Source organism: Actinomadura nitritigenes (genome assembly GCF_017573545.1).
GTDB classification, from domain to species: Bacteria; Actinomycetota; Actinomycetes; order Streptosporangiales; family Streptosporangiaceae; genus Spirillospora; species Spirillospora nitritigenes.
Genome location: NZ_JAGEOK010000001.1, coordinates 403,340 through 460,620, shown reverse-complemented (window position 1 = coordinate 460,620; position 57,281 = coordinate 403,340). Strand labels below are relative to the sequence as shown.

The window sequence follows — 57,281 nt, the reverse complement described above, 5'->3', positions numbered from 1 at the left end:
GGCCTCCTGCTCCTCGACCGTGCGGGACGGCGTGACGTTGATGACGTTCACCGGGTACACCGCCTCGACGGCGTCGCGGGTGCCGATCGTCTCGGCGAAGTGGTAGCCGGTGTCGACGAACAGCACGTCGATGCCCGGCTTCACCTTCGACACCAGGTGGATCAGCGCCGCGTCCGACATGGACGAGGTGAGGCAGATGCGGTCGCCGAAGGTGGCGACGGCCCACCGGATGACCTCCAGGGTGGGCGCGCCCTCCAGCGCCGCGGCGGCCGATTCGACGATGTCCTCGAGGTCGAGGGTCGGTCTGTCGGTCTCCAGCAGGGTCACCGGGACTCCTTCGTCTTCGGGGCGGCTCGGACACCCAGGAACTTCAGCTGGAAGGAGCGGGCGCAGTCGTTGCAGAACCACGCCCCGTGCTCCTCGAGGGGCTCGAGATCTTCTTCGCCGCAGTACGGGCAGTAGAACGGCGCGGCACGTTCGCTCATTCCGGCCTGCCCCTTACTTGAGGTCGGCCTCGTCGGCGCGCTGCGCCCACTCGGCGAACGTCTCGCCCTCGGTGCGCTGCTCGTCGAACTTCCGGACGACCCGCTCGACGTAGTCGGTCAGCCCGGCCGACGTGGTCTTCAGCCCGCGGACCTTCTTGCCGAACGAGGCGCCGAGCTGACCGCCGAGGTGGATCTGGAACCCCTCGACCTGGTCGCCGTTCTCGTCCACGACCAGCTGGCCCTTGAGCCCGATGTCGGCGACCTGGATGCGGGCGCAGGCGTTCGGGCAGCCGTTGACGTTGATCGTCAGCGGCTGGTCGAAGTCCGGCAGGCGCTTCTCCAGCTCGTCCATCAGGTCCATCGCGCGCTGCTTGGTCTCGACGATCGCGAGCTTGCAGTACTCGATGCCGGTGCAGGCCATCGTCTGCCGCCGGAACGTGGAGGGCCGGACCTGGAGGTCGTGCTCGGCCAGCGCCTCAATGAGCGCCTCGGTGTTCTCCTCCGGCACGTCGAGGATGACCATCTTCTGCTCGATGGTCGTGCGGACCCGGCCGGAGCCGTACCGGTCGGCCAGGTCCCCGATGACGCCGAGCAGCTCGCCGTTCACGCGGCCGACGCGCGGCGCGAACCCCACGTAGAAGTCGCCGTCCTTCTGGGGGTGGACGCCCACGTGGTCGCGGTGCGCGAGCGGCGCGGCGGGCTCGGGGCCGTCCGGCAGCGCGTACCCGAGGTACTCCTTCTCCAGCACCTCGCGGAACTTCTCCGCGCCCCAGTCCTTCATCAGGAACTTCAGCCGGGCGCGGCTGCGCAGCCGCCGGTACCCGTAGTCGCGGAAGATCGAGGTGACGCCGTGCCAGACCTCGCTCGTCTGCTCGGGCTTCACGAACACCCCGAGGCTCTGGGCGAACATCGGGTTGGTGGACAGCCCGCCGCCGACGAACAGCTGGTAGCCGGTCTCGCCCGCCTCGTTCACGACGCCGACGAACGCGATGTCGTTGATCTCGTGGACGGTGCAGTGCGAGGTGCAGCCCGACAGCGCCGTCTTGTACTTGCGCGGCAGGTTGGAGAACTCGGGCGAGCCGATGTAGCGGTCGTGGATCTCGCGCAGGTCCCGGGTCGCGTCGATCACCTCGTCGGCCGCGATGCCGGCCAGCGGGCAGCCGATGATGGTCCGCGGCACGTCGCCGCACGCCTCCATCGTGTGCAGCCCGACCGCCTCCAGCGCCTCCCAGATCGCCGGGACGTCCTCGATCCGCACCCAGTGCAGCTGGACGTTCTGCCGGTCGGTGAGGTCGGCGCTGCCCCGCGCGTACCGGGTGGAGATGTCGGCGATGGTGCGCAGCTGCGGCCCGCTGAGCTGGCCGCCGTCGATGCGCACCCGCATCATGAAGTACTTGTCCTCGAGCTCCTCGTCCTCGAGGGCCCCCGTCTTGCCGCCGTCGATGCCGGGCTTGCGCTGCGTGTACAGCCCCATCCAGCGGAACCGGCCCCGCAGGTCGGCGGGGTCGATCGAGTCGAAACCGGTCTTGGAGTAGACGTCGATGATCCGGCGGCGGACGTTCAGCCCGTCGTCGTTCTTCTTGTTCTCCTCGTTCTTGTTGAGCGGTTCCCGGTAGCCGAGGGCCCACTGGCCCTCGCCCTTCTTGCGCTTGATCGCGGGTGGCACGGCGCGCGTCCTCATCTGTGGTGGTGAGGGACGCGTAGCGCACCGGCGCTCTGAGGCAGCCGGCTCGACGCTGAGCAGGATGAAGTCAAAGGTGACGCCGATGCACCACGCGCCCGGCTGAGCAAGGGGGCGTGGTCGGGGGCGTCAGCGACAGATCGCGCTGCGGACGCGGAGGAAGTCGACGTGCCGGCGCTTGGCCAGCAACGGGTCCGCAGCAGTCATGCTCAAACTCTGACACGCCGTCTCGCGGGCTGTCCAGTGACGTCCGGAATGCGGACGAGTGAGAAGTGTCATCCTTGACGCTTCCAGTTCACCGGCGGCTCGGCGCCCTGCGCCCGCTCCCCGGACGGCCGCGACGAGGTCCCGCCGGCGGGCCCGGACGGCTCGGACGGCGTCGCGGGCGCGGCCTTGTGCTGGCAGTCGCACCAGGAGCCGCCACGGCACTCCCCGTGGTGGCGTTCGCGGCAGGACTGGCAGATCACCCCTTCATTGTCACCGATGGGCATCGATGCTCGCACACCCGCCCGCGTGGGCGCGGTACCCGTGCGCGCCGGCGGCCCACGCCCTACGGTGGGGCGGTGTGACCACCGTCTCGGACGCCGGCGGCGATTCCCCGGCCAGGGACGACGGCGCCACGCCCGCTGACAGGGGAGGCGCCGTCGGCCCCGCCGCCGCATCTCCGGGCCGTGTGCCCCTGGCACGGGAAGGGTCGCCGCGTGCGTCGGCCAAGCGCGCGCGGGCGGACCGGAACCCCGAGGACGGGGCGTCCGATCATGGGGCTCCGGATCACGGGCATACCGCTCTCGTGCGTTCCGACCACGCCCCGCGCCGCGCCGCGGGCCCGGCCGCGCGCGTCCGCAGGGCCGCGGCGCGCGTCCGGGCCGCCGCCGGCCGCGCCCGCAGGGCGTTCTGCGCCGCACTGGGCGTCCTCGCGCGCTCCGGCGGCCCGGTGGGCTGGCGGCTGGTCAGGGGGACGGCGGTCGCGGCCTTCCGCTACCGGGTGACCGGGCTCGCCGCCGAGATCGCGTTCTTCGCGCTGCTGTCGCTGCCGCCGCTGGCCCTCGGGCTGATCGGCACCATGGGCCACTTCCAGGGCGTGATCAGCAAGGAGACCGTCGAGGACATCCGCAACCGGGCCATCGAGCACGCCCAGACCGTGCTGACCCCCAACGCGGTGAACACGGTCGTCAAACCGCTGCTGGACGACGTGATCAAGGGCGGCAGCCCCGACATCGTGTCGATCGGCTTCGTGCTGTCGTTGTGGGCGGGCTCGCGCGCGGTCAACGTCTGCATCGACACGATCACGATCGCGTACGGGCTGTCGGGCATCCGCGGCGTCATCCGCACCCGCACGCGCGCGTTCATCCTGTACGTCCTCGGCCTCATCGTGGGGCTGGTGATCGCCCCGCTGCTGGTGGCCGGGCCGACGCTGGCGCGGCAGGCGGTGCCCGAGAGCGCCACGATCGTGCAGGTGCTGTACTGGCCGGTCCTGGTGGGCCTGTCGGTGGTCTCCCTGGCGCTGCTGTACCACATGAGCGTCCCGGTGCGCACGGCCTGGTGGCGGGAGGTGCCGGGCGCGGTGCTGGCGCTGCTGATCTGGGTCGTCGGCAGCCTGATCCTGCGGATCTACCTGAGCGGGTCGCTGAGCGGGGTGTCGGTGTACGGCTCGCTGGCCGCCGCGATCGCCGTGCTGGCGTGGCTGTACGTGGCGGCGATCGCGGTGCTGATCGGCGCGACGCTGAACGCCGAGATCGACCGGCTGTGGCCGAGCGCGGACACGGCACGGGCGCGGGCCCTGGGGAAGGCGCCCGCCGGGCAGGAGCCGGGCGCGACCGCCGCGACCGCGGTGCCCGCGCCGGACGAGGACGCCGGTGACGCCGGTGACGCCGACGGTGCCGGGACGAATGGTAAAAACTGCAACGAATAAGGCTCTGAAAAGGCCAAACATGTCGTAGCCTCGCTTTCCATGACCCCCCGAGAGGACACCGGCCGGCTCCGGACCGTGACCGGCACGATCGCGACGTCCGACATCACCGGCCCCGTGCTCTCCCACGAGCACCTCGGGATGGACCTGCGCTGGCCGGCCCGGCCGCAGCAGGTGGGGTCCGACCCGGCGCGCTGGCTGGACGAGGAGAAGGGCGTCCAGCGCGAGCTCAACGAGCTGCGCAAGGAGCACGGGCTCGGCCTCGTCGTCGATCTGACCTGCTCGGGCATGGGGCGCAACGCCGCCGCGCTGGCCCGCATCAGCGCCGGCTCCCGGGTCGCGGTGGTCGCCGGGACGGGCGTGTTCACCGAGCCGTTCCACCCGGCGTTCGTCCGCGAGGCCCTCGCCGCCGGCCCCGGCCCGGGTCGTTCCGCGTGGACGGCCCCCCAGGCCCCCCGGCAAGAGCTGGACGGCCGGTCGGGCGTGGACCGGCTGGCCGAGCGGCTGCTCGCCGAGATCGGCTTCGGCATGGACGGCACCAACGCGCTGCCGGGCGTGATCGGCGAGATCGGCACCTGGGGCGAGGCGCCGACCGAGACCGAGGAGCTGTGCCTGCGGGCCGCCGCCCGCGCCGCCCGCTACTCGGGCCTGTCGGTGGCGACCTACGGCCGCGCCGGCGTGGCCCAGCTGGAGATCCTCACCGCCGCCGGGCTGCCCGCCGACCGCGTCGCCGTCGGCCAGCAGGACCGGGTGGACGACCCCGGCCAGCACCGCAAGATCGCCGAGTCCGGCGCGTACGTGTCGTTCGGCACGCTCGGGCTGGCGGGCGAGGACCACGCGGAGATCGGGGCCCGTGTGCGCGCGGTCATGGACCTGCTGGAGGCCGGGCACGCCGAGCGGGTGCTGCTGAGCACCGGCGTCTCGCGGATGGAGCAGATCGTCCGGTACGGCGGCGGCGGATACGGCTACCTGTTCGACACCTTCCTGCCCGCGCTGCGCGCCGCCGGCGCCGACGACGCGACCCTCGACACGGTCCTGCGGGCCAACCCGCTGCGCTGGCTCACCGCGGGCTGAATCGCGGCGCCAGCGGCGGGTAGGGCTCTCTCAGGAGCTCTTCCGCGACCCCGGGAGGGGGTGCGCCGATGTCTTGGAACAGAACGACGAAGTGGGCGGCCGCGCAGGAGGAGACCGTCCGGCTGCCCTATGCCGACCGCGCGGAGGCGGGCCGGGTGCTCGCGGCGCGGCTCGCTCGGATGGCCCTGGACGGCGCCGTGGTGCTCGCGCTGCCCCGGGGCGGCGTCCCGGTCGGGTTCGAGGTCGCGCGGCGCCTGGGGTCGCCCCTGGACGTCCTGGTGACCCGCAAGATCGGGTTCCCGCCGCAGCCGGAGCTCGGCGTGGGCGCGATCGCCGAGGGCGGCGACCCGGTGTTCGACCGCGGGCTGCTGGACCGGCTCGGCCTCACCGAGGACGACATGGCCGCGACGGTGCGCGCCGAGCGCGCCGAGCTGGACCGGCGCGTGGCCGCCTACCGCGGCGGCCGGGGCCTGCCGGACATCGCCGGACGCGCCGTGGTGGTCGTCGACGACGGCCTCGCCACCGGCGGGACCGCGCGGGCGGCCGTGCGGGCGACGCGCGGGCGCGGGCCGTCCCGGCTCGTCCTGGCGGTGCCGGTGGGCGCCGAGGACACCGTGCGGTCGCTGGCGGCAGAGGTGGACGACCTGGTGGTCCCCGCGGCCCCCTGGGACTTCCGCGCGGTCGGCCAGTGGTACCGCGACTTCGACCAGCTGACCGACCGGGACGTGACCGGGTGGCTGGAGCGCGCCGGAAATGGGCGCGGCGAATTCGGGTGAAAAAGCCACGCGGAAGCGCCGGCTGCGGTAAAGGCGGCCGGGAAATCCGCGCGGGCCGCAACACAGATGTGACGCACATGTGACGAACGAACGCGGCAGGGCCCGGCCGTGGCGGCCGGGCCCTGGGCAACGCAAACGGCCCCGCGGGGCGGGGCCGTGTCGTTTTTCGGTGGCGTGCCGGGGTGCGCGCTGGGAGCGGTTCTGGCGTGCCGTGCGACGGTCAGGCCGCGTTGGCGCGGCGCATGCGACGGCGGCGCTCGGAGGCGCGCTCGTCCTCGTTCAGACCGCCCCACGTGCCGTACTTCTCGGGCCGGGACACGGCGTAGTCCAGGCATTCCGTGCGGACCGGGCAGCCCATGCAGATCTGCTTGGCCTTGCGCTCGCGGATCTCACGCTCGGGCTGGCGCTCGCCGTCGGGGCCGAAGAAGAGCACGAGGTCTTCCCCCCGGCACGCCGCGGCGTCCTGCCAGCCCCAGCTGGGACGAGGGAGGTTTGCCTGCCGACGTACCTGAGCCATGGAACACCCACCTTGATTGGTTTCGAACAATTTCGGGACATGGACGCATCGACGTGCTTCGGGTGACATGAGTCAGAAGCGCCGAAAGTTCCAACGTCTGGAGTTGCCGCTCTGTTCCCCGTCCGGTTACTCCGGAAACCTGGGGCCGTGCGACAGGGAGACCCTCGAATGGGGCCTTCGAGAGATTACACGAGGGCGGCCGCGTTGAGAAGGGTGAGTTCCGTAACAGCGTAGGTTCTCAGGTTCTCGCCGCACGCCGGCCCGCACGCGGGCTGCTCGACCGTCTCCAGGATGACCCGGTAACGGCTCTCCTGAACGGTGACGACCGCTTCGTAGGGGGATGTCCCCGTGACCGACTCCATGGTCACGGTGTCCAGTTCGAGGCGCCCGGTGTGCGCGCGGACGAAGTGCTCCGCGGCCTGAGCGGGCTCGGGGCGTCCGGCCCGCCCGCGCAGCCGGTCGAGCACGACCTCGCCGCGCAGGTAGGCGTCGATCGCGGCCACGGCCTGGGTCTCGCCGAGGTCGCCGTAATAGAGCCCGTGAGGAAGACATACAAGGTTCGCTGCGAATCGGTCACCACCGACATGGGTGGTTTCCCAGACAAGACGGTCAAAACGTTCAGCGAGGGATCGGGCCAGCGGGGCGCCCGTCCGCGCGCAGCAGGCGTTGTGGCGGCCGTGCGCGCAGACCAGCAGGACCGGGTCGGCCTCCCGGTCGCCGAGCCCCGGCGACCGGCCCGAGGCGAGCGCGTGCAGGTCCAGCCCGGCCAGCTCCCGCGGATCGGCCAGTTCCCGGCCCTCGATCCACGCCTCGCGGCCGTACGAGAACCCCCCGTAGACCTGGACGGGCGGGGTCGCGCGGCGCCGCCCCGGCCGCCGGATGAGCTGCGGCCGCACGCCGGCCGCCTGCGCGGCCCGCACGGCCTCGGCGACCGGGTCCGGTCCGGCGAGGTTGGCCACCCGCTCGGGCCAGGGGCCCGGGTGCTCGATCAGCAGCCAGGAGCGCGCCTTGGCGGTCGCGCTCGCCAGGCACGGCCGCTCGCCGGTGTGGCTTCCCGGGCAGTGCCCGCAGCCCTTCCCGCGCGTCAAATGAGTCCCCCCGGCCGAACGTCCCGATCATCGATGATTAGGTAAGGGTAACCTAAGCGTCGCCGGTCGCACCAGCGGGGTCCCCGGGGCACCAGTCTAATGAGTGGGTATCTGGGGTTTTAGGGGAGGCTGCCCGGTTGGCGGGATCTCAGTGCAGCGCGGTGCGGGGGAGGAGCGACGCCGCCGCCGGCAGGGCGGCGGCGCGGTCCGCCGCCACCAGGCCGATGCGGGTGCGCCGGTCCAGCAGGTCGCCGGCGTCCAGGGCCCCCTCGTGCAGCGCCCCCCACGCCAGCTCCACGCCGAGCACCGGCAGCCCGGGCACGACCGGCTCCAGCAGGGCCGGATCGTCCCTCCCCAGCGCGGCCAGCAGCGGCGCCTCCGTCCCGTAGCGCTGGACGAGGCGGCGCGGCGCGTCCAGCGCGTCCAGCCGGTCCCGCGGCGCGGCGCCGACCAGCGGCAGCGACGCGGTGCGGCTCGGCCCCGCGGCCAGGCCGCGGCCCGCGACGGCCGCGTCCACGGCGTCCTGCGCCATGCGCCGGTAGGTCGTCAGCTTGCCGCCGACGATCGTCACGACGCCGTCGCGCGAGGTCAGCACGGCGTGCCGGCGGGAGAGGTCCGCGGTGGCCCCGTCGCCGCCGTCCAGCAGCGGGCGGAGCCCGGCGAACGCGCCGAGCACCTCCGCGCGCCGCACCGGCACGTCCAGCGCCGAGCCGAGGATGTCCAGCAGGAAGCCGATCTCGCCGGGCGTCGGCTCCGGCACGTCGGGGATCGGGCCGTCCGCCGGCTCGTCGGTCAGCCCCACGTAGACCCGGCCGTCGCCCTGCGGGATCACCAGCATGAACCGGCTGGTCGCACCCGGGATCGGCACGTGCATCCCGGCGGTCAGCCCGCGCAGCGGCTCCGCGCCCAGCACCAGGTGGGTGCCCCGGGACGGGCGCAGCCGCACCCCGTCCACCAGCCCGCCCGCCCAGACGCCCGCGGCGTTGACCACCGCGCGGGCCCGGACGGTGGTCTCCCGGCCGGTGAGCTCGTCGCGGACGACCGCGCCGGAGCCTGTCAGCTCGACCGCCCGGCAGCGGGTCAGGATCCGGGCGCCGTGCGCGGCGGCGGTCCGCGCGAGGGCCGTGACCAGGCGCGCGTCGTCGGCGAGCTGCCCGTCCCAGGACAGCAGGCCGCCGCGCAGCCCGTAGGGGCGCAGCGCGGGCGCGAGCCGCAGCGTCTCCACCGGCGACAGCCGGCGCGGGCCGGGCAGCACCGAGCGGGGGGTGCGGGCGGCCAGCCGGAGCGCGTCCCCGGCCAGCAGCCCCGCCCGCGACACCGCCGCCTGCGACCGCGACACCAGCGGCGTCAGCGGCAGCACGAACGGCAGCGCGCGCACCAGGTGCGGGGCGGTCCGGCACATCAGCACGCCGCGCTCGACGGCGCTCTCGTGCGCCACGTCCACCTGCCCGGACGCCAGGTAGCGCAGCCCGCCGTGGATCAGCTTGGAGCTCCACCGGGACGTGCCGAAGGCCAGGTCGTGCGCGTCGATCGCGGCGACCGACAGGCCCCGGGACGCGGCGTCCAGCGCGGCGCCGGCGCCGGTCGCGCCGAGCCCGACGACCAGGACGTCCACGACCTCGTCGGGGAGGGCGGCGAGCTCGCGCTCGCGGCGGGCGGCGGTGAGCGACGCCGAGGGCGGCGGCGCGGCGGCGGAGGTCACGGCGAGAGCGTCCTCTCCAGGATGTGCCGGAGTTCGGCGTCGAAGGCGTCGGAGGGGAGCTCGGGGTCGGTCTCGTCGATCATGATCTGCGCGGACAGCCCGAAGGACTGCACGACCAGCAGCAGCGCGCGCGCCTGGCGGCCGGGGTGGTCCACGCGGACGGTCCCGTCGGCGTGCCCGGCGGCGAGCGCCTCCTCGAAGATCTCGAGGAAGGCCTGCTGGCTGGCGCCGCAGCGGTCCAGCAGGTAGGGCAGCAGCGCCTCCGGGTCGACCTCGACGATCTTGCGGAGCAGCGGGTGGTCGCGGAACATGCGGACGCCGGTGACCAGGCCCTCGACCAGCCGGGGCCGGACCGGGCGGCCGTCCTCGGCGGGCCGCACCGCGGTGCCGATCGCGGTCCACTCGCGGGTCATCAGGTCGGCCACGATCGTGCGGACGTCCGGCCAGCGGCGGTACAGCGTCATGCGGGAGACGCCGGCGCGGCGCGCGATGTCGGTCAGCGTGGTGCGGCGCACCCCGACGGCCAGCACGCAGTCGCGGGCGGCGTCCAGCACGGCGTCGTCGGCGGTCCGGGCCGCCGACCTGTTGTGACGATTCGACGTCATGTGTCACAGTGTAAGCCCGCGCGACAGGCGGACGGGAACACAGGCGGACGGGAACACGGTGCCGGGAGCGGCCCGGTGAAGGGGAGGCGCCTTGACGGCCAGCACGGGGACGCCCGGCACGGGGCGGACGCGCGACATGCTGTGGAGCGGCTGGGGCGACCCCGCCGAGGCCGCGCCGCTGCCGGAACCGACGGTCGGGCTCCTGCGCGACCTGCTCGGCGTGAAGACCGGCGACGCGGCCCCCGTCGCCCTCACCGCGATCGAGGTCGCCGCCCCCCGGCTCGGCGACGACGACCTCGCCGCGCTCGCCGCGGCGGTCGGCGCGGAGCACGTCCGCACCGACGCGGAGTCCCGCGTCCGGCACACCCGCGGCAAGTCGACCCCCGACCTGGTGCGCATCCGCGCCGGCGAGACCTCCGACGCGCCCGACGCCGTCGTGCTGCCCGGCTCCCACGACGAGGTCCTCGCGGTGCTGCGGGCCTGCGCGGAGCGGCGCGTCGCGGTCGTCCCGTTCGGCGGCGGCACGTCGGTCGTCGGCGGGCTGGCCCCCGAGGGGGTGAGCGCGTTCGTCGCCCTCGACCTGCGCCGGATGGACGCCATGACCGCCCTCGACGAGGTGTCCAGGACGGCCGTCCTGCAGCCGGGCATGCTCGCGCCGCGGGCCGAGGAACTGCTCGGCGAGCGCGGCTACACGCTCGGGCACTTCCCGCAGTCGTACGAGTGGGCGTCGATCGGCGGGTTCGCCGCCGCCCGCTCCAGCGGGCAGGCCTCCGCCGGGTACGGCCGGTTCGACGACATGGTCACCGGCCTCACCGTCGCCACGCCGGAGGGCACCCTGGAACTCGGCCGGGCGCCGAAGTCGGCCGCCGGGCCCGACCTGCGCCAGCTCGTCCTCGGCTCCGAGGGCGCGTTCGGCGTCATCACCTCGGTGACGGTGCGGATCCGGCCCGTCCCGCCGGAGCGGGCGTACGAGGGCTGGCGGTTCGCGTCGTTCGCCGACGGCGCCGCCGCGCTGCGCCGCCTCGCCCAGGACGGTCCGCTCCCCGTGGTGCTGCGGCTGTCCGACGAGACCGAGACCATGATCGGCCTCGCCGACCCGGCCGCCATCGGCGACGGCTCGGCGGCCGCCGGATGCCTCGCCGTCCTCGGCTACGAGGGCACCGCCGGGGAGATCGCCGAACGCCGGGCCCGGACCGCCGCCGTCCTGCGGGAGGCGCGCGGCGAGCCGCTCGGCGCCGGACCGGGGGAGAAGTGGCGGCACGGCCGCTTCAGCGCCCCGTACCTGCGCGACGCGCTCCTCGACGTCGGCGCGTTCGCCGAGACGCTGGAGACCGCGGCGTTCTGGAGCGACATCCCGAAGCTGTACGAGGCCGTCCGCCGCGCCCTGATCGGCACGCTCTCCGGGGCCGGCACGCCGCCGCTGGTCATGTGCCACATCTCGCACGTCTACCCGGCGGGCGCCTCGCTGTACTTCACGGTCGTCTCCGCGCAGGGCGACGACCCCGTGGCGCACTGGGACGGCGCGAAGCGGGCCGCCTCCGACGCGATCATCGACGCGGGCGGGACGATCAGCCATCACCACGGCGTGGGCACCGACCACCGCGATTGGTACGCCCGGGAGATCGGCCCGCTCGGCGCGGAGATCCTGCGGGCCGTCAAGGACCGCCTCGACCCGGCCGGGATCCTCAACCCCGGCGTCCTCGTCCCGCCGGCCGCCCGGGAGTAGCCGCCATGACCGCCCCCCGCGTCTTCACCGCGATCGTCAACCCGGCCGCCGGCGGATCGGCGTCCGCGTCCTCGCTGATCCCGCTCGCCCGGCTGCTGCGCGAGGCCGGCGCGGAGGTCGCCGTCGAGTACAGCCGCGGCCTCGACCACGCGCGCACCGTCGCCCGCGACGCCGCCGAGGCCGGCCGCGTGGTGCTCGGCGTCGGCGGCGACGGCATGATCGGCTGCGTCGGCGGCGCGCTCGCCGGCACCGGCGCCGTCTTCGGCATCGTGCCCGCCGGGCGCGGCAACGACTTCGCCCGCCAGCTCGGCGTCCCGGCCGACCCGGAGCGGCTCGCCCCGCTGCTGCTGGAGGGGGAGCCCCGCGCGGTCGACGCGATCGAGGCCAACGGCACCCCCGTGCTCGGCAGCGTCTACGCGGGCGTGGACGCCGTCGCCAACGCCAACGCCAACAGGACCCGGCTGCTGCGCGGGTCGGCGGCCTACTACGTCGGGGCGCTGCGCGCGATCGTCTCCTGGCGCGCGGCCGACTACCGCGTGATCGTGGACGGGGAGGAGCACCGCCGCGAGGGCTACACCGTCGTCGCCGCGAACTCCGGCTACTACGGGTTCGGCAAGCACGTCGCGCCGGACGCCCGCGTGGACGACGGCCTGCTCGACGTGGTGCTCATCCGCCACGCCTCCCGGCTGCTGTTCTTCGCGGTGATGCGGGAGCTGGCGGAGGGCGCCCACGTCCGGCGGCCTCAGGTCGAGGTGCTGCGCGGCCGCGAGGTGCGGATCGAGCTGGCCGGGCCGCCCGGCCGGACGCTGCCCTACGGGGCGGACGGGGAGCTGCCGGGCGTCCTCCCGGTGACGGCGAAGGTGATGCCGGGGGCGCTTCGCGTCCTGGCCCCGTAGAACGGGGCTCTCGGGTCCGCCGAAAGGCCCTCCGACCTGCGCGGACGTCCGGTCCACGGTTTTTGGACCCTCGTTTGGGGCGGTTTACGCAGCCATTACGGCCCTCCGTATAGCGTCAATTACGTCCCGCTTTCGGGACCTTGGGGTCGTCTGTGGAGGCATCATGAGAAGGCGATCGCTCGCCGTTCTGGGGGGACTCATGATGGCCGCAGGCGCCCTCCGCGTGGTGGCGCCGGCGTCTCTGGGGGTGGCGCCGGCGCTCACCACGGTCCGGTTCCGGCTCGGTCCGGTCCGTCCGGTGCCGATCCGGAGCCTCACCGCCGGGCGCGCCGCGGCGCGCCCCGTTCCCGCGCGGACGGCCCGAGCCTAGGCTGAACCGGTGCGCACACTCCTCAACGTGATCTGGCTCCTGTTCTCGGGCCTCTGGCTGGCGATCGGGTACGCGATCGCCGGCGTCGTCTGCTGCGTGCTCATCATCACGATCCCGTTCGGCATCGCCGCGTTCCGGATCGCGATGTACACGCTCTGGCCGTTCGGCTACACCGTGGCGCGCCGCCGCGACGCCGGCGCGGGCTCGGCGATCGGGAACGTCATCTGGGTGATCGTGGCCGGCTGGTGGCTCGCCCTCGGCCACCTGTTCACCGGGATCGCGCTCTGCGTCACGATCATCGGCATCCCGTTCGGCATCGCCAACTTCAAGCTGATCCCGGTCTCGCTGCTGCCCCTCGGCCGCGAGATCGTCCCGTCCGGCGACCCGCGCTCCTTCGGCGCCGCCTGAGCGCCGCGCCTGAGCGCCGCCCGGGCGACACGCCGTCTCTGCACGGCGATGTCGCTTGACGCCCGAGATCGCCTCCGGACAGGCTGGGGAGACCCCCTCACCCCCGCCGGAGGCCCCCCTTGCGCGCCGAGCATGCCGCCGCCCCCGAGAACTCCCGCACGTCCGAGGCGGGCGCCGGCTGGGTGTGCCGCAAGCCGGGCACGTTCCGCGATCTGCTGCCCGAGCACGTCCCCGACTTCTCCTGGCGCCGCCCGAAGGTGCTGTGGCGGTCCCGCAACGACGTGGTCGCGCGGCTGTTCGGCGACCCGTCCAACGGGATCCGCCGCCGGGCCGTGGCCGCCCTGCGGGAGCGCGGGACGCCCGCGGCGTTCACCGTCCACCGTCCCGAGGAGGAGTTCTCCTTCGCCCTCCTCGGCGACACCGGCGAGGGCGACCGGTCGCAGTACGCCGTGGTGCCGCCGCTGCTGCACGCCACCGCGGGCACCGACTTCATGGTGGTCGCGAGCGACGTCATCTACCCGACCGGCGACGCGGGCGACTACCCCGAGAAGTTCTACCGGCCCTACCGGGACTATCCCGCGCCCATCTACGCCGTCCCGGGCAACCACGACTGGTACGACGGGCTCCGCGGGTTCCTGCACGTCTTCTGCGGCCTGGACGCGGACTGCTCGCCCGACTGGCGGGGGCCGCTCTCGTTCGTCCCGCGCCTGTTCTGGCGGCACTCGGGGAAGGTCGACCGGCGCGCCCTCGCGGAGGCCCGGTCCCTGTACCGGGGCGCGCCGGACCAGCAGGCCGTCCAGCCCGGCCCGTACTGGGCGATCGACACGCCGTCGCTGCGCATCATCGGCATCGACACCGGGATCACCGGCGGCATCGACCGCGAGCAGGGCGAATGGCTGCGCGGCGTGTCCGCGGGCCCCAAGCCCAAGATGCTGGTCACCGGCAAGCCGCTGTACGTGGACGACGAGCACCACCCGGGGCCCATCGAGGGCGGCGGGACGGTCGACGAGATCGTCCGCGACCCGGCGCACAACTACGTGCTCGCGGTCGGCGGCGACATCCACAACTACCAGCGCTACCCGGTGAAGGTGGACGCGACCGGGCGCGTCGTCCAGTACGTCGTGTCGGGCGGCGGCGGGGCGTTCATGCACGCGACGCACACGATCCCGCGCGCCCGGGTGGTCGAGGAGAAGGACTTCCGCTGCTACCCGCTGCGGGGCGACTCGCTGTCGCGCTACAGCCAGCTGTACGGGCGGTGGACCCGGATGCCGGGGCTGTTCGACCTCACCCCGGAGGAGGCCACGGCCGTCATCCGCTCGCGGGTGGGGATCGTGCCGGGGCGCACCTACGACGGGCTCCAGCCGTCCCGCCGCGCCCGGTTCGTCGCGTTCGTCCTGGGGGTTCCGCGGGGCGTCCGGCGCCGTTCGCGTTTCCTGCGCCTGCCGGTGCGCCGGATGCCGCAGCGGTTCCGCTCGGAGATGGCCGACTGGGACAGCCCGCCGTTCTTCAAGAGCTTCCTCCGGCTGGACGTGACCGCGTCGGAGCTCCGCGTCCGCTGCTTCGCCGCGACGGGCTGCGGCGACCACGAGGCGGCGCCGCCGGTCGAGGACGAGGTGACGATCCCGCTCCGGTGAGGCCGGAGTGGCGGGTGGATTGGAGAATCCGCCAGAAATGTCGACAAAATACGTCGATCTGCCGCGCGACGTGCCGTAATACCGTTACAGTCTCAGCTCACCGACCAGGTGACCGGTAACGGACGGTCGGCCGGAGAACGACCGCGTCCCCAGGAGAGCGACTCGATGAGTTACCCCCAGCAGGGTCAGGGCCAGCCTTATCAGCAGCAACAGCAGCAGCAGGCCTACCAGGGCGGCTACTCGCCCGCCCCGGCTCAGCAACAGCAGCAGGCCGTCGCCCGCGGCGCCGGCTACAACATGAAGCGCCGCAACCCCGTCGGAGCCTGGCTCGGGCTGCCGATGATCACGCTCGGCGTGTACGGGCTCGTCTGGATGTTCAAGGTCCACAGCGAGCTGCACAACTACGACCGCCGCATCGACGACGCCGCCACCGGCGCGCTGCTGTCGATGATCTTCGGCTTCGTCACCCTCGGCATCTGGCCGCTCGTGGTGTGGTGCAAGCTCGGCGGGCGCATCGCCCAGGCGCAGCGCGCCGCGGGCCTGCCCGCCACCTGCAGCGGAGGCATGGGCTTCCTGCTCGGCATCCTCGGCTTCGGCGTCCTGTACTACCAGCTCCAGCTCAACAAGGTCGTCGACCGCTACGGCGAGACCCCGGCGGGCCAGCAGGTCTCCCTGGTCGCCTGACCCGACCCGCTCCAACCCCGCAAGGGGGCCCCGGCCCTGGCCTCCTGGAACGGCATCGAACCCCCTCCGCCCCACGCGGAGGGGGTTCTGTTCTGCCGGTTCCGAACTGCTCTCAAGATCGGTTTTCAAGTGCTGAGCTATCGATTGCGCGTTCGAGTGTAATGACTTAAAGTATTCACCATGTTGCAATCGGCTACCGATTCCGGCCTGGTCGCTGGAGTTCACGGCCCGACTCCGGGGGATCGACTGCCGCCGGTCGCCGCGCCTTTCGTGGTGGCGGGACCGTCGGGGGTGGCTGTGCGTGACCGACTCAAAGGCCTGACATTCCAGGACGAGCGAGTACTGCGGCTGGCCGGCACCCATCTGGGGCGCCTGGCCGGCCGCGATCTGAAGAAGCGCTGTGGCGATGGGCTGGAGCACGACGCCGAGCGTTGGGCGGTGCGCAAGCGGGAGTTGACGGGGGAGTCGTCGGCGCGGTGGGCCGGATCGATCACCAAGGCCACTCATGACCAATGGGCTCTGGCTCGCCGGGGACAGTCGGCGCACCTGCGGTCCCTCCGGGCCGGTGTCCGGACGCTGGAGTACCGCCTGTCGCTGCCGCTCGGCGAAGAGGGAACCAAACGGGCGCCCGGCGGGTACCGGACCAAGCGGGAATGGTTCGCCAAGTCGCGCCGTCTGGGCGTCCTGCGAGACCGGCTCGCCCGGGTGCAGTCGGACTGGGATGCTGGGAGCGTGCACGTGGTTCGGGGTGGCCGCAGGCTGCTCGGCACCCGTCACAATCTGGAGGCCGCGAGGCTCACCGAGGAAGGGTGGCGGATGCGGTGGGAGGCCGAGCGCTGGTTCCTGCGCGCCGACGGTGAGTCGGGCAAGCGGTTCGGCAACGAGACCATCCGTCTGACCCCGTCCGGGGAGGTGTCCATCCGGCTGCCCGCGCCGCTGGCGCACCTGGCCAACGCCGAGCATGGCCGGTATGTCTTGTCCGCCCGCGTCGCCTTCAAGCATCGTGGGACGGAGTGGGGCGACCGGGTCGAGGCCGACCGCGCCGTTGCTTACCGCATCCACCTGGACGTCGAGCGGGGCCGTTGGTACGTGACCGCGTCCTGGCAGCGCGCCGCTGTCCCGGTGGTCCCCCTGCAAGCCGCTCTTGCCCGCGGAGTGATCGGTGTCGACACCAATGCCGACCACTTCGCTGCTTGGCGCCTGGACCGGCATGGCAACCCCGTCGGTAACCCCAAGCGGTTCGGCTATGACCTGTCCGGCTCCGCCCAGCATCGCGACGCCCAGGTGCGGCACGCCGTCACCCAGCTGCTGCGTTGGGCTTCGTCCTGCGGGGTGTCGGCCATCGGCATCGAGGACTTGGACTTCGCGGCTGAGAAGACCAGAGAAAAGCATGGTCGACGTAAACGGTTCCGGCAATTGGTCTCCGGGATGCCGACCGGAAAGCTGCGGGCCCGGCTGGTGGCGATGGCCGCTGAGGCCGGCATCGCGATCGTGGCCGTGGACCCGGCCTACACCTCCAGGTGGGGTGCGCAGCATTGGCGTGAGCCGATGAGCACCCCGCACCGCAAGGTCTCCCGGCACGATGCGGCGAGCATCGCTGTCGGGCGACGCGCTCTCGGGCACCCGATCCGGCGACGGACGGCACCGCCCCGCCATCACCAGGGCGATGATGCCGGGCCTCGGGCCGTCCAGGCCGACCGTGGTGACCGAGAACGCGAGGGACCCCGCCACCCCGTCACGGACCGTGCACACGATGCACGTCGCCGGACGCGGGCGACCAGAACGCGGGCGACCAGCGTGTCCAGCACCGTTCGGGACGCGCGCAGGCCGGGGACATGGGTCCAAGACCCCCTCCTGTAGGAACGGTTCTGTCATACCCGGGGGCGAGAATGGGCGGGTGAGGATCGCGGTGGCCGCCGGGGCGGGGGACGGGGGCGAACTGCGGCCGCTGGACGAGGACGGCTCGCCCGCCGGGCCCGCGTACACCGTGGCCGATCTGGCCGGCGAGATCGCCGACCGCGAGCGCGCGGACGCGCCGCGCTGGGTGTGGGCGTCCAGCGCCCGGCTGTACCCGCGGCTGCTGCGGGCCGGCGTCCGGGTCGCGCGCTGCCACGACCTCGAACTCGTCGAGAACCTGCTGCTGGGGCACGCCGGCCGCTACGGGGAGCCGCGCTCGGTCCGGGCGGCGTGGGCGCGGCTGCGTGGGCTGCCCGTCCCGCCCGACCCGAGGCCGGCGCACGAGGCACCGGCGCGGGCCGCGCAGGCGCCGCTGTTCGGCGACGACGACGCCGAAGGGGAGCGGGCGGCGCCGTCCGACGACCTCGGGCAGATCGTCGACGTGCACGCGGCGCAGCAGCGCGCCGCCGCCGGGCTGGACGGGTTCGCGCTCCTCGCCGCCGCCGAGTCCGCGGGCTCGCTGGTCGCCGCCGAGCTGGGCCACGACGGGCTGCCCTGGTCGGCCGCCGAGCACGACGCGCTGCTCACCGAGCTGCTCGGCCCGCGCCCGTCCGGCGGGCTGCGCCCGCGCCGGCTGCAGGAGCTCGCCGACCGGATCGGCGCCGCGTTCGGCCCGCGCACGCACGTCAACCCCGACTCCCCGGCGCAGATCCTCAAGGCGTTCGCGGCGGCGGGCCTGCCGATCCCGTCCACCCGCGCGCACGTGCTGAAGCGCCTCGACCATCCGGCCGTCCCGCTGCTGCTGGAGTACAAGGAGCTCGCGCGGCTGCACGCCGCGCACGGGTGGGCGTGGCTCGACACGTGGGTGCGGGACGGGCGGTTCCGCCCCGAGTACGTGGTGGGCGGCGTGGTGTCCGGGCGCTGGGCGACCAACGGCGGCGGCGCGCTGCAGATCCCGCGCGTGCTGCGCAGGGCCGTCGTCGCCGATCCCGGCTGGTGCCTGGTGGTCGCCGACGCGGCCCAGCTGGAACCGCGCGTCCTCGCGGCCCTGGCGGGCGACCGGGCGTTCGCCGACGCGGCGGCGCACGGCGACCTCTACGAGGCGCTGTCCGACGCGTTCCGCTCGGACGAGGCGACGGGCGGGCTGTCCGCGCGCGCGAAGGCGAAGCTCGCGCTGCTGTCGGCGATGTACGGCGGAGGGACGGGCGAGGCCGTGCAGCTGCTCGGCGTGCTGAAGAGCCGGTTCCCCGACGCCTTCGAGTACGTCGAGGCCGCCGCCCGCGCGGGAGAGCGGGGGCGGCTCGTCCGGTCGCTGCTCGGCCGGACGTGCCCGCCGCCGTCGGCGGGCTGGCGCGAGCTGACGCTGGCCGGCGACGACGAGCGCGACCCGCCCGTCCCGTCCGCGGCGGTGGAGGGGGCGCGCCGCCCGGCGACGGCCGCGCAGGCGCTGCGCAGCCGGGGCCGCTTCACCCGCAACTTCGTCGTGCAGGCGACGGCGGCGGACTGGGCGCTCGCCCTGCTCGGCTCGCTGCGCCGCCGCCTCACCGCGCTCGGCACGCCGCGCCTGGTGTTCTTCCAGCACGACGAGGTCATCGTGCACGCGCCGGCGGAGCTCGCCGAGGCCGTGACCGAGGCCGTCCGCGCCTCCGCCGAGGAGGCGCGCCAGCTGCTGTTCGGCGCGACGCCCGTCGCCTTCCCGATGGAGATCGCGGTGGTGGACCGCTACGCCGACGCCAAGTGAGCGGCGAGCGCCCGGACCGTGTTCGCGGCGGCGAACGCGTGCCCCCGGGCGTTGAGGTGCAGCCGGTCGGCGCTGTAGATGCCGGGATCGGCGGCGACGGGGTGGCCGGGCGGGTTGTCGACGTGGCAGGCGCCGTGCTCGGCGGCGACCTCGGCGGCCAGCTCGTTCAGCCGCCGCGTGCGCGCCGACAGCACCTCCCGGAACCGGGCCGGGCCGAGCCCCGCGGCGGTGATGTCCAGCAGCCCGATCGTGGCGACGTCCGCGCCGGCGGACCGGAACGCGCCGACCATCGCGGCCAGCTCGCGCCGCACCTCGTCCTCGTCGAAGTGCGGGCGGAGCATGTCGTTGCCGCCCGCCACCACGAACGCGAGGTCGGGCCCGAACTCCAGCGCGGGCACGAGCTGCTCGGCGGCGACGCGCGCGGCGACGAGGTCGCGGCGGCCGAGGTTGAGCGCGGCGAAGCCGTCCGTCACCGCGCCCAGCGCCTCCTCGACGCGGTCGGTCCAGGACAGGTCGCGGTAGCCGGGCACCGGTTCGCGGACGCCCTCGGCGACGCTGTCGCCGACCGTCACCATCCTCTTCCACGGCGCGCCCGCCAGCAGCGCGGCGGCCTCGGCGGCGGTCAGCACGGCGGGGTCGGTCCACTCGGTCAGGGGCCCGGCGGGCGCGGCCGCGGGTGTCGTCCCGGTCATGTCGTCTCCCATCAGGACGTGCTCGGACGGACGGTCAGGAACGCCCCCGCGAGGCCGGCGCCCGCGGCGGCGAGGGTGCAGAACAGGTAGACGGCGGTGTAGTCGCCGTGCACCGCGCGGTCCGGCAGCATCGCGGCGAGCGCCGCGATGCCGAGGGCGCCGCCGAGCTGGCGGGCGGTGGTGTTGAGGCCGGTCGCGCCCGCGAACCGCTGCGGGCCGGCCGACAGCGCGGCGGCCGACGCGGTGCCGGTGGTGACCATCCCCATGCCCGTCCCGGCCAGCAGTCCGAGCGGCAGCCAGAAGGTGGGGAAGTGCGGCTCGGCGGGCAGCCCGGCGACCACCCAGATCCCCGCCGCGACCATGATCAGGGCGCCGCCCGACACGGCGGGACGGACGCCGATGCGGCCGGTGAGGCGGCCCATCGCGATCGCCGCCGCGGTGGCGGTGAACGCGCCGGGCGTCGAGGCGAGCCCGGCCTTGAGGATCGAGTAGTGCCACTCGCCGGTCAGGTAGAGGACGCCGAGCAGCAGCCAGGAGTACAGCGCCGTCCCGTACAGGAACGAGGCGGTGTTGGCGAGGGCGAACCCGCGGGCGCGCCACATCCCGATCTCCAGGGCGGGCACGGGGTGCCGGGCCGACCGCCACAGCGCCAGGGCGGCGAGGGCGGCGCCGCCGAGCAGCAGCGCGAGCGTGCGGGCGTCGGTCCAGGACCAGTCGCCGGCCTGGGTGACGCCGAGCGCGATGCCGCCGACGCCGGCGCCGAGCAGGACCGTCCCGGCGAGGTCGGGCAGCCGCCCGGCGGTGCCCGCGGTGCGCGGCAGCCGGAGCCCGCCGAGCAGCATCACCAGGCCGAACGGGACGTTGATGACGAACAGCGCCCGCCAGCCGAACTGCTCGACGAGAACTCCGCCGAGCCCGGGGCCGACGGCGGCGGCGAACGCGCCCGCCGCGCTCCACAGCCCGATGGCGCCCGCGCGCCGCGCGGCGGGGGTGTCGTGCAGCAGCAGCGCGAGCGACGCCGGGATCATCGCGGCCGCGGCGGCGCCCTGCACCCCGCGGGTCGCGAGCAGGACGGGCACGTTCGGCGCGGCGGCGCAGGCCAGGGACGCGAGCGTGAACAGCCCGGTGCCCCACAGGTAGAGCGAGCGCCGCCCGACGAGGTCGGCGAGGCGGCCGGCGGGGGCGAGCAGCGCCGCGAACAGCACCGCGTAGAGGGTGACGATCCAGGTCAGGCCGGACAGCGAGGCGTCCGGGAAGTCGGCGTGCAGATCGGGGACGGCGAGGTTGGCGACGGTGGCGTCGAGCATGGCCAGGAACGTCGCGCCGGCGGCGAGCCAGGGCACGTCCCGCCGCGCGCCCGCCGTGAGGGGCGGCGCCGTGGTGGCGGTCATGGGAGGTCCTCCAGAAAAGAACGAACGGTCGTACACTCTTCTGCGAGCAGGCCTCCCGTCAAGGGGTTTGCACGATTGACTTTGCACGAACGGTCGTGCAGATTAGTGAACGTGAGCACTGACGGACGGGTCCTCAAGGGCGAGCGGACGCGCGCGGTCATCCTCGGCCGCGCCGCCGACATCGCCTCGGCCGAGGGACTGGAGGGACTGTCGATCGGGCGGCTCGCCACCGAGCTGCGGATCAGCAAGAGCGGCGTCTTCACGCACTTCGGCTCGAAGGAGGAGCTGCAGCTCGCGACCGTCGCCACGGCCGTCGAGGTGTTCCGCGAGCACGTCGTGGAGCCCGCCCTCGTCGTCCCCGAGGGGCTCGGGCGCGTCCGCGCGCTCCTGGACGCCTGGCAGCGCTACCAGCGGCAGCCGGTCTTCCCCGGCGGCTGCTTCTTCCACTCCACGATGGCCGAGTTCGACGCCCGGCCCGGCCGCGTCCGTGACGCCATCGCGGCGTCCCAGCGCCACTGGCGCGCCTTCCTGGAGCGCTGCCTGCACGAGGCGCGGGACCGCGGCGACATCGACGCGTCCGCCGACGTCCCGCAGCTCGCCTTCGAGCTGGACGCCGTCTGCCGCACCGGAGCCGCCCACGCGCTCCTCCACGACGACCCGTCGCAGTACGACCGCGCGACCCGCGCCGTCGAGGCGCTGCTGGCCGCCGTGACCCTCGCCGGCCCCGGGCGCTGATCCGGCCCCGAGCGCTGATCCTGCGCAGCGCGCGGGCGGCGGGTCAGCCTACGACCGTGTACGACGGGCGGCCGTTGAGCGCCTCGGCGTCGACGAACGACGTCCTGCGGTAGGCGCCGGTCATTCTGACCAGCTCCTCCGCGGTCAGAACGTCCTCGATCGCCTCGAAGCCGTCCGGCGCGCGCTCGCTCACCATCCGCAGGATCCGCTCCGCCGGCATGTCGCGGCAGGCCAGGACGACCGCGTTGGCCGGCTCGCGGCGCTCGCGCTCGTAGCGGAGCAGGCCCTCGGCCGGGTCGGCGGCGCGGGCCAGCTCGTACGCCAGCACGCGCGCGTCCAGGACGGCCTGGGAGCCGCCGTTGGAGCCGATCGGGTACATGGGGTGCGCCGCGTCGCCGACCAGGGTGACCCTGCCGAACGTCCAGCGGTCCAGCGGCTCCCGGTCCACCATGGGGTACTCCAGGATCTCCGCGGTGCCTTTGATCAGCGCCGGGACGTCCAGCCAGTCGAACGTCCAGTCCTCGAAGTGGGGGAGGACGTCCTCCAGCCGGCCCTTGCGGTTCCAGTCGGCGGCGCCGGCGCGCCGGTCCCCTTCGAGCTTGACCTCGGCCACCCAGTTGAGCAGGGCCCGGCCGCGCCGCTCGGCGCGCATCGAGATCGGGTAGACGACCATCTTCGACCGGGCGTTGCTGCCCGCGACGGCGAGGGTCCGGCCGGTGAGGAACGGCTCGGACTCGGTGACGCCGCGCCACATCCGGATGCCGTTCCACAGCGGCGCGGGCTCGTCCGGGTACAGCTGCGCGCGGACGGTGGAGTGCAGGCCGTCGGCGCCGACCAGCACGTCCGCCGTCACCGTGCCGGCGGTGCCGGTCGCCCGGTCCAGCAGCCGCGCCCGCACCCGGCCGGCGTCCTGCTCGAAGCCTTCGAGCGCCGTGCCGGTGCGGACGGCGTCCTTGCCGAGCCGGGACAGCACCGCGTCGAGCAGCGCCATCTGCAGCTCGCCGCGGTGGACGGAGTACTGCGGCCAGTCGTAGCCGAGCGCGCGGCCGCGCGGGTCGCCCCAGATCCGCCCGCCGAACCGGTCGAAATGCACCATTTCCGCGGTCGGGACGCCGATGTCGGCGAGGTCCTCGCCGAGGCCCAGCTCGGTGAGCTCGCGGACCGCGTGCGGCAGCAGGTTGATGCCGACGCCGAGCGGCCGCAGCCGCCGTGCGGAGTCCACGACGAGGGCCTCGATCCCGGCCGCGTGCAGGCTCAACGCGGTGGTCAGCCCGCCGATCCCGGCGCCGACGATGAGTACGCGCATGTCCTCATGATCTCTTATCCGGCGCCCGTCTCCGGTTATTTGTCCGGTTCCGGCTCGCCGGCCGCGGTGGGCCCGTCCGCGGGCTCGCCCGCGTGCGCGTCGGCGGGCGCGGCCCCCGGGACGCGGGCGCCGCCGCGGACCAGCCGCCCGACCTCCGCGCGCAGCCGGACGAACTCGGGGAGCCCGCGGGTCTCGATCTGGTCCCGGGACGCGGGCAGCCCCACCGGGATGTCGGCGTGCACCCGGGCCGGCGACCGGTTCAGGACGACCACCCGGTCGCCGACGTAGACGCTCTCGTCGATGTCGTGGGTGACCAGCAGGATCGTCAGCTTCCCGGCGCGGTGCACGCTCAGCACCAGGTCCTCGAGGTCCTCCCGGGTCTGGGCGTCCACCGACCCGAACGGCTCGTCCATCAGCATCAGCGACGGCCGGTAGGCCAGGGCCCGCGCGATCGACACGCGCTGCTGCATGCCGCCCGACAGCTGCCACGGGTACTTGCGGCCCGCGTCGTGCAGGCCGACCGACTCCAGCGCCTCGTCGGCGGCGGCGCGGCGCTCGGCCCGGGAACCGCCGCGCCGGCGCAGCGGCATCGCCACGTTGTCGCGGACGGTCAGCCACGGGAACAGCGAGCGGCTGTAGTCCTGGAACACCACGGCGAGGTCGTCCGGCACGCCGTCGATCGGCGCGCCGTGCATCTCCAGGGTGCCGCCGGTCGGGCGGATCAGCCCGGCGATGCAGCGCAGCAGGGTGGACTTGCCGCACCCGGAGGGTCCGACGATGCTGAGCAGCTGCCCGTCCGGGACGGTGAGGTCGAGGCCGTCGAGCGCGGTGTGCCCGCCGGTGTAGGTGTGCGTGAGGCCGGTGATCCGGAGCATCGCGGACGCCTTTTCTGTGGGGGTGTCAGTTCGTCGGCCGCCGCGCGCCGGTGTGCCACGCCAGCAGCCGCCGTTCGAGGACCATGAAGACTCCGTTGAACAGCAGGCCGAGCACGCCGAGCATGACGATCCCGGCCCACATGGTGGGCAGCTCGAAGGCGCGCTGAGCGTCCAGCAGCTCGGCGCCGATGCCGGTGGTGCTGCCGACGATCTCCGACAGCACCATGAGGATCAGCGCGAACGACAGCGCGACGCGCAACCCCGCGAAGATCTTCGGCGCCGCCGCCGGCAGGATGATCATCAGCAGCCGGCGGGGCCGGGAGATGCCGAAGACCCGCGCCGTGTCCAGCTGGAGCGGGTCCACCGCGCGGACGCCGTCGGCGGTGTTCAGCAGGACCGGCCACACCACCCCGAACGCGATCGTGACGATCTGCATCGTGGTGCCGATCTGGAACACCACGATGAAGAACGGCACCAGGGTCGGCGGCGGAACCGCGCGCAGGAACTGCAGCACCGGGTCCAGCAGGTCGTTCAGCACCCGGGAACGGCCGATCGCGGCGCCGATCGCCACCCCGGCCGCGCCGGCGGCGGCCCAGCCGACGAACAGGTGGGCGAGGCTGCTGGAGAAGTCGTCCACCGCGTTGCCGGTCAGGAACGCGTGCGAGGCGGGCCCGGAGAACCACACCTCGTGCAGCGCGTCGATGATCCTGGTGGGCGGCGGGAAGTACGTCTCGTCCGTCGCGGACGTGACGAGCTGCCAGACGGCCACGGCGAGCGCGACGAGCCACACCCGCTCGGCGAGCCCGCGGACCGGTCGGCCGATCCTCATGCGATCCCCTCCACCCGCGCGGCGTGCCAGCGGAACGCGACCCGCTCCAGCGCGATCAGCGCGGTGTTGGCGAGCAGCCCGAGCACCCCGGCCCAGCACGCGCCGGCCAGCATCAGGTCGGTGCGCCCGCCGCCCTGCTGCGTCTCGGTCAGGTAGATGCCGATGCCGTCGTCGCCGCCGACCAGCAGCTCGGTGCTGATCAGCACGACGAGGGCGACCGAGGCGGCGATCCGCACGCCGGTGGCGATGAACGGGGCCGCGCTCGGCAGCGACACCCGCCACAGCACCGACGGCGCCGAGAACCCGAACGCCCGCAGCGTGTCCTTGGCGACCGGGTCGACGTCGCGCAGCGCGTACAGGGTGTTGACGAGGATCGGCCACAGGCAGGCGTAGAAGATCAGCGACAGGTTCGTCTGCGCCGGCGAGCTGAACAGCAGGGTGGCCAGCGGGATCAGCGCGACCGACGGGACGGGCCTGCACAGCTCGACCAGCGCGCGGGAGGCGGTGCCGAGCAGCGGCACCGAGCCGAGCAGCACGCCCAGCGGCACCGCGGCCAGCACCGCGAGCAGCAGCCCGAGCAGCCATTCGCGCACCGTCGCGCCGACGTCCACCAGGAACTCGCGGTCGGCGGCGAGCCTCCCGGCCTCCTTCAGCACGGTCGAGGCCGGGGGGAGGGAGGTCTCGTCCACGAGGCCGGAACGGCTGACCGCCTCGAGCACGCCGACCACCACGACCGCTCCGGCCGCGCCGAGGGCGATGCGGCGAGGGGTCATGAAGCCGGGGCCAGCAGCAGCGGCTTCACGTCCATCTTCGTGGTGATGTACCCGAACTGCTGCATGACGTCCGGCACCCGCTGCAGCCGGGTCGCGTCGAGCGAGGTCGGGTAGGTGCCGTAGCTCATGGTCGCGGCGACGTTCGCGTCGATCCCCTTGGCGTAGGTGGGCACGATCTGCTCGACGAGCTTGCGGTCGGCGGCCATGCCCTCGCCCTTGACCAGCGCGCGCTGGAACGCGGCGACCGTCTTCGGGTTCTTGCCGGCGAACTTCGCCGTGGCGGCGTACCCGGCGATCGGGAACTGCGCGGTCGGCCCGCTGGACAGGTCGGCGACCATTCGCGCGCCCATCGACCGCGCCATCTGCGTGCCGAACGGCTCGATCGCCTGGACGGCGTCGACGCTCTTGTTCTTCAGCGCCGCCTCCATGTTGGGCGGCGGGATCTCGACGAAGTTCTTGTCCTCGTCGAACGTGACGCCCTGCGCCTGTCCGGCGGCGCGCACCAGCAGCGTGCTGACGTTGCGCTTGGTGTTGACGCCGATCTTCTTCCCGGCCAGGTCCCTGATCGTGCGGTAGGGGGAGTCGCCGCGCACCATCAGCGTGTGGGTCTTCGGCGCGCCCTGGAAGCCGTCGGCGACGACCTTCGGCTTGAAGCCGGGGTCCTTGGACGCCGCGGTGAACAGCGACACGTAGTTGCCGAAGGTGATGTCGAGCTGGCCGCTCTTCAGCAGCGGGATGGCCTCGGCGCCGCCGCTGACGACGCGGGTCCTGACCGTGAGGCCCTCGGCCTTGAACAGGCCCTTCTGGATCGCGATCTGCAACGGCGCGGTGTCGGCGATCGTCATGGTGCCGACGGTGATCGTGGACTCCTCCAGTCCGTTGGCCGATTTCTTGCCGTCCGAGCCGCCGCACGCGGTGGCCGAGAGCGCGACCGCGACGGCGAGCGCGCCGCCGAGAGCGGCGCGGGGGAAGGTGGCGGACATGGGCGACGCTCCATTGCGGGAGGGGCAGCCGACTGGGAACCGATCTTCCGGTGAGTGCGGGGAGCGTAGCGCATCGCCTGCCCGATCGCGGGAGAAATGTGGCGTATGTGCTGGTTTGAGGAGAAAATTGTGAACAGGATTGTTCCACCGTTCGGAACCCGGAAAGCACGGGGCCCCGGCCGCGCCGCGACCGGGGCCCCGCGGGCGTGCGCCCTACTTCTTCGCGGGCTCCTCCACGGAGGCGTCCGCCTCGGCCGCGCCGCCCTCCTCGACCGGGGCGTCGGCCGTGCCGGCGGCGTCCGCCGCCTCCGACTCCTTGACGACGCCGCGGACCAGCCGCCCCACCTCGGCCCTGAGCCGCACGAACTCCGCGTCGGCCCGAGTGCCGATCTGGTCGCGGTCGGCGGGCAGCGTGACCGGCAGCTCGTCGCGGACCCGGCCGGGGTTGCGGGCGAGCACCACGACCCGGTCGCCCAGGTAGACGCTCTCGTCGATGTCGTGCGTGACGAGCAGCATCGTCATGCCCTCGGCCCGGTGCACCTGCAGGACGAGGTCCTCCAGGTCCTCGCGGGTCTGCGCGTCGACCGACCCGAACGGCTCGTCCATCAGCATCAGCGTCGGCTTGTAGGCCAGCGCCCGGGCGATCGACACCCGCTGCTGCATGCCGCCCGACAGCTGCCACGGATACTTGCCCGCCGCGTCCTCGAGCCCGACGGACGAGAGCGCCTCGACGGCCCGCGCGCGCCGGTCGGCCTTGCCGAGCCCGCGGCGGCGCAGCGGCAGCGCCACGTTGTCGCGCACCGTCAGCCAGGGCAGCAGCGAGCGGCTGTAGTCCTGGAACACCACGGCGAGGTCGTCGGGCACGCCGTCGATGGGCGTGCCCTTCAGCACGACCTTCCCCTCGGTCGGCGGGACGAGCCCGGCGATGCAGCGCAGCAGCGTCGACTTGCCGCACCCGGAGGGTCCGACGATCGTGACGAGCTCGCCCTCGCCGACCTTCAGGTCGATGCCGTCCAGCACGCGGTGCGCGCCGTAGGAGTGGCCCAGCCCGGATATCTCCAGCATCTCGCTCACCGTGCCCAAGGCTCGTCGTAGAGGGCGGCGTTGTCGGCCGCGACGCGGACGTCGATGACGAACGGCCCGTCGTGCCCGAGGCCCTCCGCCATCGCGGCGTCCAGGTCCGCCGCGCTCGTGACGGTCCGGCCCGCGCAGCCGAACCCCTGGGCGAGCGTGACGAACTCGATGCCGGGCAGGTCGGTGCCCGGGACGCTGTCCATCTTGATGCGCCGGCCGAGGGCCTTCACCGCGCCGTAGCCCTGGTTGTTCAGGATGACGACCGTCATCGGGACGTTGTGCTGCACGGCCGTCCAGAGGCCCTGCACCGAGTACATGACGGCGCCGTCGCCGATGACGCAGACGATGCGCTCGCCCGACCCGGCGAGGGCGCGCCCGACGGCGACGGGCAGGCCCCAGCCGAGGGCGCCGCTGCCGGTGGTGAGGAAGCCGCCGGGCCGGGTGATGGGCAGGCGGGCGTGGAACATGTCCCGGTAGCTCGGGACCTCCTCGACGATGACCGCGTCCTCGGGCATCCGCTCCCGCAGCGTCTCGACGACCAGCGCCGCGTCGATCGGGTCGGTCGCGGCGGGCTTTCCGAGCCGCTCGAGCGGCTCGGGCAGCGGCCGGTCGGCCTTGTCGACCAGCTCCAGCAGGCCGGACACGCCCGCGGCGATCGTGGTGAGCACGCTGGTGCCGACGGGCGCCCACGCGGTCTGCGACGGGTCGCAGTCGAAGTGGAACAGCCGCGCCCCCGCCGGGATGACCGGGCCCTCGCTGTGCACGTGGTACGTGAAGATCGGCGCGCCGAGCGCCAGGATGACGTCGTGGCCCTCCAGCCGCGCCGAGAGCTGGTCGCGGACGGGCGGGAGGAAGCCGCGGAACAGCGCGTGGTCCTCCGGGAACCCGGACCGCCCCGACAGCGGGCTGATCCAGACCGGCGCGCCGGTCCGCTCGGCGAGCGCCAGCACGCCGGGCAGCGCGTCCTCGTCCTCGACGCCCGGGCCGACGATGACGACCGGGTTCGCGGCCCCGTTCAGCGCCTCGGCCACCTCGCGGAGCGCGGCGGGGGAGGCGGTGAAGTCGCTGCGGACCTCGCGGTCGGGGACGGGCTCGGCGAGGTGCTCCCAGTCGTCCTCGGGGACGGAGAGGAACACCGGGCCGCGCGGCGGCGTCATCGCGACCCGGTACGCCTCGGCGAGCGCGGCGGGCACGTCCTCGGCGCGCTCGGGCTGCCGGCTCCACTTCACGTAGGGGCGCGGGAAGAGGGCGGGCTCGTCGGCGCCGAGGAACGGGTGGGTCGGCAGCATCGCGCGCGACTGCTGGCCGGCGATGATGACGACGGGCACCCGGTCGCGGTAGGCGTTGAAGACCGCGCCGAGGGAGTGGCCGACGCCGCCGGCGGAGTGCAGGCTGACCAGCGTCGCGTTGCCGGTGCCGAGGGAGTGCCCGGCGGCGGCCGCCACCGCGACGGTCTCCTGCAGCGCGAGCACGTACTCGAAGTCTCCCGGGAAGTCGCGGAACATCCGCAGCTCGGTCGAGCCCGGGTTCCCGAAGACCGTGGTCATCCCCACTCGCCGGCAGAAGTCGAAGAACGCCTCCCGGACCGTGAGCTCGGTCGTCATGAATCCGCCTTTCGCGCCCCGCGGTGCCAGGAGAGGACACGCCGTTCCACCGCGAGCAGGATCGTGTTGAACAGGTAGCCGAGGATGCCGAGCAGCACGATGACCGACCAGACGGTCGGCAGGTCGGACTGGCTCTGCGCGTTCGACAGCTCGAACCCGAGGCCGTCGGAGGTGCCGGGCAGCAGCTCGGAGAAGATCATCAGGATCAGGGACAGGGACAGGGCCAGCCGCAGCCCCGCGAAGATCTTCGGCATCGCCGAGGGGACGATGACGTACCGGATCCGGTCCACCGCGGAGAACCGGAACGCCTCGGCGGTCGCCATCTGCATGGGGTCGACGCTGCGCGCGCCGTCCGCGGTGTTGAGCAGGACGGGCCAGATCGCGCTGAAGACGATCGAGGCGACCTGCATCTCCGTGCCGATCTTGAACAGCACGATGAACACCGGCACCAGGGTCGGCGGCGGGATGACGCGGGCGAACTGCATGAGCGGCTGCAGGTAGGCCAGCACCCGCTCGGAGCGGCCGAGCGCGATGCCGAGCACGACGCCCGCGACCACCGACAGGGCGAGGGCGAGCGCCATCCGGCCGAGGCTCGGCGCGATGGAGTCGCCCGCCTCCGTGCTGAAGTACAGGTGGCTCGGCGGCCCGGACAGCCATATCTCCCGCATCCGCTTGACGATCTGGGAGGGCGGCGGGAAGAAGACGCTGTCGGACGCGCGGGTGACCGCCTCCCAGCCCGCCACGAGGACGGCGAGGGGCAGCAGCCGGTGCAGCAGCCCGCGGGCGATCCGCACGGCCGCCCCGCCGCGGGCGGTGCGGCCGGTGCCGGCGGTGAGCGTCGCCGCGGTCACGATGCACCACTCCTCTGCGCCTTGTGCCAGTGGAACACGCGGTTCTCGACCTGCACCAGGACGGTGTCGATGAGCAGGCCGAGGCAGCCCGCCCACACCGTCCCGGCGAGGACGTCGCGGGTGCCGTCGGGGACGTTGCCGGCCTGCGCGATGAACATGCCGAGGCCGTCGCCGAAGCCGGACAGGATCTCGGTGCCGACGGCCAGGATGAGCGCGATCGACGCGGCCAGCCGCACGCCCGTCGCGATGAACGGCGCGGCGCTCGGCAGGGAGACGCGCAGCAGCACCTGGATCCGGCCGAACCCGAAGCTGCGCAGCGTCTCCTTCGCCGTGGGGTCGACGTCGTCCAGCCCGTACATGGTGTTGAAGAGGATGGGCCAGCTGGAGGCGTACACGATGAGCGGCACCTCCATCTTCAGGCCCGAGCCGAGCAGCAGCCCGGCCAGCGGGATGAGGGCGACCGAGGGGATCGGGCGCAGGAACTCCACGATCGCGCGGACCGCGGTGTTGACCGCCGGGACGCTGCCCAGCAGCAGCCCGAGGGGGACCGCGATCGCGATCGCGAGCAGCGTGCCGAGCGCCCACGCGGTGAGCGTGGCGCGCACGTTGAACAGGAAGTCGGAGTCACCGAACAGCTCGAACGCGCGGGCGGTGACGTCGGATGCGGGGGGCAGATAGGAACGGTCCACAATCCCGGCCCGGCCGAGGGCCTCGCTCGCCAGGAACAGGACCGCCACCCCGGCGGCCCCCCGCGCCCACTTTCCTGGGCGGGAGAGGCCGCGGGGCGGCGTCGGCTCGTGTGCCATGGGTGAATCAGCGTCCTGCCGTCACGACGTCGGCTGGAAGAGGATGGACTTCAGGTCGGGCTTCTGCTTGAGCAGGCCCGAGGTGGTCATCAGGTCCACGATCTGCTGCATCCGGGTGGTGCTCAGCGACGTCGGGTAGCCGGGCAGCGTGATGACCGAGGCGACCTGCGGGTCGATCTTGGCGTAGCCGGGCAGGACCTCCTCGACGCGCTTGCGGTCCTGGGAGGCGATCTTCTGCGCCTTGATGATCGCGCTCTGGAACGCCGCCGCGGTCTTGGGGTTCTTCTTCGCGAACTCCTGGGTGCTCACGAAACCGCTGATCGGCATGCCGGTGACCGGCTCGCTGCCGCCGTCGACGACGACGCGGGCGCCGTCCTTCTTCTCGATGTCGGACAGGAACGGCTCGACGGTGTGGATCGCGTCGACCTGCCCCTTCTGCAGCGCGGAGGCCATCTGCGGGAACGGGATGGCGACGTACTGGACCTTCTTCGGGTCGACGTTGTTGGCCTTGAGGATCGAGTCCAGGGTGAGGCCCTGGATGTTGTTCAGGATGTTGACCGCGACCTTCTTGCCCTCCAGGTCCTTGGCGGTCTTGATCTTGGAGTTGGGCATGACCAGCACGTTCATCATGTTCGAGGTGAGCGTGGCCCCCTCGGCCAGGATGCTGAGCTTGAGCGCGCCCTGCTCGTTGGCCTGCAGGAACGAGACGTAGTTGGCGCCCGCGATGGCGTCCACCTCGCCGTTCTTCAGCGCCGGCAGCGCCTTGATGCTCTGCTGCACCGGCACGATCTTGACGTTCAGGCCCTCGGCCTTGAACAGGCCCTGCTTCTGGGCGATGTAGAGCGCCGCACCGTCCACCAGGGGCAGTGAGGCGACCTTCATCTCCTTCTTCTCCAGGCCGTTGCCGCCGCCGGAGTCGTCCGAACCTCCGCAGCCGGCGGCCAGGGACGTAACGAGGGCGAGGGCGCTGACCAGCGCCAGAAGACGTCTGGATTGCCGCATCGGGCACTCCTTAACTCACGGGGGAAGTTGCTTCGGCAGGGCTCGGGCAGGCCAGGGCTCATGAGCCAGGGGAACGGCTGCGGCCGCCTCTCCCGCCGTGCCTGAAGATCACGTGCGTCGGGAGGGTATCGCGGACTGGGCGTCTTAGGGGGTTTGGGACGGAATTGCGTGACTCTCTTGTGTCCTTCAGTGGACCGATCGGCGTTGCCGGCGCCGCGGTGTCATTCCTGGTGGGGGCGGTGGCGGGGGTGCCGGGGGCGGTGGCGCGGCCGACCGTTGTTACTGGCCGGTAAGGCCGTTGGGATTCGATTCGATAACTTGTCGAATGGCCGGCGCGGGCGCCGCTTTCCCCTTGCGGTTAAGGGCTTGTCGCAGCCGTTGTGACAATCCATTGCTGAGTGAATACGGAGCGTGATCGACTTTTCGGTTTCGGGTCGCGCCGTTCTCGCCGGCCGATGGAAGGAGGCGCGAGAGCAGGTCGCTTTACCGAGTGTAATCGATCGAATGCGCGGAGTTCGAGTGCGCACCGTGACGACCGGTGACTCGGAAAACGGACATATGGGCATGAAATCGCGATCGCCTCGTCGGTTCTTATCCACTCCCCTAGGGTCCTTTGCGGCATATCCATGGATGTGCTGCAATATCGGGCGCCGGAGGTGGAGACGATGTTGCCATGACCCTTCGCGCCGATGAGGTCACGGAGTGTGCGGCATCGTGAGGGAGAGGGTGTTGACGGCGGATGCAACCAAGCGACGAGGGTCGCGACCGTGCTCGGCCTGGTGACGTCGAGGTGCAGTCGGACCATCCGGCACGGCCAGGCGGGCCGCCGCGATCGGGCGGGCGGCTCCGGCTGCGGAACTGGCGGGTGCCCCAGCGCCTGATCGTGCTGATCCTGGTGCCAACGCTCGCCGCCGTCGTACTGGCCGGCCTGCGGATCTCCAGTTCCGTGGACAAGACGGAGAGCTACGGCCGCGTGCAGCAGATGGCCGAGGTGGGCGTGGAGATCACCCGGTTCGTCCAGGAGTTCACCGCCGAACGCGACGAGGCCGTCGAGTACATCGCGGGCGGCCGCTCCGCCGCGCTCCTGCCGGCCCTGCAGGCCCAGCAGCGCAAGACCGACGCGCTGGTCGGGCCGGTGCTGGAGGACACCGGGAAGATCAACGGCTCCTACGGTTCCGAGGCCGTCCGCGACGCCACCACGGTGAAGAGCCGCCTGGACGGGCTGAAGGCGCTGCGCTCCCTCGTCGTCGGCACCAAGGTCCCGCCCTTCATCGTCCTCGAGAAGTACACCGAGGCGGCCCGGGAGCTGACCTCGGTCCTGGACGGCATCGCGCAGAACGTGGCGGACGACAAGCTCTCGGAGTCGGTCCGTGCGCTCGGCGCCCTCGCGCGCGCCAAGGAGGCGGTGTCCCGCGAGCGGGCCCTGCTGCTCATCGGCGCGCGGAGCAAGCAGCTCGACATCCAGGAGCTCAACGAGCTCACGGCGGCGCGCGCACAGGAGGACAGCGAGCTCGCTGCCTTCCGCGACTCCGCGTCCCTGGACCAGGTCCAGCTCTACGAGGACACGGTCGTCGGCCCCAAGGTCGACCAGGCCCGTGACGTCCGGCAGCGGGTGATCTCGGCGGCGAGCGCGACCAACGGGCTGCTGCCCGCGTCGCTGCGGACCTCCCGCGCCGCGAGCGCCATGCGCGTCGCGATGACCGCGATGGTCGACCAGATGCGCCAGGTCGAGCAGAAGCTCGCCGGCGACGTCCACACCCACAGCCGCGACCAGGGCACGGCCGCGCGCAACTCGACGATCCTCGACTCGGCGCTGATCGCCGCGCTGCTGATCGTCGTCCTGCTGATCACGATCGTGATGGCCCGGTCGCTGGTGCGGCCGCTGCGGCGGCTGCAGTCCGGCGCGCTGGAGGTCGCCAGCAGCCGGCTGCCCGGCCTGGTCGACCGGCTGCGCGACCCCGAGGCCGCCGCGGGCGGCATCGAGGTCGCGCCGATCGAGATCGACTCGACCGACGAGATCGGCCAGGTCGCGCGCGCCTTCGACGAGGTCCACCGCGAGGCGGTCCGGCTGGCGGCCGACGAGGCCGTCCTGCGAGGCAACATCAACGCGATGTTCGTCAACCTGTCGCGGCGCAACCAGTCGCTCGTCGAGCGGCAGCTGCGCCTGATCGAGGACCTGGAGCAGAGCGAGCGCGACGAGGAGCAGCTCGGCAGCCTGTTCCGGCTGGACCACCTCGCCACCCGCATGCGCCGCAACAACGAGAACCTGCTGGTCCTCGGCGGCCAGGAGCAGGCCCGCCGGTGGAACAAGCCCGTCCCGCTGATCGACGTCGTCCGCGCCTCGCTGTCGGAGGTCGAGCAGTACGAGCGGGTCGCGCTGCGCGTCCAGGGCGACATGACCGTCGCCGGGCCCGTCGTCAACGACCTCGTCCACCTGCTCGCCGAGCTGGTGGAGAACGCGCTGGAGTTCTCCTCCGAGCACACCAAGGTCACCGTCTCCGGGCAGCTGCTCAGCGGCGGCGGCTCCATGCTGCAGATCACCGACAACGGCGTCGGGATGGCGCCCGAGGAGCTGGAGCAGGCCAACTGGCGACTGGCGAACCCGCCCGTCATCGACTTCTCCGCGGCGCGCCGCATGGGCCTGTTCGTGGTCGGCCGCCTGGCCGTCCGGCACGGCATCCGCGTCGAGCTGCGGGCCGCGCAGGGCGGCGGGCTCACCGCGTTCGTCGTGCTGCCGGACGCGGCGGTCACCCCCGGCGAGCCCGCGGGCGTCGGCGCCCGCGGCCTCGGCTCCCGCGACACCGGGGGCAGCGGCCAGCTCGCCGCGCTCACCACCACCGCCGCCGAGCCGCCCGCCGCCGGGGGCGCCTTCCGCCAGGACGACTTCGGGCCCGCCGCCGGATTCGGCGCGGGCACCGGGGGCAACCCGATGGTCGGCCACACCGGCCCGCTGCGCCCGCTGCGCGGCGCCACCGGGCCGCAGCCGATGATGGGCGGCCCCCTCCATTCGGGCGACGGCACCGGACCGCAGTCGCCCCTGACGACGGGCCCGCTGACCCCGGCCGCCGGCACCGGAGCGCACGCCGCCCCGGCCACCGGCCCGCTGCCGGCCGTCCCGCCGGACCTGCCGCGGCCGGCGGACGTCGCGCCGCCGAACGACCCGTACGGCGCCGCCGCCGACGCGGGCTCGCGCTCGGCGAGCGACCTGCCCGTCCGCCGTCCCGGCGCGCAGCTGCGCGGCCGCCAGTCCGAGGCCGGCCGGCAGGACAACGTGTTCCAGCCGCCCAGCGAGCGGGCGCGGAACGCCGCCAACGGCTACCAGGACGCCCCCAACGGCTACCAGGACGCGGGCGGCGGCTACCAGGACGCGGCCAACGGGTTCCGCGACGGGCGCGGCCGGCACACCGGGCCGCAGCCCGTGGTCCCCGAGGCCCAGCCCGTGGTGCCCGAACCGGGCTCCCGGCGCCAGCAGATCCCCTGGGAGACCGGGCCGCTGGAGCAGGTCGCCGGAGAGGGCCCGCACGCCGGCGGCTCCCGCAACGGGGCCCCGGCCCGCGGCCGCGCCGCGGACCCGCGGCGCCGCGAGCCCGTCCCGGAGCCGCCGGCCTACGAGCAGAACGGCTACGAGCAGAACGGCTACGAGCGGAACGGCTATGATCAGCCCGCTCCCTCCGCGCATCAGCCGCCGGCGCCGGCCGGAGCGAAGCCGCCACCGCGCGTACCCGAGCGTTCGCCGATCTTCGATGCGATGCAGTCGGAATGGTTCCAGCGCCGGACGGGAGGGGACGTGGGCGAGGATCCGGGCAAGGGCTGGGAGTCCCCCGCGGACGAGGGCTTCCGCGCCGCCGAGGCGATCCGCGAACCGGTCGCGGGGAGCCGCACGCAGGTCGGGCTGCCCAAGCGCGTCCCAGGCAAGAACCGCATCCCCGGGGCGGTCGGCAACCGGCCGGCCGCCGGGGCCGGGCAGCAGCAGCAGCCCCAGGCGGCGCCGCCGCCCGCGGGCGGCGGCCGGACGCAGCCGGTACCGCGTCCGGGAGCGCCCGTGCAGGACCAGCAGTCGTCCGGCCAGTCGGCCGACGTCGTGCGCAACCGTTTCGCGAGCCTGCAGCGCGGGGTCCATCGGGGCCGCAACGAGGCTCGTGGCGGGGGCACGTCAGGTGAGGTGCCGTCACAGGGTGACGGCGAGACGGGAGGCACCCGGTGAGCGGGCAGGATCTCAACTGGTTGGTGACGAACTTCGCGGACCGTGTCGCGAAGGTCGCGCACGCCGTCGTGGTCTCCTCCGACGGATTGCCGATGGCCTACTCCGCGGGCTTCCCGCCCGAGCGGGCGGACCAGCTGTCGGCGATCGCCTCGGGGTTGATGAGCCTGACCCAGGGCGCGGCGAAGATCTTCGACGCGGGCGGCGTGAACCAGACGGTCGTGGAGATGGACCGCGGCCTGCTGTTCGTGATGTCCATCGCGAACGGGTCGGTGTTCGCGGTGCTCGCGGCGCCCGACTGCGATCTCGGGCTCGTCGCCTACGAGATGACGCTGCTGGTCGAGCGGGTGGGCCGGGTGCTGACGCCGGCGCTGCGCGCGCAGGATCCGCAGCAGCCGTACGGCGGCGGCCCCTCGGTGACCGAGATGGGCGCCGGCCCCGCCCGCTTTTGACCGTGACTGACTCTGACGGAGGTCGGCGACATGGATCGAGGCAGTCCCTTCGGAGGCGGTCCGGGAGGTCCCGGGCGCTGGCCCGGTGATCCGCGCTCGGTACAGGACCGACCGGAAGGGCGGGACGAGGGGGACGGCAGCTCGCTGGTGCGCCCCTACGCGATGACCGGCGGGCGCACCAAGCCGCGGTACGACCTGGCGATCGAGGCCCTGGTGACGGCGGCGCCGTACCCGCCGCGCGACGTGGCCATGCTGACCCCGGAGTACCGGGCGATCATGGACCTGTGCCGGTCGGCCCGCTCGGTGGCCGAGGTGTCCGCGCTGCTGCGGATGCCGCTCGGCGTGGCCCGGGTCCTCGTCGCGGACATGGCCATGGAAGGGCTGCTGCGCCTGCACCAGTCGACCCCCACGACGGCCGGCGGCCAGCCGGACCTCCGCTTGCTAGAAAGGGTGCTCAGTGGCCTTCGGAAGCTCTGACCAGGTCCCGCCCCCGGGGCCGCACGGACCCGAGGCGGAGCTGACCTCGGTGAAGATCGTCGTCGGCGGCGGGTTCGGCGTCGGCAAGACCACCTTCGTCGGATCGGTCTCGGAGATCATGCCGCTCACCACCGAGGCGGTGATGACCGCGGCCAGCGCCGACGTGGACGACCTGTCGGCCGTCCCGGACAAGACGACCACCACGGTCGCGATGGACTTCGGCCGCGTGTCGCTGGACAGCGAGCTGATCCTGTACCTGTTCGGCACCCCCGGCCAGCACCGCTTCTGGTTCATGTGGGACGACCTGGTCCGCGGCGCGATCGGCGCCGTCGTGCTGGTCGACACCCGGCGGCTCGAGGACTGCTTCGCGGCGGTCGACTACTTCGAGGAGCTCGGCCTGCCGTTCGTCGTGGGCGTCAACGGGTTCCACGGCGAGTTCCAGTACGCGATCGAGGACATCCGCGAGGCGCTGTCGATCAGCGGCCACGTGCCGATCGTGCAGTGCGACGCGCGCAGCCGCGAGTCGACGAAGCAGGTGCTGATCACGCTCGTGCAGCACGCGATGTCGGTGCACGCCGCGGGCGCCCCGGCGGGCGCCTCCGCGCCGCCCGCCGCGTCCGGCGGTCAGCTGGGCACGGCGTCGCCGAGCTGGACCTGACGCGGGGCCGGATCCCGGAGCGGATCCGGCGCCTCGCGACGGGCGGGCCGGCCGGTGTCGGGTGCCCCACATCCCCCGTGGTTACGGTCGCGTAGATTGTGTGCACGATGCATGATTGTCTGACGTGACCGACTATGAACCAGTGCCAGGGCCCGCGATGGACGAACTGGAGAAGATCCGTACCTACGTGGCCATCGGCGACAGCTTCACCGAGGGCCTGAACGACCCCTACCCCGGCGAGGACGACCGCTTCCGCGGCTGGGCCGACCGGCTCGCCGAGCACCTCGCCGAGCACAGCCCCGGCCTCCGCTACGCGAACCTCGCGGTGCGCGGCAAGCTCGTCCGGCAGATCGTGGACGACCAGGTGCCGCGCGCCGTCGAGCTGAACCCCGACCTGGTGACGTTCTGCGCGGGCGGCAACGACATGATCCGCCCCGGCGCCGACCCCGACGCGCTCGCGGTGGTGTTCGACGACGCGGTCCGGCGGCTGCGCGCCACCGGCTCCCGCGTGGTGGTCTTCACCGGGTTCGACACCCGCGGGCTGCGCAGCGGCTCGCGCATCCGCGGCAAGGCCGCCACCTACAACATGCACCTGCGCGCCATCGCCGACCGCCGCGGCTGCTCGGTCGTCGACCTGTGGTCGCTGCGGATCTTCAACGACCCGCGCGCCTGGTACGAGGACCGGCTGCACCTGTCGCCCGAGGGGCACCGCCGCATGGCCCTGTTCGTCGCGGGCGTCGTCGGCGTCCCGGTGAAGGACGACTGGCGCGAGCCGTGGCCGCCGCTGGACCCGGTGGACTGGCTGACCTCGCGCCGCGAGGACCTGCACTGGGCCCGCGCCCACCTGCTGCCGTGGATCGGCCGCCGCGCCAGGGGCCGCTCGTCCGGCGACGGCCGCGGCCCGAAGCGCCCGCTCCCGACGGAGCTGCGGTCGCGGGAGACGGCGGGCTGACCTGGAGGACACCTTTCTCGAGCGGGCGCGCTAGGCGCGGGGGGCCTCGTGCGGCGCGTCCGACGGGGCCGGGAGCGCACCGTCCCCGTGGGCGGCGCCGCGCGGGGGATTGGGGGCGGCGGCGCCGTGCGCGGACAGGGCCGCCTCCAGCGACGCCTGGACGGGGATGCGGCGGTGCAGGCCGGTGATCTCCAGGGCGCGGCGGACGACGGGACGCGGGCCGGCGAGGGTGAGGCTGCCCCCGGCGGCCGTGGCGGCCTTGTAGCAGCCGACGATGACCGACAGGCCCTGGGAGTCCATGAAGTCCAGCTCGGCGAGGTCGAGGATGAGGTGGTCGCCGTGCTCGCGGCGGGCGGCCTCCAGGTGCCGGCGCAGCTCGTCGGAGCCGGCGATGTCGAGTTCGCCGCGCAGGCGCACGACGGCGCGTCCGGCATGCGAGCGGGCGGTGACTTCCAGCGGTGGCACGGGGGTTCCGCCTCCTAGGGGCCGGGCGCCGCCGGGCGCGGCGCCCGGCGGATATTTTCCGTACGACAACTATCGCCGAGGAGCGGCCGCGTGCCAACCCGGCGCGACGGGATGTGCGTGATCGCGCCGGGTCGTAGGGTGCTTGCCAGACGTGACGACCCCGCCCCGCCGCATAGGAGAAGGACCAGGTGCGTTCCCCCCGGCTGCCGGACCATCTCGAACTGCTGCTCACCGAGGAGCCCGTGCTCGACGTGTACGCGCACGGGCCGTGGCGCGTGCCCGACGGGCTCTACGAGCGGATGCGGGAACGGGCGGTCGCCTACAACGCCGACCCCCGCGCGGCGCTGCTCCCGCGCCGGCTGAGCGACTTCTACGGGGAGGGGACGAGCGCGGCGGGCGCCGAGCAGTGGTCGCTGCTGACGTTCCTGCTGGGCGCGTCGGCGGTGCGCGGCGGGTCCCGCGGCGACGTCGACTACGAGCTGCTGTCGGACTTCCTGGCGACGCCGGAGCCGGCCGTCCGCGAACCGGTCGCGTGGTTCACCCAGGGCGGGCGGTGGCGCCCGCCGGGCCTGTGGCTGCCCGAGCCGGCCGGAGACGACCGCGAGCTGCGGGCGGTGATGCTGGAGCTGGCGCGCGACGGCCTGGACGTCTTCGACGGCCTGGAGCCGCTGGAGCGGCGCCGCCGGGCGCTGGCGGGCCTGTTCGACCGGCGGGCCGCCGACCCGGAGCTGCGGGAGCTGGACCTCGCGGTCCCGCAGGAGCGGCTGGAGGAGGTGTGGACGGCCGGGCTGACCGACGAGGAGCTGGAGGTCCTGCCCGAGCTGGCCGGGCCCGTCGGGTACCTCGGCTGGGCGTGCGACGGTCTCGACGCGGCGCACGCGCGGCTGTCGGAGGCCGTCCTGGACGGCGACGGCGCGGACGCCGCACTGGCCAAGCTGCTGCTGGCGGCCGAGGCGGCGGCCGTCCCGGCGGAGTTCGCGGTCGCGCTGGGGGCCGACCGCTACGAGAACGTGCAGGAGCGGTTCCGCGCGGTCCGCGCGGGGTTCTCCGTCGAGGCGTGGCAGCAGGACGTGCGCGGGTGGCTGGCGCGCGGGCTGGTCGCGGGGGAGGCGGACGCGGCGCGGGCCTGGCTGGACATGGCGGTCCGCGTCACCGGCGCCGTGCAGGGCCTGCCGGACGCGCCGACGAGCCCGCGCTGCCGCGTCCCGGTGCGCCCGTTCCAGTCCGATCTGCGGCGGCTGTTCGCGGCGCGCCGCGTCGCCAACCCGCTGGTCGGCCTGCTCTCCCCGGACGCGGCGCGCGAGGTCCGCAAGGAGGCGCCGCCCGGGCCGGGCGAGGCCGTCCAGGACGGCCCGCCGCAGGACGAGGGGGGCGGCGAGCTGGTCGGGCAGCCGGAGCTGGCACGCGCCGTCCAGGACGCGCTGGCGGCGCGCCTGGCGGGGGAGCGGCCCGTCCGGCTGCTGATCGCCGGCCCGGAGGGCACCGGCAAGGGCACCGCCGTCGAGCTGCTGGAACGGCGGCTGGCCGCAGGCGGCGCCGTCCGCGAGGCGCTGTGGGTCTCCGACCAGGTGTTCGCCTCGCTCGGCGTGAGCGACGCCGCGCTGTGGCTCCAGGCCCGCGTCCGCGACTGCGTCGAGGGCCGGATGCTGCTGGTCGTGGACGACCTGGAGCGGCTGGTCTCCTACGAGCGCTGCGGCGCTGCGGCGGTCGAGGAACTGCGCCGGCTCATGGCGCGCTCGCCGCGCCTGGACGTCGTCGCGCTGTGCCGCCCCGGCGGCGACAGGCGGCTGTTCGACGCCAACCCGGCGCTCGTCCGGGCGTTCGACGTGGTCCGCACGCACGACTTCGCCGAGGACGACTTCGCCGAGCTGTTCACCCGGGCCGTGCGCGCGCGGGGCGCCGAGGTGCCGGCCGAGGTCGCCGCGACCGCCGGGGTGCTGCTCAGCAGGACGCAGCCGCTGCTGAACCTGCGCGGCGCGCGGCTCGCCGAGCACACCGCGGCGCAGTGCGTCGCGTCCGCGCGGGCCCGCGGCGACCGGGACGTCCCGGAGGTGACCGCCGCCGACCTGCCGCAGCGGCTCATCCCGGGCCGGCCCGCCGAGACCGACCCGTTCGCCGAGCTCGCCGCCTGCGCCGGCATCGCGCCCGTCAAGCGTGAGGTGGACGCGCTGGTCGCCGAGGCCAAGGCGGCCCGGCTGCGCCGTGAGGCGGGCATGGCGCTCGCCGCGCGCCCTCGGCACCTGGTGTTCACCGGCAACCCCGGCACCGGCAAGACCAAGGTCGCGCGGATCCTCGGCCGGATCTACGCCGGGCTCGGCGTGCTGTCGTCCGGGCACATGGTGGAGGTGGAGCGCGCCGACCTGCTCGGCGAGTACGCCACCGAGAGCGTGCTGCGGGTGCGCCGCGCCGTCGAGCAGGCGCTCGGCGGGGTCCTGGTCGTCCGGGACGCGCACGCGTTCGTCGCGGCGGCGGCGGACGCCGCGCGCGGCCGCGAGGTCCTCGACGTGCTCCTCACGACCGTCCAGGCGCACACCGACGACCTGGTGGTCGTGCTGACCGGGCCGCAGGCGGAGATGAACGGGCTGCTGAAGTCCCATCCCGACCTCGCCGCGCTGTTCCCCCGGAACGTCCACTTCCCCGACCTCACCGACGACGAGCTGGTGCAGGTGTTCGCGGGCAAGGCCGCCGACGGCGGGTTCGCGCTCGCCCCCGGCGTCCTCGACAAGGTCCGCGCGCTCGCCCACGCCGCGCCGCGCGACAACGGCTTCGGCAACGCCCGCATCATGATCAACCTGCTGGACCGGGCGGTCGCGATGCAGGGCCGCCGCGTGCTCGCCGACGGGGTCGTCGACGAGGGCGAGTCGCTCGACGAGATCCTCCTCGAGGACGTCCCCGACGCCCTCGCCCGCGCCGGCGGCGACGTCTCCACCGACCCGCTCGGCGAGATCGCCCGGCTCATCGGGCTCAAGGAGATCAAGCGGCAGGTGGACGCGCTGGTCGCCGAGGCCCGCGCCGAGCAGCTGCGCCGCGACGCCGGCGTGCCGCTGACCGCCCCGACCCGGCACATGGTGTTCATGGGCAACCCCGGCACCGCGAAGACGACCATCGCCCGGCTGATCGCGGCCGTGTACGCGCGGCTCGGCCTGCTGTCGTCCGGGCACCTGGTCGAGGTCACCCGCGCCGACCTCGTCGCCGAGTTCATCGGGCAGACCGCGCCCCGGGTGCGGGCCGCGGTCGAGCGGGCGCTCGGCGGCGTGCTGTTCATCGACGAGGCGTACGCGCTGACCTCGACGGGCGGCGGCGACCAGCGCGACTTCGGCCACGAGGCGATCGCCGAGCTGCTGCGGCTGATGGAGGAGCACCGCGCCGACCTGGTGGTCATCGTGGCGGGCTACGACGCGGAGATGGAGCGCTTCCTCAAGTCCAACCCGGGCCTGGAGTCGCGCTTCCCGCAGGTCCTGCGCTTCCCCGACTACTCCGACGACGAGCTCGTCACGATCTTCGAGCTGATGGCGGCGACGGCCGGCCTCACCCTGGACCCCGGCGTCCCGGGCGCGCTGCGCCGGCTCGTCGCCGCCCAGCCGCGCGGCTCCTCGTTCGGCAACGCCCGCCTCGTCCGGAACCTGCTGGACGCCGCGGTGTCCCGGCAGGCGCAGCGCATCACCGCCGCCCACGACGCGGACCCCGCCGCCATCGACCCCGCCGAGGTCCGCCTCCTCCGCCCGGAAGACCTCCCCGAAACGCCCCCGGACGACACGAGCGCCAACGCCTTCGGCCCCTACATCTGACCGCTCCGGCCCGGCCCCGCGGGTGAGCGCCGCGTGGAGGACCAGTGGCGCGGGTGGCGGGTCAGGTTGTACCCCCCGACGGCGGCGGCGGCCGCCAGGACCCCGCCGCCGAGCGTCCACCACCACCGGCTGGACGGCCAGGAGAACCAGCCCTTGACGCGGTCGGACGGCTTCGGAGCCGAACTCGCCGCGGACGGCGACGCCTCTGGCGCGGCGCCCGGAGCGAGGGTCGTCCCCGGATTGACGGCCGGGGACAGGGGCGCCTTCAGCTTCGCCCCGGCCGGCTGCGCGTCGCCGTTCCGCGCGCTGATCCGCACGTCCGCCTGGATCCGCTGCCCGAGGTCCTGCTCGGGCAGGCTGCTCGCCGACAGGCGCAGGTAGTAGGTGCCGGGCAGCGGATCGTCCGACCAGGGCTCGGCCCACGCGCGGACCTGCCGCAGCGTGCAGCGGAGCCGGACGCTCGCCGCGCCCGCGGCGGCGGTCGCGTTCTGCGGCCCGGCCGTGCACGCCTGGCGGCGGCGCAGCCCGTCGAAGACGTCGGCCGTGTACGTCGCGGCGCCGTGCCGGCCGCCCGCCGGCGGCAGCGTGACGGTCACGGTGACGCGGTCGGTCTGCCCGGCGGAGGCCGCGAACGACCAGTACAGATGGTCGCCGGTCGACGCGGACACCCGGACCGGCTGTCCCGGTTCCACGACGGTGGCCGTCAGGAAGGACGTCCCGGCCGTGCCGACCGTCGGGCGGGGCGCGGGCGAGCCGCCGGCGGCGGCCGGCCCGGCGGCGAGGAGAAGGAGGCCGCCGGCGGAGGCGGAGGCGGCGAGCAGGGAGCCGGCGAGACGAGGCGTGGCGCGCACGGTCAGTTCTCCTTCCAGACGGCGATCCGCCAGCGGGCGAGCCATCCGATGATCAGACCGGCGACCAGGCCGGTGGCGGTGAGCACGACGAGGAGGAGCCAGCCGCGGCCGAGGTCGGGACCGCCGGGGGCGTCCGAGGACGGCACCAGGTCGACGGTCAGTTCCACCGGCATGCCGGGCGCCGCCGCCCGCACCGCGCCGGGAGCGGAGAAGGAGTTGCTGACCACCATGCAGACCGGGTCCCCGCCGGTTCCGCCGTCCGGCGAGGGGGACGCGGTCGCGTCCGCCCCGTCCTTCCTCTGGTCCGACCAGCGCAGGCCGGTGGAGAGCACGTCGGTGCGCCCGCTGCCCGCGTCGGTGCCGCGGACGAGTTCCTGCCCGTCCTTCGACACAGCGCGCAGCAGCACCCCGTAGTCGGGGTTCAGCCGGCGGTCGAGCGCGACGCTCACGGAGGCGCGCAGCTCCTGCCCCGGCGCCACCACCACCCGGTACCAGCGGTGCTCGCCGAACCGCTCCCGGTCGGTGTACACGCCGGGCGAGAGGACCGGGGCGTCGGCGCATCCCGCGCCCCCCTCCACCTTGTGCGGGGTCCGCTTGTAGGTCGTCCCGGCCCGCTGGACGAGCTGGTTGAGCCGGCCGGTCAGGTCCTGCTGGTGCTGGACGGCCGTGTACGTCCCGCCGGTCGCGTCGGCGATGCAGGTGAGCTGCTGCCGGACCTTGGCGTCCAGGGTGAGCCCGAGGGTGTCCACGACCAGGTGCGTGCCCTGGGCGGCCAGCTCGCGGGCCACGTCGCAGGGGTCGGGCGGCGAGCAGGTGTCCTCGCCGTCGGTGATGAGGACGATCCGCCGCGTCGTCTCCCCGGCGCCGAGGTCCCTGGCCGCCGCGCGGAGGGCGAGCCCGATCGGCGTCCAGCCGGTGGGGCGCAGCGTCGCGATCGCCGCCTTCGCCTCCGCCTTGTTCACCGGCCCGACCGGCGCGATCTGCCGGGTGTCCCGGCATCCGACGGACTTGGGGCTGCCGGGGAAGCGGTACTGCGAGCCGAGCACCCGGATGCCGAGCTGCGTCTCGGCGGGCAGGGCGTCGACCACCTCGCCGAAGGAGCGCTGGGCGACCGCGATGCGGCTGAGCCCGTCGATGTCCCGGGCGCGCATGGAGCCGCTGACGTCGAGCACGAGCTCCACCTTGGGCGGCTCCGCGGCACCGCCGTCGTCGGCGGAGACGGGGGGTGCCCCGGACATCGTCAGGGCGGCCGCGAGGGCGAGCAGGCAGCCGCCGGCGAGGGGTCGTCTGATGATCACCGGAGGATCCTAATGACGCCGGGCGGCCCGCGAGACCAAGATCAGATACTCCGGTCCGGGCCCGCGGGCGGGGTGCGGGCCGGGCCCGGGCGGAGGCCGAGGTCAGACGCCGTCGCCGCTCCGGTAGGCGGCCGCCTGGAGGCTGTAGAGGTCGGCGTAGAGGCCGCCGGCGGCCATGAGGGCGTCGTGGTCGCCCTCCTCGGTGACCTTGCCGTGCTCCAGCACGTAGATGCGGTCGGCGTAGCGGACGCTGGCGAGCCGGTGGGTGATGAGCAGGACGGTGCGTCCGGCGGCGTGGTCGCGGATCCTGTCGAACAGCAGGTGCTCGGCGCGGGCGTCGAGGCTGGCGGTGGGCTCGTCGCAGATCAGCAGCGGCGCGTCCCGGTAGAAGCCGCGGGCCACGGCGAGCCGCTGCCACTGGCCGCCGGACAGCTCGGCGCCGCCCCGGAAGCGGCGGTCCAGGAGCGTGTCGTAGCCGCGGGCGAGGTCCGCGACGACCTCGTCGGCGCCGGACGCGCGGGCGGCGGCCAGCACGGCGGGGTCCTCCGGCCCGCCGGCGCGGCGCTCGGGTCCGCGGCCCATGGTGATGTTCTGCCGGGCGGTCATCGGCCAGTGCGTGTACTCCTGCGCGATGACGGCGACGCGGCTCCACACCTCGTCCTGAGGGACGTCGGCGAGGGACACGTCGTCCCAGCGGACCTCGCCGCCGTCGGGGTCGTAGAGCCCGGCCATGATCCGGGAGAGGGTGGTCTTGCCGGACCCGTTCTCGCCGACGAGCGCGACGACCTCGCCGCGGCGCATCTCCAGCGAGACGCCGTTGAGCGACGGGGCGTCGGAGCCGGGATAGGTGAAGGTGACGTCCCGGACCCGGATCCGGTCGAACGCGGCGGGCAGCACACGCCGCCCGGCCCGGGGACCGGGGCCGGACGGCGGTGAGAGGGCGCGGCGCGGGATCCGTGCCTCCGCCGTGTCGCAGAAGGCGAGGTAGTCGCCGAAGTACAGGCCCTCCTCGTAGCACTGGTTGACCGCGAACACGAGGTTCACCAGGGACGTCTGCCCGCTCCTGATCGCGAGGACGGCCGTGCCCGCGACGGCCAGCGGCACCCATCCCCGCCACAGCATGACCCCCAGCGCGACGTACACGCCGGCGGTCGCGACGCCCTTCAGCGCGTCCCCGGTGATCTTCACGTAGGTCTGCCGGCGGGCGAGCCCGAGCTCGACGCGGCGCTGGTGGGCTGCGAACCGGTCGTACTCGCCGAGCAGGAACGGCCGCATCGTGAAGGCGCGGACCTCGGCGGCGTGCCGCCGCTCGGTCATCAGGTTGGACAGGATCCACTTGCGCCGGGCGACGCCGACCAGCGCGAGCATCGTGGCGTAGCGCATCCGGGCGCCGCGCACCGACGCCCAGCCCTCCGGGACCGCGGTGAGCAGGAGCAGCGGCAGCAGCAGCGGGTGCAGCACCCCGAGCGTCCCGGCGGCCGCGATCATCCCGACGGCGCCGGTCAGCACGTCCACGGCGTGCTGGACGACCTGGGGCGCCGCGTTCATCCCGCGGGTCTCGGCGCGCTGCAGGTCGTCCAGGAACGCCGAGTCGTCGAGGGCGGTCAGGTCCGCCGCCGTGGTGGCCTCGTACAGCCGCAGCTCGACCAGCCGCTGCACCTGCGGTTCGAGGCGGGCCTGCGTCCAGCCGGCGGCGGCCTGCAGGCCCGACCGTAGCGCCACCGAGCCCGCGACGAGCGCCAGCGACGGCAGCGCGTCGCGGACCCGGCCCGGCGTCGGGCCGGCGCTGAACAGCGCGGTGAGCACGCCGGTCGTGGCCAGCAGCCCGAACGCGGTGAACAGCCCGGCCGCGAGGTTGAGGGAGATCGTCGCGGCCGTGTCGGCGCGGTTCGCGCGCCAGGCCAGCCCGGCCGCCTGCGCGATCACCGCGGGGAGCCTGCGGGCCATGGTGCCCATCCCGGTCTCGGCGAGCTCGCCGTCCCTGGCGTGCCACACGTGCGCCGACAGCTCCGGCAGCTGCGACTCGAACGGGTCGTCCGGCCCGGCGCCGGTCGGATCCGGCCGGCGCCGCCGGCGTGCGAACAGCAGGAACCTTCCGGCGATACGCAGCCTCGCGCCCATGCGCCGCCCTCCGCGCGTCTGTGCCACCGAAGGGCAGTGTGCGCCTTAAGGGGGACGCTGTCCGTTTCACATGTCACATAACGCGGTGATTTGGAGGTGTGGACAATCATGCGCCGGATGGACGCGGCACTCCGCGCGTTTGTCTAGGGTCTACGGCATGACCGGCGGCCGGGCCCGGTGGCCGGACACGGAGGAAGGACGACGGCGTGGCCCGCGACAGGCACGACTCCGTACGGGCGGAGCACCAGCACGCCGCCTACGGGCGGGAGGCGTACGGCGACCCGTACGACGATCCGTACGCGGGCGACCAGCTCGCCGGAGGCCGGGCGTACCCGGACGGACCGGCGGGCGGCCCGCCGGTGCGCCGCCGCAGGCGGCGCCGCTGGCCCCGGGTCCTCGGCGTGATCGCCGCCGTGCTCGTCCTGCTGATCGTCGGCGGCTACTTCTACCTCGACTCCCGGCTGGAACGGGAGTCGGTCCTCGTCGACTACCCGGGGCGGGTCGCCGACACCCCCGGCACCAACTGGCTGATCGTCGGCTCCGACAGCCGCAAGGGCCTGGACAAGGCGGCCCAGAAGAAGCTCCACACCGGCTACGCGGCCGGGCGGCGCACCGACTCGATGATGCTGCTGCACTACGGCGCCGGCGGCACGTCCCTCGTCAGCCTCCCGCGCGACTCCTACGTCCCCATCCCGGGGCACGGCTCCAACAAGCTGAACGCGGCGTTCGCGTTCGGCGGGCCGAAGCTGCTCGCGCAGACGGTGGAGAAGGCCACGGGCGTGCACATCGACCACTACGCCGAGATCGGGTTCAACGGGTTCGTGGGCGTGGTGGACGCCGTCGGCGGCGTGAACATCTGCGTCAAGGAGGACCTCAAGGACCCCAAGGCCGGCATCGACCTGAAGGCCGGCTGCCAGAACCTCAAGGGCAGCGACGCGCTCGGCTACGTCCGCAGCCGCCACTACGCCCGCGCCGACCTGGAGCGCGTCGAGCACCAGCGGCAGTTCTTCGGCGCGCTGATGAAGAAGGCGTCCAGCCCGGCGACGCTCCTCAACCCGTTCCGCAGCGTCCCGCTCGCCCTGCACTCCACCAGCAACTTCCTCGTGGACGACGGCGACCACCTGTACGACCTGGTGCGGATGATGTGGGCGATGCGCAGCGTGTCCAACGGCGGCGTGACGACGACCGTCCCGATCGGCGGCACCGGGTCCTCGCCGAGCGTCGGCGCCTACATCACCTGGGACAGGACCAAGGCGTCGGAGCTGTTCGGCGCGCTCAAGCAGGGGCAGCCCATCCCGTCCGACCTCGTCCAGAAGTGAGGCGCGCGCCCGGCGGGGCCCGCGGGCCCCGACCGGGCGCCGGCGTGGCATAGAGTCGGTCCATGGCGGATGTGACGTCTGAGGACGGAAAGCAGGACGACCTGTCGACCCTGTCGTCCAAGGAGCTCCACGACCGGGCGATGGAACGCGCCAAGGAGCGGCACGACGTGGGCTTCCTGTGGGACCTGCTGCGCGCCATCCCGGCCGCCGCCGCGGCCACCGGCGAGGTCGACCGCGCCGAGTTCGACCTCCTCCACGGGCTGTCGCTGCTGCGCGAGTTCACGCACGCGGGACAGGGCGAGATGGCCGACGCCCTCCGGCCCTTCTACATCGAGTACCTCACCGAGCACGGCGGCTGAGCCCGCGCCTCGCGCCTCGCGCCCCGCTCCCCGGTCCCCGCTCCAAGCGGACCTGACCCCGACTTTGCCCTGCCTTGATCTCCGTACGGCCACCCTTGGGAACTACACTCCGTAGGCATCCGATCGCAGAGGGTGGTTGAAGTGAACAAGAAACATCTGAAGGTGGCCTCTATCGCCTTCGTTGCGTGGTATGTCATCAGCAGGCCGGAGGGGGCGGCGCATCTGTTCAACAACGCCCTGAGCGGGCTGGGGACCGCGGCCGAGTCGTTGTCGCAGTTCATGAGCGCGATACCCAACTAGGAACCGCTCCGAGGCCCCGTACCCGCGGCGGGTGCGGGGCTTTTTCGCGCGCGGCAAGCAAGCGCTCTCCCCCGCGTCACAGTAAAATCCCGCTTTGCGAGCAGACGCGGCTGGGCATCATTGGATCGGGTCAATGTGTCGCTGCGCTACAACAGGGACGGCGTACGGATGAAGAAGAACCTCCGCTATGTGGCCATCGCCTTCGTCATCTTCTACCTGCTGAGCTCACCCCGGGACGCGGCCGGCTTCGTCAACAACGCGTTCACGCAGCTGGGAAGGGCCGGTGATCAGGTCTCCTCGTTCGTGAGCAGCCTGGACCTGTCGCCGTGACCCTCCGCCTCCGGACGCGATCCGGGCGGTGCGGGCCGGGGGTGATCGCCTAGGATCGCCACATGTCCTTCTATGACGTGGAGATCGAGGGTCTGCAGGGCGGTTCCGCGGACCTCGGGCAGTACCGGGGCAAGGCCGTGCTCGTCGTCAACGTCGCCTCCAAGTGCGGCCTGACCCCGCAGTACGCCGGCCTGGAGCGGCTGCAGGAGCGGTTCGCCGGGCGCGGCTTCACCGTCCTCGGCGTCCCCTGCAACCAGTTCATGGGCCAGGAGCCCGGCAGCGCCGAGGAGATCGCGCAGTTCTGCTCGACGACCTACGGGGTCACCTTCCCGATGACCGAGAAGATCGAGGTCAACGGCGACGGCAGGCACGCGCTGTACGAGGGCCTCGTCGGCACCCCTGACGCCGAGGGGCACACCGGCGACATCCGGTGGAACTTCGAGAAGTTCCTGATCGCCCCGGACGGCGCCGTCGCCGCCCGGTTCGCGCCGCAGACCGAGCCGGAGTCCGCCGACGTCGTCGCCGCCATCGAGAAGAACCTTCCGGCCTGAGACGCCCCGGGAGGGCGGCGGCCGCGCGCACCGGCCCCCCGATCCACCGGCCGGTGCTGTGAATCGCGCCACACGGGTTGTCGCTATTGCATGTGACGTCTAACTTTTGAGGTCGCGTCAGAACGTGGAGGTGCCATGAGCGGGTGGACGGCGGCCGACATCCCCGACCTGCAGGGCCGGCGGGCGATCGTCACCGGGGCCAACAGCGGCATCGGCTACCACACGGCGCTGCAGCTCGCCCGGCACGGCGCGTCCGTCGTGCTGGCCTGCCGCAGCGCCGAGCGCGGCCAGGCCGCCTTCGACCGGATCAGGGCGGCCGCGCCCGGCGCCGACGTCGCCCTCGGCGCCCTCGATCTCGCCGACCTCGCGTCGGTCCGCGCGTTCGCCTCCCGGCACGCCGGCGCGCCGCTGGACATCCTGGTCAACAACGCGGGCGTCATGGCGCTCCCGCGCCGCACCACCACCGACGGCTTCGAGATGCAGTTCGGCACCAACCACCTCGGCCACTTCGCGCTCACCGGCCTGCTGCTGCCCGCGCTGCGCGCCGCCGCGTCCGCCCGCGTCGTCACGGTGACGTCGGGGTTCGCCTGGAGCGGCCGGTTCCGCTTCGACGACCTGCAGGGCGAGCGCCGCTACAGCAAGTGGGGCGCCTACGGCCAGGCCAAGCTCGCCAACCTCGTCTTCGCCCGCGAGCTGGACCGCCGCGTCCCCGAGGTCACCAGCGTCGCCGCCCACCCCGGCTACGCCGCCACCAACCTCCAGGAGGCCGGCCCGAAGATGGCCGGCAACTCCGTCATGGAGAAGGCGATGGTCGTCAGCAACGCCGTGGTGGCGCAGCCCGCCGCCGCCGGGGCGCTGCCCTCCCTGTACGCCGCGACGGCGCCGGACGTCGAGGGGGGCGCCTGCTACGGCCCGCGCCTGCTGCAGTTCCGCGGCAGCCCCGTCAAGGTCGTCACGCCGCCGCAGGCCGCCAAGGCCGGCCTGGGCGACCGGCTCTGGCGGGTCTCCGAGGCCCTCACCGGCGTCGCCTACGCCCCGGCGTCCGCCTAGCGCGGCGGGCTGGCGATGTCCCAGTCGAGGGTGGCGGGGATCGCGCCTTCGAGGGTGAGCAGCCAGCGCTTGACCTCGACGCCGGAGCCGCCGCTGTAGCCGCCGATCCCGTTCGACGCGACCACGCGGTGGCACGGCACGATCAGCGGGATCGGGTTGCCGCCCATCACCTGCCCGATCACCTGGGCGTGCACGCCGGTCCCGCTGCGGTCGCCCAGCTCGCCGTAGGTGATCGTCCGCCCGTAGGGGACGGTCTCGTACAGCGTGGTGAGCACCTGCCGGTGGACGTCGCCCGTGAGCCGCCAGTCGATCGGCAGCTCGAAGGTCTTCAGGTCGCCGGCGAAGTAGTCGCGGAGCGCCGCGAGCGCCGGGTCGAGGCGGCCGGGCGCGTCCACCACCGGCAGGCCCGTCTTGCGGGCGGCCCGCTCGCGCGCCGCCGGGGTGTCGCGGAAGTCCAGCGACACGATCCCCGTCTCGGTCTCGCTCACGAGCAGCCGTCCCAGCACGGTGTCGACCGTGCCGAACGCGAGTGTCTCGGTCATCGTCGGGCGCTCCCTTCCGCTCCGTCCAGCCTGCCATTTGAGTCCGACAATTTCGTCAACACCGCGACGGCCCGTCAGGTTGCGGCCGCGAGGGTCCGGTGCAGCCGGCCGGCCTCCTTCACCAGCCGGCTGGACCCGCCGCGCCCGGCGACGGCCTCCAGCGCGGGGAGCATGCCGCGCGCGCCGATCGTCTCGGCGGTGCGGGTGCCGAGCGCCAGCAGGTCGGGAAGACCGCCCGGGGCGCGCTCGCCCGGCGCGGGGAGCACCTCGGGGAGCGCGGCGGCGACCAGCGTCCAGACGTCCGCGAGCGCGCCGGCGTCCGCGGCGGCGGTGAGCGCCCTGACCACCCTGCCGAGCCTGACGCGGTCGAAGGCCGCGAGCCGGCCGACCGCGACGCCGGTCTCCGCGGCGGGCAGGACGCCGCGCGCGCTCAGCGCGAGGAGGGCCTCGACCGCGTCGGCGCGGTGGCGTTCGTGGCGGTTGGCCAGCGTCAGGGCGAGCAGCGTCCCGGTGGCGGCGCCGGCGGGGCCGCCGGCCTCGGCGAGGGCGAGCACCGTCGCGCCCTGCGCCTGGGTCTCGTCGGTCAGGCAGGCCTGGTAAGGGACGAGATGCGCCGCGGCGACCTCCCGGTGCGACGGCGTCACGCCCGGCCACCATGCGAAGGCCGAGCGGTACGACGGCTGCCCGAAGTCCCGCCACCCCTCCTCGGGGAAGGCGCACAGGCGCGCGACGTCGGAGTCCCCGGGCATGGAGACGACGGAGAGGATCCGGGACGGGAGGCGGAGCGTGCGGTCGCCGACGGTCGCCGCCGGCTTCTCGAGCACCTCGCACCGAACCTCAGGGTCGTCGGGCGGGCCCGCGGCGAGCCAGGCGGCCATCGCGCGCCCGGCCGGCGACACCAGGTTCCCGGCCCGGGCGGCGGCCGCGGCGTCGGTCTCCCGGGGGACGCGGAGCATCGCCTGCGCCAGTTCCGCCCGCCCCGGTTCGGCGCCCGCCGCCTCCAGCCGTTCGAGCCGCTCGACGAGCACCACCGGGTCGATGTGGCCGGCGGCGGTGGTCGGGGCCGCCAGCAGCACGGGCGCCCCGCCCAGCGACGCGGCGATCTCCCGGCCGCGCAGCGCGAGGAACCGGTCCATCTGCGGATGGAAGACGGTCGCCCCCTTGCGCGCCCAGCCCTTGACGAACGAGGCCAGCGTTTCGACCAGCCGGTTCGGCGTCTTCGCGACGAACAGGGACCGGACGGCCCACAGCGGCCAGTTCGCCTCGTTGTGAGCGCCGAGCGAGGTGTCCGGGTCCACCAGCCACGGCATCGGGGCCACCACGGGGCGCAGGGCGTCGCGGGCGGCGTCGGCGTCCTGGTGGGCGAACGCGACGAGCGCGGCGAGGAAGCGCTCGACCGCGAGCCAGTCCTGATGCTCGGTGCGGAGCAGGGCGTCGAACTCCGCCGCCATCTCGGCGGGGGACGCGATCGGAGCGGGAAGCTCGCGCGGCACGAACGGCGGGGGACCGAGCACCACCGGGGCGTCGGACTCCACCTCGCCGAACGCGGTGGCGATCGTCTCGCGGAGCGGCCCTTGCAGCGCCGAGGCCGCGGCGCGGACCTCCTCGCCCGTCTCCGCGGACGCCCGGCCCGCGTGCTTGACGGCGATCTTGACGGCGCGTTCCCGCAGGTCGAGGGAGTCGCAGGAGAAGACGGCGGTGACCGCGCGGAGCGTGGCGTCCACCCGGGCGCGCTTGCGCGCGGTCCGGTCGGCCCAGGTCAGCCCTGCCCGGACCAGCTTCGCCTCGGCCCGGAACAGCACCGCGCCCGCCGCCTCCTCGAACAGCGGCTCGTCGACCCGTTCCAGCTCGTCGGCCCGGCGGACGGCCCGCAAGGCCAGATCCGCGACCGTCGAGGGCGCGGACGGCAGCAGCCGGGCGTAGTCCCGCACGCGCGCGACCACCTCGTCGTCCGTGGGCTCCAGGACCTCGTGCAACTGGACGAACCAGCGCAGCTCGTGCGGCGTGCCGCCGCGCAGGAACCGCCGGACGCAGCCGCCGATCAGCGTGTCGCGGGCGATCCGTCCGGTGGCGGCGAGCTCGGCCAGCGCGTCGGCCCAGGTCCTGCGCTCCCGGTCCCATTCCGCGCTGCTCCGGTCGAAGGCGAGGGCCGCGCCGACGCCGTCCGCCTCGAACAGCCGGGGGAGGAGCGCGTCGAGGAAGGGGTCGTCGGCGAGCGTCCTGGTGTCGGCGCCGCCGCTCGCCCACATCACGGCGAAGCCGTCGGCCGCCGGCGGCTCCGCGCCCGCCGACAGGGTGAGGCCCGCCGCCATGTGCCACCGCGGAAGCACCTCCTCCGCGAAGTCCGTCACCCGGATGCGCTCGGCGATGCGGCGGCCGACGTCGGCGCGCCATTCGGCGGGGCGGTCCGCGGTGACCTTGTCCAGGTCCTTGCGCAGCTGCGGGCCCTGGGAGCGCAGCCACCACGAGTCGAACTCGCGGCGGCACAGCCATGCCGCCGCTGCGGCGGCCCCGCCGATCGTGCCCGCGCCCGCCAGCATCAGCGGCCGGTGGAAGCCCCTCTCCAAGTCCCCGAACCGGGTCGCGTCGCGCATCTCCTTCAGCCTGCCGGGCAGCCGGCCGGCGACCTCCTTGCGCCCCGCCGCGTCCAGGCGGGAGACCAGCGTGATCACCCGGCCGGCGTCCTTGGCGTCGATCGCGTCCCGGATCGCGTCCCAGCTCATCGCGCCGCCTCCGCGTCCAGCCCGGCGTCCAGCCCGGCGAGCAGCTCGCCGTCGCGCCGGACGATCGTGGCCGCGAGGACGTGCTTGCACGGGCCGCGCTCGCCCCGGTGATCGAACCACCACGGGCACGTACAGGTGGTGCGTTCCCCTTCGAACCGGACGAGGCGCTCGCCGCCGTCGGTCGTCACGACCGCCGAGGCGTCGCCGGTGAACCGGACGGCGCCGTCCGCGACCAGCGCCCGCGCCGACCGCAGGCGCGGGTTCAGCCCCGCCACCAGTGCCGGGTCGTAGGGCAGCTCCCGGTGGAAGAACGCGGCCTCGGCGGCGTCGAAGCCGACCCGGCCGGACGTCCCGAGCTGCGTCAGCGCCGCCCTCGTCCGGTCGAGCGGGAGCCCGGACCGCTCGGACAGCGGGCCGGGGTCCACCCGCGGCTCGAACGACAGCAGCGCGCCGACCAGGTCGGCGTCGCCCGCGGCCTCGTCGGTCGCGAGGGCGCCGAGGACGGCGCCCTCCCCGGAGAAGCCCCGCGACGGCTCCGGCGACAGCGTCAGGACATAGCGCATGCCGGGCAGCTCCAGCTCCCACACGCTCGCCGCGGGCCCGCTCGCGGCGGTGGCCGGGGGGCCGTAGGCGCGCAGCGCGCGGGCGAACCGCAGCAGCGGCAGCATGGTCCGCAGCCGGTCGGCCCCGGCGAGGCACACCGCCCCCGGGCCCGGACGCGACGACAGCCGCAGCGTCCGTCCGGCCGGCGCCGCCCACAGCGCCCCGCGCGAACGGGCGGGCAGCGACCGCAGGAACCGGACGGCGTCCGGGCCCTTCAGCTCCGCCCGCGGGTCGAACCCGGCCGTGATCACCTGGACCTCGGCGAACCCGCGCAGCCACCGCTCCGGCAGCGGGACCTTCTTCTCCACCACCGCGCCGTCCAGGGTGGTCACCGCCATCTCGTCGGCGCCCACCGCCAGGTGCAGCGGGTCCGACCCGCCGACGCGGGCGAGCGACTCCCGCAGCGGCCCGTTGACGTCCACGTTCGTCGTGCCGCGCTCGAGGACGTCGCCGTCCAGCGCCGGCTCCAGCACGTCCAGCCGCGCGTACACGCCGCCGCACGCGGAGAACGACTCCATCCGCAGCCGGTCGCCGTTGCAGGTGACCACCGGGTCGCGGAAGCCGGTGGGGCGCGGCTGGAAGTACCGGGTCCGCGCCACGTCGGCCAGCGCGATGAGCCCCGCCGCGGCCGGCGCGGCCTGGGTGAGCACCCCGCTGAAGAAGTGCGGATGGGCCTGCGGCCCGCCGCTCGTCGTCCCTCCGGACGTCGACAGCCCCAGAAGGCCGCCGTCCAGTCCGGAGGGACGCGTGTAGGAGTACGCCTGTGCCGCCGTCGCGCTGCTCGCCATGCCTCCACAAGGTAGAGATCACCAGCGACAAAAGCGCCGGATCCGGCGAATCACTCGAGGGCCCCCGGGAACAGGAGGGCCAGCTCGTGGGGGTACCGCGCGATGAGCCGGAGCTCGTCGTCGGTGAGGGGGCGGCCCGTCTGGGCGTTGCAGAGCTGGACGAGCTTGAACGACAGCTCCTCGTCGGCGGGCTCGACGCCGAGGCCGTCCATGACGTGCCGGAACCCGGCCTTGCCGCCGTACTCGCCGGTCAGGACGACGCGTCCGGGCCGCGCGTGCCAGTCGTCGGGGAACGGGCCGAGGGTCTCCTCGTCGTACAGCTCGTAGTTGCCGTGGTCCTTCAGGGCGCCGTCGGCGTGGATGCCGGACTCGTGCGCGAAGGCGTTCCGCCCGACGCCGACCTGGTTGTAGGGGAGCGGCTGGCCGAAGGCGTAGCTCGCCCACAGCGCGAAGCGGCGCGCCCAGGACAGGTCGATCGGGTCGCCGATCTCGGCGCCGGTGACCTGCGGGTCGAAGGCGTGCCGGAACGCGAGGATGGTGGACAGCAGGTCGGCGTTGCCGGACCGCTCGCCGATCCCGTTGACGCACGTGTTGATCCAGGCGTCCTGCCCGGCCTCCAGGTCGCCGAGCGCGCCGTGGAGGGAGTTGGCGACGGCGAGGCCGAGGTCGTTGTGGCAGTGGGTCTCGACGGGCAGGCCGACCGCGGCGGCGAGCTTGGCGAAGCGCTCGCGGATGCGGTCCGGGGTGTCGCCGCCGATGGTGTCGCAGTAGCGGACCCGGTCGGCGCCGGCCTCCTTCGCGGCGAGCGCGAACTCGGTGAGGAACCCGTCGTCGGTGCGGGAGCCGTCCTCGGCGTTGACGCCGACGGTCCGCGCGCCGCCCGCCTTGGCCGCGCGGACGGCCGCGGCCATCTCGCGGATGACGGCGTCGCGGTCGAGCTTCCCGCGGAACTTGTTCGCGAGCATGTAGTCCGACGTGGAGATGGACAGGTTGTAGTGCGCGAGCCCGGTGCCGCCGGCCGTCCGGACCTGGACGGCCTTCTCCACGTCCTGCGGGACGCCCCGGCACCAGCCGGACAGCCGCAGGTCGCCGAACGCGCCCGCCTCCGCCAGCGCGATCTGCGCCCGGACGTAGGGGACCTCGTGGAACAGGAACGGGAACCCGATCTCGGACTGCGCGACGCCGAGCCGTCCCAGGTAGAAGTTCACCATCGTCTTGCCGAACTTCGACAGCCCGGTCCGGGCGGTCTGGACGCCGTCGCGGTTGGTGACGTCGAGGAAGTGAATCTGTGGCATGCCCTCAGATTGACAGTCGGATCCATATGTATCAATATTGACGAA

At 73.8% G+C, this 57,281-nt stretch carries 51 protein-coding genes (1 of these 51 cut by a window edge); 23 read left to right on the top strand and 28 right to left on the bottom strand.

Going from position 1 to position 57,281, the window contains the following annotated elements:
- The 4 genes from J4557_RS01825 to J4557_RS01810 all read right to left on the bottom strand — a co-directional run.
- Window positions 1-327 carry the start of a phosphoadenylyl-sulfate reductase gene (locus J4557_RS01825; protein ID WP_208264515.1) on the bottom strand. It extends 384 nt beyond the left edge of the window, so the window shows 327 of its 711 coding nt (coding positions 1-327); the start codon lies at window positions 325-327; its stop codon lies beyond the left edge, outside the window.
- A complete protein-coding gene (locus J4557_RS01820) occupies window positions 324-485 on the bottom strand; it encodes an Insertion element protein (protein ID WP_208264514.1) in 162 nt (53 codons plus the stop codon). The genes J4557_RS01825 and J4557_RS01820 overlap by 4 nt, the downstream gene beginning before the upstream one ends.
- Window positions 486-498: 13 nt before the next feature.
- Window positions 499-2,166 carry a nitrite/sulfite reductase gene (locus J4557_RS01815; RefSeq protein WP_208264513.1) on the bottom strand — a complete coding sequence of 556 codons (1,668 nt, stop codon included), beginning with the start codon at window positions 2,164-2,166 and terminating at the stop codon, window positions 499-501.
- Window positions 2,167-2,441: 275 nt separating this feature from the next.
- Window positions 2,442-2,633: a hypothetical protein gene (locus J4557_RS01810; RefSeq protein WP_208264512.1), complete on the bottom strand. Its 192-nt coding sequence runs from the start codon at window positions 2,631-2,633 to the stop codon at window positions 2,442-2,444.
- A gap of 323 nt (window positions 2,634-2,956) precedes the next feature.
- On the opposite strand from J4557_RS01810, the gene J4557_RS01805 reads away from it, so the two are divergent.
- The 3 genes from J4557_RS01805 to J4557_RS01795 all read left to right on the top strand — a co-directional run bounded on the left by J4557_RS01805 (window position 2,957) and on the right by J4557_RS01795 (window position 5,925).
- A complete protein-coding gene (locus tag J4557_RS01805) occupies window positions 2,957-4,078 on the top strand; it encodes a YihY/virulence factor BrkB family protein (protein WP_307799288.1) in 1,122 nt (373 codons plus the stop codon).
- Window positions 4,079-4,117: 39 nt separating this feature from the next.
- On the top strand, window positions 4,118-5,149 hold the full coding sequence (locus J4557_RS01800; protein ID WP_208264510.1) for a phosphotriesterase family protein: 1,032 nt from the start codon (window positions 4,118-4,120) through the stop codon (window positions 5,147-5,149).
- Between the two features lie 68 nt (window positions 5,150-5,217).
- Complete coding sequence (locus J4557_RS01795) at window positions 5,218-5,925, top strand: phosphoribosyltransferase (protein ID WP_208264509.1); 708 nt, start codon at window positions 5,218-5,220, stop codon at window positions 5,923-5,925.
- 220 nt (window positions 5,926-6,145) lie between these two features.
- Here the strand turns inward: J4557_RS01795 and J4557_RS01790 are convergent, their stop codons facing one another.
- From J4557_RS01790 to J4557_RS01775, 4 genes are all read right to left on the bottom strand, one after another.
- Window positions 6,146-6,442, bottom strand: a complete 297-nt coding sequence (locus J4557_RS01790) for a WhiB family transcriptional regulator (RefSeq protein ID WP_021600082.1) — start codon at window positions 6,440-6,442, stop codon at window positions 6,146-6,148.
- A 185-nt stretch (window positions 6,443-6,627) separates the two neighbouring features.
- Window positions 6,628-7,530 (bottom strand): ferredoxin family protein, encoded by a 903-nt coding sequence (locus J4557_RS01785; RefSeq protein ID WP_208264508.1) that lies wholly within the window; start codon window positions 7,528-7,530, stop codon window positions 6,628-6,630.
- A gap of 148 nt (window positions 7,531-7,678) precedes the next feature.
- A complete protein-coding gene (locus tag J4557_RS01780; protein ID WP_208264507.1) occupies window positions 7,679-9,232 on the bottom strand; it encodes a glycerol-3-phosphate dehydrogenase/oxidase in 1,554 nt (517 codons plus the stop codon).
- Window positions 9,229-9,837 (bottom strand): TetR/AcrR family transcriptional regulator, encoded by a 609-nt coding sequence (locus J4557_RS01775; protein WP_208264506.1) that lies wholly within the window; start codon window positions 9,835-9,837, stop codon window positions 9,229-9,231. Before J4557_RS01775 ends, J4557_RS01780 begins: the two co-directional genes overlap by 4 nt.
- A gap of 136 nt (window positions 9,838-9,973) precedes the next feature.
- Between J4557_RS01775 and J4557_RS01770 the strand changes: the two genes are divergently transcribed.
- The 7 genes from J4557_RS01770 to J4557_RS01740 all read left to right on the top strand — a co-directional run bounded on the left by J4557_RS01770 (window position 9,974) and on the right by J4557_RS01740 (window position 19,192).
- Complete coding sequence (locus tag J4557_RS01770; protein WP_208264637.1) at window positions 9,974-11,563, top strand: FAD-binding oxidoreductase; 1,590 nt, start codon at window positions 9,974-9,976, stop codon at window positions 11,561-11,563.
- 5 nt (window positions 11,564-11,568) lie between these two features.
- Window positions 11,569-12,459, top strand: a complete 891-nt coding sequence (locus tag J4557_RS01765) for a diacylglycerol/lipid kinase family protein (protein ID WP_208264505.1) — start codon at window positions 11,569-11,571, stop codon at window positions 12,457-12,459.
- Window positions 12,460-12,838: 379 nt separating this feature from the next.
- Window positions 12,839-13,237 carry a YccF domain-containing protein gene (locus J4557_RS01760; RefSeq protein WP_208264504.1) on the top strand — a complete coding sequence of 133 codons (399 nt, stop codon included), beginning with the start codon at window positions 12,839-12,841 and terminating at the stop codon, window positions 13,235-13,237.
- A 119-nt stretch (window positions 13,238-13,356) separates the two neighbouring features.
- Window positions 13,357-14,871, top strand: a complete 1,515-nt coding sequence (locus J4557_RS01755; RefSeq protein ID WP_208264503.1) for a metallophosphoesterase family protein — start codon at window positions 13,357-13,359, stop codon at window positions 14,869-14,871.
- A 165-nt stretch (window positions 14,872-15,036) separates the two neighbouring features.
- The gene (locus J4557_RS01750) at window positions 15,037-15,555 is read left to right on the top strand and encodes a DUF4234 domain-containing protein (RefSeq protein WP_208264502.1); all 519 of its coding nucleotides are present in this window, start codon (window positions 15,037-15,039) and stop codon (window positions 15,553-15,555) included.
- A 180-nt stretch (window positions 15,556-15,735) separates the two neighbouring features.
- A complete protein-coding gene (locus tag J4557_RS01745; protein WP_243775094.1) occupies window positions 15,736-17,415 on the top strand; it encodes a transposase in 1,680 nt (559 codons plus the stop codon).
- 37 nt (window positions 17,416-17,452) lie between these two features.
- Entirely contained in the window at window positions 17,453-19,192 is a 1,740-nt protein-coding gene (locus J4557_RS01740) for a bifunctional 3'-5' exonuclease/DNA polymerase (protein ID WP_307799282.1), read from the top strand.
- Here the strand turns inward: J4557_RS01740 and J4557_RS01735 are convergent.
- Window positions 19,174-19,884, bottom strand: coding sequence for an SGNH/GDSL hydrolase family protein (locus tag J4557_RS01735; RefSeq protein WP_208264500.1), 711 nt, complete (start codon window positions 19,882-19,884; stop codon window positions 19,174-19,176). The genes J4557_RS01740 and J4557_RS01735 overlap by 19 nt on opposite strands.
- A gap of 11 nt (window positions 19,885-19,895) precedes the next feature.
- Complete coding sequence (locus tag J4557_RS01730) at window positions 19,896-21,275, bottom strand: MFS transporter (protein ID WP_208264499.1); 1,380 nt, start codon at window positions 21,273-21,275, stop codon at window positions 19,896-19,898.
- 111 nt (window positions 21,276-21,386) lie between these two features.
- Between J4557_RS01730 and J4557_RS01725 the strand changes: the two genes are divergently transcribed.
- Window positions 21,387-22,010, top strand: coding sequence for a TetR/AcrR family transcriptional regulator (locus tag J4557_RS01725; RefSeq protein ID WP_208264498.1), 624 nt, complete (start codon window positions 21,387-21,389; stop codon window positions 22,008-22,010).
- Window positions 22,011-22,053: 43 nt separating this feature from the next.
- On the opposite strand, the gene J4557_RS01720 is transcribed toward J4557_RS01725, so the two are convergent.
- The 10 genes from J4557_RS01720 to J4557_RS01675 form a co-directional block, all read right to left on the bottom strand.
- Window positions 22,054-23,316 (bottom strand): flavin-dependent oxidoreductase, encoded by a 1,263-nt coding sequence (locus tag J4557_RS01720; RefSeq protein ID WP_208264497.1) that lies wholly within the window; start codon window positions 23,314-23,316, stop codon window positions 22,054-22,056.
- 35 nt (window positions 23,317-23,351) lie between these two features.
- Window positions 23,352-24,191: an ABC transporter ATP-binding protein gene (locus J4557_RS01715; RefSeq protein WP_208264496.1), complete on the bottom strand. Its 840-nt coding sequence runs from the start codon at window positions 24,189-24,191 to the stop codon at window positions 23,352-23,354.
- Window positions 24,192-24,216: 25 nt separating this feature from the next.
- A complete protein-coding gene (locus J4557_RS01710; RefSeq protein WP_208264495.1) occupies window positions 24,217-25,020 on the bottom strand; it encodes an ABC transporter permease in 804 nt (267 codons plus the stop codon).
- Window positions 25,017-25,793, bottom strand: coding sequence for an ABC transporter permease (locus J4557_RS01705; protein WP_208264494.1), 777 nt, complete (start codon window positions 25,791-25,793; stop codon window positions 25,017-25,019). The genes J4557_RS01710 and J4557_RS01705 overlap by 4 nt, the downstream gene beginning before the upstream one ends.
- Window positions 25,790-26,776 carry an ABC transporter substrate-binding protein gene (locus J4557_RS01700; protein WP_208264493.1) on the bottom strand — a complete coding sequence of 329 codons (987 nt, stop codon included), beginning with the start codon at window positions 26,774-26,776 and terminating at the stop codon, window positions 25,790-25,792. The genes J4557_RS01705 and J4557_RS01700 overlap by 4 nt, the downstream gene beginning before the upstream one ends.
- Window positions 26,777-26,989: 213 nt before the next feature.
- The gene (locus J4557_RS01695) at window positions 26,990-27,841 is read right to left on the bottom strand and encodes an ABC transporter ATP-binding protein (protein ID WP_208264635.1); all 852 of its coding nucleotides are present in this window, start codon (window positions 27,839-27,841) and stop codon (window positions 26,990-26,992) included.
- A gap of 5 nt (window positions 27,842-27,846) precedes the next feature.
- Entirely contained in the window at window positions 27,847-29,454 is a 1,608-nt protein-coding gene (mdlC, locus tag J4557_RS01690; RefSeq protein ID WP_208264492.1) for a benzoylformate decarboxylase, read from the bottom strand.
- Entirely contained in the window at window positions 29,451-30,305 is an 855-nt protein-coding gene (locus tag J4557_RS01685; protein WP_307799279.1) for an ABC transporter permease, read from the bottom strand. Before J4557_RS01685 ends, mdlC begins: the two co-directional genes overlap by 4 nt.
- Entirely contained in the window at window positions 30,302-31,111 is an 810-nt protein-coding gene (locus tag J4557_RS01680; protein WP_208264491.1) for an ABC transporter permease, read from the bottom strand. The genes J4557_RS01685 and J4557_RS01680 overlap by 4 nt, the downstream gene beginning before the upstream one ends.
- Window positions 31,112-31,132: 21 nt before the next feature.
- The gene (locus J4557_RS01675) at window positions 31,133-32,113 is read right to left on the bottom strand and encodes an ABC transporter substrate-binding protein (RefSeq protein ID WP_208264490.1); all 981 of its coding nucleotides are present in this window, start codon (window positions 32,111-32,113) and stop codon (window positions 31,133-31,135) included.
- Between the two features lie 865 nt (window positions 32,114-32,978).
- Here J4557_RS01675 and J4557_RS50680 point away from each other — a divergent pair.
- The 5 genes from J4557_RS50680 (at window position 32,979) to J4557_RS01650 (ending at window position 38,853) form a co-directional block, all read left to right on the top strand.
- A complete protein-coding gene (locus J4557_RS50680; RefSeq protein WP_307799277.1) occupies window positions 32,979-36,317 on the top strand; it encodes a nitrate- and nitrite sensing domain-containing protein in 3,339 nt (1,112 codons plus the stop codon).
- The gene (locus J4557_RS01665; protein ID WP_208264488.1) at window positions 36,314-36,766 is read left to right on the top strand and encodes a roadblock/LC7 domain-containing protein; all 453 of its coding nucleotides are present in this window, start codon (window positions 36,314-36,316) and stop codon (window positions 36,764-36,766) included. Before J4557_RS50680 ends, J4557_RS01665 begins: the two co-directional genes overlap by 4 nt.
- Window positions 36,767-36,796: 30 nt before the next feature.
- Entirely contained in the window at window positions 36,797-37,243 is a 447-nt protein-coding gene (locus J4557_RS01660) for a DUF742 domain-containing protein (RefSeq protein WP_208264487.1), read from the top strand.
- A 40-nt stretch (window positions 37,244-37,283) separates the two neighbouring features.
- On the top strand, window positions 37,284-37,901 hold the full coding sequence (locus tag J4557_RS01655; protein WP_208264633.1) for a GTP-binding protein: 618 nt from the start codon (window positions 37,284-37,286) through the stop codon (window positions 37,899-37,901).
- A gap of 157 nt (window positions 37,902-38,058) precedes the next feature.
- Window positions 38,059-38,853, top strand: coding sequence for an SGNH/GDSL hydrolase family protein (locus J4557_RS01650; protein ID WP_208264632.1), 795 nt, complete (start codon window positions 38,059-38,061; stop codon window positions 38,851-38,853).
- A 30-nt stretch (window positions 38,854-38,883) separates the two neighbouring features.
- Here J4557_RS01650 and J4557_RS01645 read toward each other — a convergent pair whose 3' ends face one another.
- Window positions 38,884-39,318: an STAS domain-containing protein gene (locus J4557_RS01645; protein ID WP_208264486.1), complete on the bottom strand. Its 435-nt coding sequence runs from the start codon at window positions 39,316-39,318 to the stop codon at window positions 38,884-38,886.
- 188 nt (window positions 39,319-39,506) lie between these two features.
- On the opposite strand from J4557_RS01645, the gene J4557_RS51470 reads away from it, so the two are divergent.
- Window positions 39,507-43,106 carry an AAA family ATPase gene (locus J4557_RS51470; RefSeq protein WP_208264485.1) on the top strand — a complete coding sequence of 1,200 codons (3,600 nt, stop codon included), beginning with the start codon at window positions 39,507-39,509 and terminating at the stop codon, window positions 43,104-43,106.
- Here the strand turns inward: J4557_RS51470 and J4557_RS01635 are convergent.
- The 3 genes from J4557_RS01635 to J4557_RS01625 all read right to left on the bottom strand — a co-directional run bounded on the left by J4557_RS01635 (window position 43,097) and on the right by J4557_RS01625 (window position 47,376).
- Complete coding sequence (locus J4557_RS01635) at window positions 43,097-43,957, bottom strand: hypothetical protein (RefSeq protein ID WP_208264484.1); 861 nt, start codon at window positions 43,955-43,957, stop codon at window positions 43,097-43,099. The two genes, J4557_RS51470 and J4557_RS01635, sit on opposite strands and share 10 nt — an antisense overlap.
- A gap of 2 nt (window positions 43,958-43,959) precedes the next feature.
- The gene (locus J4557_RS01630; RefSeq protein ID WP_208264483.1) at window positions 43,960-45,255 is read right to left on the bottom strand and encodes a VWA domain-containing protein; all 1,296 of its coding nucleotides are present in this window, start codon (window positions 45,253-45,255) and stop codon (window positions 43,960-43,962) included.
- Window positions 45,256-45,357: 102 nt separating this feature from the next.
- The gene (locus J4557_RS01625) at window positions 45,358-47,376 is read right to left on the bottom strand and encodes an ABC transporter ATP-binding protein (RefSeq protein WP_208264482.1); all 2,019 of its coding nucleotides are present in this window, start codon (window positions 47,374-47,376) and stop codon (window positions 45,358-45,360) included.
- 206 nt (window positions 47,377-47,582) lie between these two features.
- Between J4557_RS01625 and J4557_RS51465 the strand changes: the two genes are divergently transcribed.
- From J4557_RS51465 to J4557_RS01595, 6 genes are all read left to right on the top strand, one after another.
- Window positions 47,583-48,695: an LCP family protein gene (locus J4557_RS51465; RefSeq protein WP_208264481.1), complete on the top strand. Its 1,113-nt coding sequence runs from the start codon at window positions 47,583-47,585 to the stop codon at window positions 48,693-48,695.
- Between the two features lie 62 nt (window positions 48,696-48,757).
- Window positions 48,758-49,054, top strand: a complete 297-nt coding sequence (locus tag J4557_RS01615; RefSeq protein ID WP_190865323.1) for a hypothetical protein — start codon at window positions 48,758-48,760, stop codon at window positions 49,052-49,054.
- Window positions 49,055-49,195: 141 nt separating this feature from the next.
- Window positions 49,196-49,354, top strand: coding sequence for a hypothetical protein (locus J4557_RS01610; RefSeq protein ID WP_208264480.1), 159 nt, complete (start codon window positions 49,196-49,198; stop codon window positions 49,352-49,354).
- Between the two features lie 168 nt (window positions 49,355-49,522).
- Complete coding sequence (locus J4557_RS01605) at window positions 49,523-49,684, top strand: hypothetical protein (protein WP_190865319.1); 162 nt, start codon at window positions 49,523-49,525, stop codon at window positions 49,682-49,684.
- A gap of 62 nt (window positions 49,685-49,746) precedes the next feature.
- On the top strand, window positions 49,747-50,235 hold the full coding sequence (locus tag J4557_RS01600) for a glutathione peroxidase (RefSeq protein WP_208264479.1): 489 nt from the start codon (window positions 49,747-49,749) through the stop codon (window positions 50,233-50,235).
- 135 nt (window positions 50,236-50,370) lie between these two features.
- Entirely contained in the window at window positions 50,371-51,285 is a 915-nt protein-coding gene (locus tag J4557_RS01595; RefSeq protein WP_208264478.1) for an oxidoreductase, read from the top strand.
- On the opposite strand, the gene J4557_RS01590 is transcribed toward J4557_RS01595, so the two are convergent.
- The 4 genes from J4557_RS01590 to J4557_RS01575 all read right to left on the bottom strand — a co-directional run bounded on the left by J4557_RS01590 (window position 51,282) and on the right by J4557_RS01575 (window position 57,236).
- A complete protein-coding gene (locus J4557_RS01590) occupies window positions 51,282-51,827 on the bottom strand; it encodes a methylated-DNA--[protein]-cysteine S-methyltransferase (RefSeq protein WP_208264477.1) in 546 nt (181 codons plus the stop codon). The genes J4557_RS01595 and J4557_RS01590 overlap by 4 nt on opposite strands.
- 74 nt (window positions 51,828-51,901) lie before the next feature.
- A complete protein-coding gene (locus J4557_RS01585; RefSeq protein WP_208264476.1) occupies window positions 51,902-54,550 on the bottom strand; it encodes a DUF6493 family protein in 2,649 nt (882 codons plus the stop codon).
- On the bottom strand, window positions 54,547-55,941 hold the full coding sequence (locus tag J4557_RS01580) for an SWIM zinc finger family protein (RefSeq protein WP_208264475.1): 1,395 nt from the start codon (window positions 55,939-55,941) through the stop codon (window positions 54,547-54,549). The genes J4557_RS01585 and J4557_RS01580 overlap by 4 nt, the downstream gene beginning before the upstream one ends.
- A 50-nt stretch (window positions 55,942-55,991) precedes the next feature.
- Window positions 55,992-57,236: a LeuA family protein gene (locus tag J4557_RS01575; protein WP_208264474.1), complete on the bottom strand. Its 1,245-nt coding sequence runs from the start codon at window positions 57,234-57,236 to the stop codon at window positions 55,992-55,994.
- Window positions 57,237-57,281 lie beyond the last annotated feature (45 nt).

Coding starts and splice junctions, on each gene's coding strand:
- J4557_RS01820 (WP_208264514.1), bottom strand. CDS start 485: ATGAGCGAACGTGCCGCGCCGTTCTACTGCCCGTACTGCGGCGAAGAA.
- J4557_RS01815 (WP_208264513.1), bottom strand. CDS start 2,166: ATGAGGACGCGCGCCGTGCCACCCGCGATCAAGCGCAAGAAGGGCGAG.
- J4557_RS01800 (WP_208264510.1), top strand. CDS start 4,118: ATGACCCCCCGAGAGGACACCGGCCGGCTCCGGACCGTGACCGGCACG.
- J4557_RS01795 (WP_208264509.1), top strand. CDS start 5,218: ATGTCTTGGAACAGAACGACGAAGTGGGCGGCCGCGCAGGAGGAGACC.
- J4557_RS01790 (WP_021600082.1), bottom strand. CDS start 6,442: ATGGCTCAGGTACGTCGGCAGGCAAACCTCCCTCGTCCCAGCTGGGGC.
- J4557_RS01775 (WP_208264506.1), bottom strand. CDS start 9,837: ATGACGTCGAATCGTCACAACAGGTCGGCGGCCCGGACCGCCGACGAC.
- J4557_RS01770 (WP_208264637.1), top strand. CDS start 9,974: ATGCTGTGGAGCGGCTGGGGCGACCCCGCCGAGGCCGCGCCGCTGCCG.
- J4557_RS01765 (WP_208264505.1), top strand. CDS start 11,569: ATGACCGCCCCCCGCGTCTTCACCGCGATCGTCAACCCGGCCGCCGGC.
- J4557_RS01750 (WP_208264502.1), top strand. CDS start 15,037: ATGAGTTACCCCCAGCAGGGTCAGGGCCAGCCTTATCAGCAGCAACAG.
- J4557_RS01745 (WP_243775094.1), top strand. CDS start 15,736: ATGTTGCAATCGGCTACCGATTCCGGCCTGGTCGCTGGAGTTCACGGC.
- J4557_RS01735 (WP_208264500.1), bottom strand. CDS start 19,884: ATGACCGGGACGACACCCGCGGCCGCGCCCGCCGGGCCCCTGACCGAG.
- J4557_RS01730 (WP_208264499.1), bottom strand. CDS start 21,275: ATGACCGCCACCACGGCGCCGCCCCTCACGGCGGGCGCGCGGCGGGAC.
- J4557_RS01720 (WP_208264497.1), bottom strand. CDS start 23,316: ATGCGCGTACTCATCGTCGGCGCCGGGATCGGCGGGCTGACCACCGCG.
- J4557_RS01715 (WP_208264496.1), bottom strand. CDS start 24,191: ATGCTCCGGATCACCGGCCTCACGCACACCTACACCGGCGGGCACACC.
- J4557_RS01710 (WP_208264495.1), bottom strand. CDS start 25,020: ATGAGGATCGGCCGACCGGTCCGCGGGCTCGCCGAGCGGGTGTGGCTC.
- J4557_RS01705 (WP_208264494.1), bottom strand. CDS start 25,793: ATGACCCCTCGCCGCATCGCCCTCGGCGCGGCCGGAGCGGTCGTGGTG.
- J4557_RS01700 (WP_208264493.1), bottom strand. CDS start 26,776: ATGTCCGCCACCTTCCCCCGCGCCGCTCTCGGCGGCGCGCTCGCCGTC.
- J4557_RS01695 (WP_208264635.1), bottom strand. CDS start 27,841: ATGCTGGAGATATCCGGGCTGGGCCACTCCTACGGCGCGCACCGCGTG.
- mdlC (WP_208264492.1), bottom strand. CDS start 29,454: ATGACGACCGAGCTCACGGTCCGGGAGGCGTTCTTCGACTTCTGCCGG.
- J4557_RS01680 (WP_208264491.1), bottom strand. CDS start 31,111: ATGGCACACGAGCCGACGCCGCCCCGCGGCCTCTCCCGCCCAGGAAAG.
- J4557_RS01675 (WP_208264490.1), bottom strand. CDS start 32,113: ATGCGGCAATCCAGACGTCTTCTGGCGCTGGTCAGCGCCCTCGCCCTC.
- J4557_RS01660 (WP_208264487.1), top strand. CDS start 36,797: ATGGATCGAGGCAGTCCCTTCGGAGGCGGTCCGGGAGGTCCCGGGCGC.
- J4557_RS01650 (WP_208264632.1), top strand. CDS start 38,059: ATGGACGAACTGGAGAAGATCCGTACCTACGTGGCCATCGGCGACAGC.
- J4557_RS01625 (WP_208264482.1), bottom strand. CDS start 47,376: ATGGGCGCGAGGCTGCGTATCGCCGGAAGGTTCCTGCTGTTCGCACGC.
- J4557_RS01615 (WP_190865323.1), top strand. CDS start 48,758: ATGGCGGATGTGACGTCTGAGGACGGAAAGCAGGACGACCTGTCGACC.
- J4557_RS01605 (WP_190865319.1), top strand. CDS start 49,523: ATGAAGAAGAACCTCCGCTATGTGGCCATCGCCTTCGTCATCTTCTAC.
- J4557_RS01600 (WP_208264479.1), top strand. CDS start 49,747: ATGTCCTTCTATGACGTGGAGATCGAGGGTCTGCAGGGCGGTTCCGCG.
- J4557_RS01595 (WP_208264478.1), top strand. CDS start 50,371: ATGAGCGGGTGGACGGCGGCCGACATCCCCGACCTGCAGGGCCGGCGG.
- J4557_RS01590 (WP_208264477.1), bottom strand. CDS start 51,827: ATGACCGAGACACTCGCGTTCGGCACGGTCGACACCGTGCTGGGACGG.
- J4557_RS01585 (WP_208264476.1), bottom strand. CDS start 54,550: ATGAGCTGGGACGCGATCCGGGACGCGATCGACGCCAAGGACGCCGGC.
- J4557_RS01580 (WP_208264475.1), bottom strand. CDS start 55,941: ATGGCGAGCAGCGCGACGGCGGCACAGGCGTACTCCTACACGCGTCCC.
- J4557_RS01575 (WP_208264474.1), bottom strand. CDS start 57,236: ATGCCACAGATTCACTTCCTCGACGTCACCAACCGCGACGGCGTCCAG.